Here is a 57,671-nt window from a genome sequence, read left to right as displayed (position 1 = left end):
AAAGAAGAAATAAAACAAGATGATGTCTTTGATATTATTCATACTCCTGGCAAAGGTGTCGTATTAATTAAAAATGGACAAAAAAAAGGGGTAATAGAGGGAATGGATTTTAAAAAAGCTCTGTTCGGAATTTGGTTGGCAGATCATCCGGCAGATGATGATCTGAAAGAATCTATGCTGGGAAAATAATTATTTTAATCATATAAGTGCAATGGCATCCAAATTTTATTTATTAGTTTTTTTTGTTCTGGGACTTTATTTATTTACGCCACTTCAGGCTCAGACGGTTTTTGGTAAATGGGAGAACCGGAATGAAGACGGGAAAGTAAATTCTGTAATTGAAGTTTACGAACAGGATAATGAAGTTTTCGGAAAGATTAAAAGAATAATGAAAGAGAAGGACAGGGATAGAAGATGTACTGCATGTGAAGGTGCGTTGCACAACCGCCCTTTGGAAGGCTTGGTAATAATGCGTGGTCTGGAGCGAGCAGATGATGGTTACGAAGATGGGGTAGTCATAGATCCTAAATCCGGAAAAGAATATAGATGCAAAATTTGGCTCGATCCCGAGAATCCTGATAAATTGCATGTTAGGGGGTACATAGCCTTTTTCTATAAAACAAAAGTCTGGGATAGACTGGAATAGAGCTGTAAAACGATTTTTAAAAGACCATTTCTTTGACAGGAATGGTTTTTTAATTTTACGATCAGGAGATCAAACAAGAAAAAATAATATCTATGCCGTTTTTTATAGATGTCATATTACCACTCCCACTGGATAAACGTTTTACTTATTCAATTGATAAGTATGAAGCTGAATATCTTATGAGGGGGATGAGAGTTACTGTTCCTTTTGGTAAATCTAAGGTCTATACAGGTATAGTAGCCGATGTTCATCAAAACCCTCCAGAAGTTTACGAGGCAAAACCTATACATCAGATTCTCGACAAGCAAGCTTTAATTACAGAACATCAGCTCAAACTCTGGAAATGGATCTCTGCTTATTATATGTGTGCAGAAGGAGACGTTTTGCGTGCTGCAGTACCGGGAGCTTTTTTGCTGGAAAGCGAAAGTATAGTAAAATTAATAACTACCCTCGATTCTGACGACTTAGAGCTGGATGATGAAGAATATCTTATAATAGAAGCACTGCACAGGCAGTCTTCATTAAAAGTACAGGAAATCACCCAGCTACTGGATAGAAAAAATGCGCTGCCGGTGATAAACAGGCTTGTGGAAAAAGGAATAGTAGCACTAAATCAGGAAGTATATGAGCAGTACAAACCAAAAAAGGTAAGATTCGTGCGCATAGCTGAAGCTCATTCCGGGGAGGAAGCAATGCACAAATTACTGGATGAGCTGGAGAGGGCTCCAAAGCAACGGGAAATTGTTCTGAATTTCTTCAGTTTAAAGGCGCAGAGCTCAAAACCTGTTAAGGTCAAACATTTACTTCAGAAAAGTAATTCTTCAGCAGCAATTCTTAAGAGTTTATTGGATAAAGGCTTTCTAGAAGAATACTTTTTGGAGACCGATAGAAACACTTATTCCGGAGATGCACCAAGTTCAGATCTTGTGTTTAATGAATACCAGGAGAAAGCATATCGTGATATAAAGGAGAAATTTCACAAGGATGAGGTTTGCCTTCTTCATGGCATTACCTCTTCAGGAAAAACGGAAATTTATATTCAGTTAATTCAGGAAACATTAAAAAAAGGAAAGCAGGCTTTGTATCTGCTGCCGGAAATTGCCCTTACAACTCAGCTAATTCAAAGGCTGCAGAGCTATTTTGGAGAACAGGTGCTCGTTTTTCATAGTAAATATTCCATGAATGAACGTGTTGAAGTATACCGGCATGTTCTGGCGAATGATAAAAAGGGTCAAATAGTAATAGGGGCAAGATCTGCAATTTTTCTTCCGTTTTCAAATTTAGGGCTTGTTGTGGTGGACGAAGAACATGAAGGAACCTTTAAGCAGTTTGATCCTGCTCCAAGGTATCATGCCCGTGACGTGGCCGTAGTATTGGCAAATTTCTTTAAGGCTAATATAATTTTGGGATCTGCAACTCCTTCTTTAGAATCTTATTTTAATGCACAGCATCATAAATATGGTCTTGTGGAACTTAACCGTCGCTATGGTGATGTGCTTCTTCCGGAAATTGAAGTTGTAGATATAAAGACCAAACACAAAAAGAAATTAATGACCGGTCATTTTTCTGACCGGCTGCTGGAGGAAATAAGAGTTGCATTAAAAGAAGAAGAGCAGGTGATTCTTTTCCAAAACAGGCGCGGATTCTCTCCCATCCTGGAGTGTAATACCTGTGGACATTCCCCGCAATGTCCAAATTGCGATGTTAGCCTTACTTACCATAATCACAATAACCAGCTTAGATGTCATTATTGCGGTTATCACATTGCGATGCAACAAAAATGTATGGCTTGTGATAGCAGTGATATTTCGACAAAGGGATTTGGAACTGAGCAAATAGAAACAGAATTGAAATCTCTTTTTCCCGATCATACAATTGGCAGAATGGACCAGGATACTACTCGTGGTAAATATGGATATGAAAAAATTATTAACTCTTTTGAACAACAGGAAATCGATATTCTGGTGGGAACTCAAATGCTTACGAAAGGTTTGGACTTCAGGCACGTAAGTCTTGTAGGAATTATGAATGCAGATAACATGTTAAATTTCCCCGATTTCCGTGCGCATGAGCGCAGCTTTCAGCTTATGCTGCAGGTAGCAGGAAGAGCGGGAAGAACAAAGAAAAGAGGAAAAGTATTAATTCAGAGCTATAATCCATATCACCAGATAATTCAGCAGGTTTCGACCAATGATTATTCCGGGATGTACAAGGATCAATTGGAAGAGCGCTATAATTATCAATATCCGCCGTTTTTCAGGCTTATAAGATTTACACTAAAAAGCCGGGATTATTCCAGGACAAATGATGCCGGCGACTGGCTGGCTAAATCATTGAATAATGTCTTCGATCCCTATGTGTTAGGACCCGAATTTCCTCCGGTAGCCAGAATTCGAAATGAATATTATAAAAATATCTTACTTAAAATTCCGCAGCAGCAGTCTTTGGGGAAGACAAAAACGGTTGTGCATAAAATTATGAACAGTTTTAGAGCAATTGGTGCTTTTAAAAGTGTAAAAGTGGTAATTAATGTTGATCCCGTTTAAAAATTATCTGAAGTCGTTCTGAATTTATAGGTAAAGGAGAGGAGATATGTGGAGTAAATAAAAATCAGAACCTGTAGGGAGGTCCTGTTATTTATATTATTGAATAGCACTTAGAGCTTCTACAAGGTTGTTTTTCTTATGCCTGCTAAGAGGTAATTTCTGCTTATCAATTTCAATATTTTTGCTATTGTACCTTTCTATTTTTTCAAGGTTAACAATATAGGACTTATGGATACGCAAAAAGCGGTCGCTGGGTAGTTGCTTCTCAAAAGACTTCATAGTGGCCAGGACTACAAAATTATCTTTTTCGGTTATAAATTTCACATAATCTCCCAGAGCCTGTATATACTTAAGCCTGTTAAGGTAAACTTTCCGGTTTTTAAGATTACTTTTTACAAAGATAAAATCTTCATCTTCCGGTGTTGCGTTCTGGTGTTTAAGCTTAAAAAGATTAATAGCTTTACTTACCGCGTTATTAAAGCGCTCCTTATTAACCGGTTTGTGTATATAGTCCACCGCATCATAATCAAAGGCTTTAAACGCATACTTAGTTTTCCCGGTAACAAAAATGATCTGTGGTTTATTAGGAAGGTCGTCCAGAAGCTCGAACCCCGAAAGGATTGGCATTTCAATATCAAGAAAGATAAGGTCGGTTTCGTTATCCAGCAGTCCATTCTTAGTTTCGATGGCATTATTATATTCGGCCACCAGCTTTAGGTGAGGATGATCCTTGATGAGTTTGACGATGGATAAACGTTGCAAACTCGAATCATCTACGACTGCACATTTGAGTAGTATTTCTTCCACGCTGTAATTAGGATAGGTTAGGTATTAACAATATTAATCATTAAATTCGTCAAATACAAAGACAAAGCTAATTTTCATCGTTAAAAAATGAGTTTTTATCCTTTTTAATAAGGCTTTGTAAATATAAATATTAGTTCTATTTTTGCAGCCAATTTAATTAAAACAAATTTTTATGAATCGTTATGAAACTGTTTTCATCTTGAATCCCGTTTTATCTGATGATCAGATAAAGGAAACAGTTAAGAAATATGAAGAATTTCTTGTTTCTAAAGGTGCCAAGATGATAGCCAAAGAAGATTGGGGGCTAAAAAAATTAGCTTATGCAATCCAACACAAAAAAAGTGGTTTTTACCACCTGTTTGATTTTGAAGCTCCGGGAGAGTCTATTGAGCCGTTGGAGTTAGCATTTAGAAGAGACGAGCGTATGATGCGTTATTTAACTGTAAGGTTGGATAAGCATGCTGCAGCTTGGGCAGACAAAAGAAGATCACGAATCCAGGAAAAAGCGTAAGTATGGCTACATCTATTGAACAACAAGCGAAAGGAAAAAAAGACGGAGAGATAAGATATCTTACTCCTCTTAATATAGAGACTACCAAAGCAAAGAAATATTGTAGGTTTAAAAGGTCTGGTATTAAATATATCGACTATAAAGATCCAGATTTTCTTATGGGCTTGGTAAACGACCAGGGGAAATTATTACCTCGTAGATTGACAGGTACCTCTCTAAAATACCAGAGAAAAGTGGCTGTTGCGGTAAAGCGCGCCCGTCACTTAGCGTTAATGCCATATGTTGGTGATTTATTAAAATAAAAAGAGGCAATTATGGAATTGATACTTAAGAAAGACGTAGATAAATTAGGTTTTAAAGATGACGTTGTAAATGTAAAAAACGGTTACGGCAGAAATTTTTTAATTCCTCAGGGTTATGCTGAACTTGCAACTCCGTCAACCAGAAAGGTATTGGCTGAGACTCTTAAGCAAAGAGCTTACAAGGAACAGAAGAATATAGATGAAGCTAAAGCTCAGGCTGAAAAACTTAACAATATCGAGATAAAGCTTACTGCAAAATCAGGAGCTGGAGATAAATTGTTTGGTTCTATTACAGATGCAGATTTAGCTGAGGCTCTTTCTAAAGAAGGAGTAAGCATTGATAGAAAATACATTAGCATTGCAGGTGGAAACATCAAGCGTTTGGGACAGTACGAAGCAACTTTACGTTTTCATCGTGAAGTTATTTCAAACTTTACCTTCGACGTGGTAGGTGAAGCCTAATCTATTTTACTTATAATTTTAAGCCTGCTCATTTATGAGTAGGCTTTTCTTTTTTCAGGAATATCATTATGAAGTATAGCAGACTAACAAAGGAACAATTCGAAGAAATGCACCAGGAGTTTATTAATTTCCTGGCGACGCAATCTATTACTGCGGAAGAGTGGAAAGATATAAAAGTAAATAAACCTGAAGTAGCCGAAAAAGAACTTGATCTTTTTAGTGATCTTATCTGGGAAGGAGTTTTAAATAAAGTTGAATATCTTGAACACTTTTCTCCCAACCAGATGTTTATGTTTCATATTACTGCCGCTACAATTAACCTCATTGCGGTTAAAGTTGAAAGTCAGGAAATCGATATAACTTCCAAGACCGGTTACAATTGGTTGCGCAGTAATCTTATGGACGATTCTGTAACTATTTATACTTCAACAAAAGCTATGAGCGACGACCGGAATAAAGATATCTTTGCACTTATTCGGCAGGGAGCAAATATTACGAAAGGTGATTTATACCGGTATTTTGAAGATGTGGTGCAGGAGTAACTTTCAATTGACAATTATGAATTAACAATTGTCAATTCTTTATTCGTATCTCAACGATTCAATAGGATCCTGTTTTGCAGCCTTTATGGCTGGGAAACTTCCGGCAAGGATCGCCACTACGATAGTAATTGCTGTTGCCCAGATAATCGCAACCCAGGGAGTCGTAAAGTCAAATTCTGCAAATTTTGCCACTCCGTAACCAATTAATATTCCGAGTAAAATTCCGAGAATTCCACCCAGCTGACCGATTAAAAGAGTTTCGATAAAAAACTGACCTGCAATTGTACCCTTTTTAGCTCCCAGTGCTTTCCTTACCCCAATTTCGCGGGTTCTTTCGGTAACAGAAACCAACATAATATTCATAAGTGCAATTGAGGATCCGAAGATCGTGATTATAGATATTCCCCAGGCTGCATAATTTAGATATTCTGTAATAGAAAGAATTCGGTTTATAAGGTCATCACTGCGCTGGATTCCGAAATTATTTTCTTCTATTGGATTCAGTTTTCTTATATTTCTGAAGGTAATAATTGCTTCACTCTGCGCGCCTTCCAAATATTCTTTATTATTTACTTTTACACTCACGTTATAGTTAATATACGGCTGTGTAAAAAGCGAGCGTGCCTGCTGTATTGGAATAATTACCCGTAAATCCTGATTATTCCCAAAAGTAGAACCTTTTGATTCTAAAATGCCGATGACCCGGAATTTTGCTCCCCGAACACTAATAATTTTATCTACCGGATTTTGGCCATTAAACAAACCTTCTTTAAAATCGGCACCCAATATGGCAACATTATTATTGTTCTGAAGATCAAAAACGTTGAAATCCCGCCCTTCTTCAATTTTAAGTCCGGAGTTGTCGAGAAAATTTTCGTTTGCACCTATCACAGCCACTTCAGGATCTGTTTTTTCATTGGCATGTTTTATTTCCGCAGCATTGGTACCGGTAAAAGAAACTGCAGTCTGGGAAAAAGGATAGGCAAAATTTTCTTCGAACTTTTTTACTTCCTGATAAGTAATCACAGGATTCACCTTTTGTCTTTCACCACCGCCGCTTCTCTGAAAAGTAATATCGTAACGCTGAATATTAAAAGTATTCGCTCCCATAGATGCAAAATTGTTCCCTATGGTGTTTTCTAAAGCCGCAACAGCACTTAAAATCCCAACCAGCGCTGTAATTCCTATAGCAATAATAAGAACCGTAAGAATCGTTCTAAGGGATTGACTCCTAATAGAAGTTAAGGCAATGCGTATATTTTCTTTTAGTAATGAAAACATGAAAAATTATTTCGATCTTAAAGGTTAGACTCAGGAAAAACAGTATTGTTACTTAAAATTTAAAATTTGTTCAGGTTCGTACAAAAATTAAGATATTTGCACTCCTGTTAGGCTGATGCATGAGTCTAAGATAACCAAATTAAAACAGCGGCATGAGCCGTCATTATTTTTTATGGCACAAAAACCTTCTATTCCAAAAGGCACAAGAGATTTTTCACCGGCAGAGGTGGCAAAACGAAACTACATCATTGAAAATATTCAGCATCAGTTTAAGAAATTTGGGTTTCAACCTATAGAGACTCCGAGTTTTGAAAATTCTGATACATTGATGGGCAAATATGGAGAAGAAGGTGACAGGCTCATTTTTAAAATTCTGAATTCCGGAGATTTTCTTCGGAAGGCAGACGAAAAGGCTTATTCGGAAAAGAACAGTCTTCAAATAACCTCTTCAATTAGTGAAAAAGCCCTGCGCTACGACCTTACTGTTCCTTTTGCGCGTTATGTGGTACAACATCAAAATGAGATAGAATTTCCTTTTAAAAGGTATCAGATCCAGCCCGTTTGGAGAGCAGACAGGCCGCAAAAAGGAAGGTTCAGAGAATTTTTTCAGTGCGATGCAGATGTAGTTGGGAGTGACAGTTTATGGCAGGAAGTTGAATTTGTACAGCTGTACGATGCTGTTTTTTCAGCATTGAATTTAAAAGGAGTGACCATAAAAATCAATAATCGTAAAATTTTGTCTGGTTTTGCTGAAGTTATTGGTGAAAAAGACAAATTAATCGACTTTACAGTTGCTTTGGACAAGCTGGACAAGATTGGCGAGGAAGGCGTAAAGAAGGAAATGCTCGAAAAAGGCATTTCTGAAGCTGCCCTGGATAAAATTCAGCCAATTTTCAGTTTGAAAGGTGATTTTTCAGAAAAAATCGAGGTTTTAAGGCAGATTCTGGCTACTTCAGAAACCGGAAAAGCGGGAATTGAAGAGCTGGAATTTATTCAGAAGGCCATTTTAAGCATGCCCCTTAAAACGGCAATTATCGACCTTGATGTAACGCTGGCGCGTGGACTCAATTATTACACCGGCGCAATTTTTGAAGTTGCCGCACCACAGCAAGTGAAAATGGGATCTATTGGCGGCGGCGGTCGTTATGATGATCTTACCGGAATCTTCGGACTTAAAAATATGAGCGGAGTAGGCATTTCCTTTGGCTTGGACCGTATTTTTCTTGTTCTGGAAGAGCTGGATCTCTTTCCTCCAGCCGTTACTGAAAACACGAGAGTACTTTTTATCAATTTTGGTGAAAAAGAAGCGCTGTATGCTCTTAAAGCTGTGCGAAAACTCCGGGAAGAAGACGTGACTGCGGAACTTTTTCCCGATTCGGCTAAAATGAAGAAACAAATGAACCATGCCAATAAACGGAATATTCCGTTTGTGGTATTGGCAGGAGAAGAAGAAATGGCTCAGGAAAAATATACGCTGAAAAACATGAAGTCTGGAGATCAACAAAAGGTAAACGCAGAAGAACTGAGGGCAATACTTTCTGCTAATTGATCTCGCTACTATACAAGAAGCAAGAAAAAATAGAAGAGAAAGGAAAGCAAAAAAAATAGATAATTGAAACAGAAATATAGAAGAGTATATTAAAAATGTCAATTATCGGTTCTCAGGAAGTATTACCACCCCGGCCTACGGCCACCCCTCCTTAAAAAGGAGGGGAGCAAAACCACCCCGGCCTACGGCCACCCCTCCTTAAAAAAGGAGGGGAGCAAAACCACCCCGACCTGCGGTCACCCCTCCTTAAAAAGGAGGGGAGCAATATAAAGTTTTTGTTTATTTAAACTCCAAACTCCGAACTCCGAACTCCGAACTCCGAACTTGAAACCTGGAACCTTAATATGCACTTGCATTATTCAGCCGTTGCATTTGCTCTTCAGATAAATTTATATCCATAGCCTCGAAAAAAGCTTTTAAGTGAGATTTCTTTGTAGCGCTGGCAATAGGAGCAGTTATGCCGGGTCTTTCTATGAGCCAGGCCAGTGCTATGGCAGCTTCAGAAACCATATGTTCATCAGAAATTTCATGAATTACCTTCAGGATATTTTTGCCTCTCTCATCGAAGTAGTCTTTTAAGAACATTTCCCGTTCTTTGCCTTTAATGTCTTCTTTATTCTGATATTTTCCCGTGAGGAACCCACTTGCCAGTGAGAAATAACTTAACACTGATAAGTTATTCTCTTTACAAATATCTCTGATTTTTCCTTCAAATTTCCCTCTTACCATAAGGCTATATTCTGGTTGAAAAACTTCATATTTCGGCAGATTCTCATTTTTGGAAGCATCTAAAGAAGCCTGAAGTCTTTCCGGAGAGAGATTGGAAGCTCCTATGTATCTCACTTTTCCCTCTTTTATCAGCTGCTGATAGGTTTCCAGCGTTTCTTCTACCGGGGTTTTATCATCATCCCAATGTGTATAATATAGATCGATATAATCAGTCTGCAGGCGTTTTAAAGAATCTTCTGAAGCTTTTAAAATATGAGAGCGGGAGATGTCTTTGTCTCCTCCCTGCTGCATGCTCGAGCCAGCCTTGGTGGCAAGGTTTATCTTATCGCGTACCCTGCGCTCCTTCATCCATTTGCCTATAATACGCTCAGATTCTCCTCCATCATTTCCTTCTGCCCAGCGGGAATAAACATCTGCTGTATCTATAGTTGTTAGCCCTTTTTCTAAAAGTTCGTCCAGCATCTTAAATGATTTTTTTTCATCCAGCGTCCAGCCAAAGACGTTTCCGCCAAAGACGATGGGGGCGGTTTTAAGATCTGTATTTCCGAGCATTTTGTATTTCATAAGACGAATATTTTTGTGCATCTCAAAATAACAACTCTTTAAGGTAAAGCAAGCATGATCACGATAATTAGCAAATTTTTAACCTGATTTTGGACTTAGGAGTTACTTCTTGAGATTTTTTTAAAATACATCTGCCGGACTTTTTGTTATCTTGAAAGGAATTCAAAAACAGTCAAAAATGAAAAGCTCAATAGCAGGTTTAATCTTATTATTAATCCCATTTATTTCAGTTTCTCAAATCACAAATACCACAGATAAATTCTCCATTACTCCTGAGGGGTTTACGCAGTCGGTAATTCGTGAATATAGTGGAAAAACAGATTCAGATTTGCATGAATCTATCTTTCTATGGGCAAAATACACCATAGATAACTATGAAGAAGCCCTTGTGAGGGATGTTCCTTATGAATATTTAGAATTCCGGATGTTTGTGCCTCAGGGGATTGTCCTGGAAGATAATGGGGAAATTTACCAATGGGATGTGATAATGGATGTCGGATTTAGGTTAAGGGATCAGGAGATTCGCTACGATATTGGCCTTGTAGAAGTAAGCAGTCCAGATGCGCCAACCTTTGCTCTTGAAGGAGACCCCACCGAATGGTCATTTTTCGACAATGATGGAAAAACCCGTTCTTTTAATAAAGAGGCACAGGAACAAATAAATTCAATAGCCAATAATATTATACGCTCTGTCTCGGCTTATGTAAACCGGGATGCGACCATACCTGCTGAAGAATCAAAGGAATAATCCGTTTCTAATTACAAGGCATAATAAAGGTGAAAGTAGTTTTCTCTTCTGTAGAATCTACCTGGATTTCTCCTCCATGAGCTTTGGCAATTTCAGAGGAGATGTATAGACCAAGGCCCAGACCGCCACTACTGGATTCGGAATCCTGCCTGTAGAAAGGATCAAACAGATGCTTTTTTACTTCCGAAGCAATCTTGTCTCCTGCATTACTTATGGCAAGTTTAAAATAGCCATCCTCATTATATGCCTTTACTTCTATAGGTTGATTATCATAACCATGTTTAATGGCATTACCCAGCAAATTCGAAAATAACTGCGCTATACGGTCTTCATCACAATAAAAAGATTTTCTTATATCTATAGTAGACTTTATTTCCTGGCCTGGCGCCACGGCAGCAATTTCCACCAGTACCTGATCTAGTGTATTTTTGAGCGAATCGTGATCTTTTACTTTGGTTAATTTAATACCATCTCCTAAATGTCCACGTGCAAAATCCAGCATATTGTCAATTAGTGCCTGCATGCGGTAGGACGTAGATTTGATGGTGGATGCGTACTTTAGTGCTTTTTCATCTGTGGAAAGATGTAGTAAAAGGTCTGAACACATCCTGATTGTCCCTAAGGGATTTCGAAGATCATGTCCTAAAATTGCAATAAATTTTTCCCGTAATTCAGCAACTTCACGTTCTTCTTTAAGTTCAGTAGTTTTCTGTTCAAGATTTTCCACAGCATCAAGATGGAAAGAAAGAAGATCTGCGAACAGCTTAAACATTTCTATAATCTTGGAATTATTGACCTTAGCAGGTTTAGGATCCAGGGCGCATAAGGTTCCGAAAAAAGATTTGTCCTTCTTATATATAGGAATTGAAATATAACTCTGGAAGCCATATAGTGAAGGAGTTGGATGATTACAGAAGGTGTCGTCTTCATCTACGTGGTCTATGACGACCGGTTTGTAACTCTGCCGTACCTCGTGGCAAAAAGTGGTTTCAATTTTTAATTCGTCACCTGCCTTTAATCCGAAAGAAAGTTCATCTTTAGTGCTACAGGCCAGCCATCGATCCTCGGTTACCCGGGCGATTACGGCAAAACCCATACCGGTCGTCTGGCATATTACGTCAAGAATAGATGGAACAATAGAAATACGGTTTACCGCGTCGATGTCAGCCTGAAACTCATGTGGCTTCTCAGTTATAGAACCCATAAAAATGGTAGATATTTAAAATAGTTGATGCTAAAATAATAAATAAAAATTATATCTATAAGGCCTTGTCGCTACAATGAATGAGTGAACACAATATTAGTTTATAGTGCCGAATAATTTTAGTTCAAATTAAAGATTTACAATTTTTTCTTATACCTGAATGTCTTTTCTATTTCTTATCGCATCATAAATTACGATTATGGAATTTAACTGAAAAATTTAAAAACTAAGTATAAGTACTAAGTATTTTTATCTATATTTGTTTTGTAAATACTTAGATATGAAAAAAATTATAATTGTTGGAAATGGTATGGTTGGATATAAATTTTGTGAAAAATTAATGGCCAGTCATAAGCGGGAGGAATTTGAGGTAACGGTTTTTGGGGAAGAACCACGTTCAGCATATGATAGGGTTCACTTAAGTGAATATTTTTCTAATGAGTCACCAGATGATCTCCTATTAGCTCCTTTGAGCTGGTACAGTGAAAATAATATAGAGTTACGTACATCAGAATTAATTAGTGAAATTCATCCCGGTCAAAAGCAGGTAGTTACGTATAAAAAGCACGTATTTGAATACGATTATCTTGTTCTGGCAACGGGATCTTATCCTTTTGTTCCTCCCGTGGAGGGTTCAGATAAAGCTGGTGTTTTTGTTTATAGAACTATAGAAGACCTGGATGCCATGAAGGCCTATGCATCAAAACTTAAGGAGCAGGGAAAAAACAGGGCAGCTGTACTCGGTGGTGGATTGTTAGGTCTTGAAGCTGCAAATGCAGCTAAGGAACTTGGTTTAAAAACTGATGTCATAGAATTTGCTCCCAGGCTTATGCCACGGCAACTTGATAAACCGGCGAGTGAAATGCTCAAGGCAAAAATCCAGAGCATGGGTATAGGTGTACATCTTGAAAAAGCTACTATAGAAATTGCCGGTGAAGACGGAGTGGAACGTATGGATTTTTCTGATGGTACTTCCCTTCAAACAGATATGCTGATTATATCTGCAGGAATTCGACCTCGTGATGAACTTGCTGTAAAGTCCGGAATTAAGACCGGAAAAAAAGGCGGGATCTGGGTAGATAACAGAATGAGAACTTCAGAAGAACACATTTATGCTATAGGAGAAGTGGCGCTTTATAATGAGGGTGTCTACGGTCTCGTGGCTCCAGGTTATGATATGGCGCAGGTAGCTGTGGAGCAGATTACCGGAGGCGACAAATTAATGGTGGATGTTATCGATATGTCTACGCAATTGAAACTTATAGGAACAGAGGTTGCAAGTTTTGGAGATCCTTTTATAGATAATGATGATGTCGCTACGATTGTTTATGAGAATAAACGTACTGGTATTTACAAGCGAATTAATATAAGTAAAGAAGGCGATAAATTACTTGGAGGAATTCTTATAGGAGATTCTTCAGATTATAATAATCTGTTTCAGATTTTTATAAACGGGATGAAACTTCCAAAAAATCCTGAAGATTTAATAATCCCGTCCAAAGATGGTAGTGGTGCTGTTGGCAGTGCCATGGACTTTCCCGATTCTGCACAAATTTGCTCTTGTGAAAGTGTTACTAAAGGTGCTATTTGTAAATCTATAGAAAGTGGTGAGTGCACCGATCTCGCAGATGTAATTAAGTCAAGTAAAGCCACCACAGGATGCGGCGGGTGTAAGCCGATGGTGGTGGACCTGGTAAACGGCTCTCTAAAAGCAATGGGGAAAGAGGTAAAGGAAGTCCTTTGCGAACATTTTCAGTTTAGCAGACAGGAGCTTTACGACCTTATCAAGATCAATAAAATCAAAGATTATAATGAGGCGCTCAATCTCTTCGGAAAAGGGGACGGTTGTGAAATTTGTAAACCTGCTCTTTCTTCAATTTTTGCGAGTATTTATATGGAAACTGCCAACAGGCAGGTGACCATTCAGGATACGAATGATAAATTTTTGGCCAATATTCAGCGAAACGGAACCTACTCTGTAGTGCCACGTGTTCCCGGAGGAGAAATTACTCCCGAAAAACTGATGGTCCTGGGCGCTGTTGCAAAAAAATATGATTTGTATTCTAAGATTACAGGAGGACAACGTATTGACCTTTTTGGAGCAGAGCTACATCAATTACCACACATCTGGAAAGAATTAATAGACGCAGGTTTTGAAAGCGGACATGCATATGGTAAATCCCTTAGAACTGTAAAAAGTTGTGTTGGATCCAGCTGGTGTAGATATGGAATGCACGAAAGCGTGAGTTACGCCATAAGAATAGAAGAACGATACAAAGGATTACGATCTCCACACAAACTAAAAGGAGGTGTATCGGGATGTATTAGAGAATGTGCAGAAGCCCGGGGAAAAGATTTCGGAATTATTGCAGTAGAAAGCGGTTGGAATTTATACGTCTGTGGTAACGGCGGTGCAACTCCAAAACACGCCATACTTTTAGCAGAGCAACTGGATGATGAAACCTGTATAAAATATCTGGACAGATTCCTTATGTACTACATTCGTACTGCGCCGCCACTTATGAGAACCGCTCCCTGGCTGGAAAAACTTGACGGCGGAATAGAATATCTTAAAGAAGTGGTTATTGAAGACTCTCTTGGTATTGCTGAAGAGCTGGAGCAGGAAATGCAGGAACTGGTAGATAATTATGCCTGTGAGTGGAAGGAAGCTATTGAAAATCCCGAAATGATGAAAAGGTTTAAACACTTCGTGAATTCCGAGGATTCCGATGATAACCTGGAATTTGTACCTATGCGTGATCAAAAAATGCCTAAAGCCTGGTAGGCGATTAAATCTTAAGATATGATAGATAATTTAATTCAGAACTATAAAACTGTAAATGAAGCAGAAGTCAAAAACTGGTTTCATGCTGGAAAAACTTCAGACTTTCCTGAGGATGGCGGTGGATGTGTAAAATATGGCATGAAACAAATTGCCGTTTTTAATTTCTCCCGAAGATCCAAATGGTATGCATGTCAAAATCTTTGTCCGCATAAATTAGAGATGGTTATATCCCGCGGAATGATTGGAGATGCAAAAGGTACCCCGAAAGTTGCCTGTCCATTGCACAAGAAAACATTCTCCCTGGAGGATGGATCTAATCTAAATGGTGATGAATTTAAAATTGCTGTATATCCTGTGAAAATTGAAGAGGAAAATGTTTATATTGGATTCTCAGATTAAAATTCAGGGAAGTATATGAGCAAATTTGATGAGGCTATAGAGCGCATAGATAAAAAAAATTCCAAAGATCCACATAAAGAAGTTTATAAGGGAGAAACCTATCCCAAAGAACTTTTGTATTCTGAAAGAATGACCAAACAACTTCTGGAATTTGAACCGGAAGCTTCAGAGGAACTTCAAATTGCTGCAAGGGCTCAACATATTTGTCGCTGGCAAACTCCGCGGGATGAATATCCAATGAACAGAGTAGGTTATTTAAACTGGCGGAATGATCTTAAGAAAAAACACGCCGCTATTACTGGCGAAATTCTTGAAGAAGTAGGTTACAATCAGGATTTTATAAATAGGGTCGCTTTTTTAATTCAGAAGAAAAAGATTAAAAAAGATGAAGAAACCCAGACTCTGGAAGATGTTATTTGCCTTGTATTTCTTCAGTATTATTTAGCTGATTTTGAAGCGAAACTGAAAGATGACAGTAAGGATGATAAAATGGTCGATATTATTAAAAAAACCTGGGCAAAAATGTCTACAAAAGGTCATGAAGCGGCTTTAAAGTTAGCACTTCCTGACGAAACCGCAGCTTTGGTAACAAGGGCTCTTTCTTAATTTACTTCCATGCCAGGTGAAGGATTTTCCCTAGATCAAAAAACTTTTAAAAAGTTAAGCAGACTTTACATTCTTGCCTTAAGTGCAATTGCTTTTTCGGTAATTGTAAGCCAAATTCTTATTCATAGATATCTTAATGACCAGGAAAACGATTCCACGGTTGTGAATATTGCGGGTCGGCAAAGGATGTTGAGCCAGAAACTGTCTAAAGAAACTCTTAAGCTTTTAGTTACATTTAAGCAGGACGGGAAAATAAATATAAAAGACAGTATTAAGGCTACTCTGGAAATATGGCAATTTTCCCATCGGGCATTGAGGGAGGGAAATGACAGTTTGGAACTTCCGGGAAATAATAGTGCAGAAATCACAGCAATGTTTCGGGAAGTAGATCCTTACTTTGTAGAAATCACCAATGCTTCTGAAGCTATTATACGGCAACTTGAAGAGAATCCGCAGACTTCTGCGGAAGATATGCGTGATGAAATTGCTACAGTTGCAAAAAATGAAGCCGGATTTCTTCACGTGATGGACCAAATTGTAAATCAGTTTGAAGAAGAGGCCGGGGAAAAAGTTCGGAGACTGCAAAATCTGGAATGGCTCTTAATGGCCATTACGCTCCTTATACTTTTAAGTGAACTGCTTTTTATATTTCTTCCAGCTGCAAAGGGGGTGAGGGGAACCATTCACAAATTGCTTAAGGCGGAAAAAGATGCCAAAAAAATGGCAAAAGATGCTGATGAGTTAAGCCGTGCCAAGGAAAAATCTGTAAAGGAATTACGTGTTTTAAACCAGGCAATGAATCAAACCTTGCTTTTTGCGAGGTTGGATGTAAACGGTAATATTCTGGAAATGGGAGAAAAGTTCTCGAGACTTTTCAAATTAAGAAAATACGGAGAATATAATAAGTTCTCAGATTTACTATCGGCTAAAGAGGAAGAGAGAAAGCATATAGAGCACCTGCTGGAAGAAAACTTCAGAAAAGAATGGCAGGGAGAAGTAAAAGCAACTACAGAAGACGGCAGAACGGTCTGGCTGGAAATGGCACTGATACCATTTAGTGCTACTGCCGATAATTGGGAAATTTTAGTGATCGCTTCAGATATTACCACGCGTAAGGAAGCACAGATAGAGATTGAAGATTTAAGGCAAAAGAGATTTCAGGAAAAAATAAATCAGCAGAAACTGGTTTCCAGTAAGATTATTGAAAACCAGGAAAATGAGCAAAATCGTATTGCCAAAGATATACATGACGGAATTGGGCAAATGCTTACCGGCTTAAATTTTAACCTTGAGAGTATTGATGTTAAACAAACAGAAAAGGCAGCTAAGAAGATTGAAAATTTAAAACAGTTGACTGGGGAAATTATAAAAGGAGTGCGAACAGCTACTTTTAACCTTATGCCCCCGGAATTATCAGATTACGGAATTGTTCCTGCCTTAACCAAACTTACACAGGAACTTTCCAGACTAACGGGAAAAAATATTATCCTGTACGATAAAACAGGTTTTAATCAGCGTCTGGATTCCCTGGCAGAAATAAATATTTACAGGATTACACAGGAAGCAATTAATAATGCCATAAAGTATGCAGATTCAACGCATATTATCGTTTCTGTTTCCCACAGCAATACTATTTTAAGTGTAACCATAGATGACAATGGAAAAGGCTTTGAAAAACAGGAAACTAAATCTGACAGAGCAGATTCCGGTGGTATGGGAATGACGTTTATGAAAGAGCGAATAAAGTATATCCAGGGACGTCTTTTCGTGACTTCAGAAGTAGGTAAGGGCACGAAAATCACCTTGAACGTTCCAATATCAAAATAACTCCTCTTTACTAGAAATTCATTAATTTAGACTTGTAAAAAAAATCAAAAATGAGCAAAATACGTATAGTTCTCGCCGATGATCATGTACTGGTAAGAGATGGAATAAAAGCCTTACTGGAAGACGAAGCAGATATCGATATAGTGGATGAAGCTACAGACGGACTGGAGGCCCTGGAAGTTGTAAAAAAATCTGAACCTGATGTTTTGGTTGTAGATATACGTATGCCTGGCTTAAACGGAATAGAGGTGGTAAAGAAGATAAGAGAAGACAACTTACCGCTAAAAACTCTTGTTCTTTCAATGCACGATTCAGAAGAATATGTTTTGCAATCTGTACAGGTAGGTGCAGATGGTTACCTGTTAAAAGGAGCAAGTAAAGATGAATTTTTGAAAGCCCTGCACAGAGTAGCCGAAGGAGGTAAGTATTTTTCCGGAGATATTTCTTCGATCCTGGTTAATAATTTTTCCAATGGAAAAGCAGCTTCAACTCAAAAGTCTAACAAAACAGTTGAAGATCCTTTTAACCTTACAAAAAGAGAAACCCAGATACTCACCCTTGTGATGGAGGGAAAAAGTAATAAGGAGATAGGAGAGGAGCTTAATATAAGTAAAAGAACTGCTGAGGTACATCGTTTTAACCTGATGAAAAAGTTAGATGTGAAAAATCTAATTGAACTTACGAATAAGGCCAGGGAATATGATCTTGTGTAGAAATAATAAGATGTCCTGGCTAAGAAAATTTTACTTTCTTAATAATTTTTAGAATCTTGTTTTAGAGAATTATAGAAAAATATGGAATAAATTACTGAGTACATATTTTTTCAATAAATACGTATTTTTATAAGTATAAATTAAGTATAATTACTTAATTTAGCATTTATAAATCTTACGTCATGAAAAATTCAACTTCAACAAAAGCAACAAAATTCGATTTACGAAATATCCAAAGTGTGCCAATTCGTACCTTCTGGATTACTTCACTGGCATTCTTTCTATGTTTCTTTGCATGGTTTGGGGTAGTCCCATTTATGCCAGATGTGGTGAGGGACCTGGGAATGACTCCTGGACAAAAGTGGAATTCCGTAGTTCTTGCGGTAACGGGAACTGTATTTTCCCGATTATTAATAGGTAAACTTTGCGACAAATATGGTCCAAGGCTTTGTTATACCTGGCTTTTGGTTCTGGGGGCAATTCCGGTTATCCTTACGGGATTTGTGCAAACACCTTTTCAGTTTCTCATTTGTCGGTTATTAACAGGATTTATAGGAGCGTCTTTTGTAATTACACAGGTGCATACTTCCTTGATGTTTTCCACAAACGTTGTGGGAACGGCCAATGCAACTTCTGCAGGTTGGGGAAATCTTGGTGGTGGAGCAAACAGACTGGGAATGCCAATTATAGCCGCTATCGTTATTGGTTTGGGTGCTGCTGAAACAGAAGCATGGAGATATTCTTTAATCGTCGCCGGAATTTTATGTTTTACAATGGGTGTTGTTTATTATTTCTTTACTCAGGATACTCCTGAAGGAAATTTTAAGGATCTTGCTGAAACCGGTGATGTTCCAAAAATTAAAAAAGACCAGGAAGGGTTTCTTACAGCTATAAAAGATTACAGGGTTTGGATTCTCTTTGTAGTATACGCAGCCTGTTTTGGGATAGAACTTACGGTTTATGGAACAATGGATGATTATTTGCAAAACACCTTTCAGCTTGAAAGAATTACCGCCGGTAACATCGTTCTTTCTTTTGCTTTAATGAACATTTTTGCACGTACCCTTGGAGGTTTCTTCGGGGACAGGTTTGGAAAATCGAGAGGATTAAAAGGAAGAGTGGTATTCTTATCTTTTATAATGGTGGTCCAGGGGGTAATGCTGGCATCCTTTTCCAGTATTTCAACAATATATCTTGCTTTCGGATTCTTAATCTTATTTAGTCTTTCTGTACAAATGGCAGAGGGTGCTACGTTTTCTGTTGTACCTTTTATCAATAAAAAAGCAATTGGATCTATTTCGGGAATTGTTGGAGCAGGAGGGAATGTAGGTGCTTTCCTTGCTGCGATGTTGTTAAAATTTAAATCGGCTGCTTCAGAAAGGGCAGCAATTGCAGCTACCGAAGGGCTCGGCGAAGAAGCAATACGATCTGCACAGGCTGCAGCTGCATCCCAGGCGGTTTCCGAAGGTTATCTGTTAATTGGGTTAATAGTCGTCACTACAGGAATTGTGGCACTTGGTATTCGATTTTCAGTGAAAGATGAAAAAATTGCACAGGAAGAACTTCAGGAATCTTATGATAATACTGCACCTGCAAATGCTTAATTTTAAACTCTGAAAATTTAAATAGTAAAAGCTTTTCTGAAGGAACAATTATTTGAAAAAGTAATGTCTTTAGAAGAGCTTAAATTGAAAAATATTCGGCACATGCTCGAAAAGGAAGTAAAAAGTACATGTTCATATTGCGGAGTAGGATGTGGTGTTGTTGTAAAAAAAGACGCACGAAACCGCATAGAAGTGGAGGGAGATAAAAATCACCCTGTGAACAAGGGTATGCTTTGTTCAAAAGGAATGAATCTGGATTATGTTGTTAACGATACTTCAGACAGGATTTTATATCCCGAAATGCGCTGGAGCAGGTCTCATCCACGTGAACGTGTAAGCTGGGACGATGCTATGGAAAGGGCTGCAGGTGTTTTTAAATCTATTATACGAAAGCATGGGCCGGACAGCGTGGGGATTTACGTTTCCGGGCAGTGCCTTACTGAAGAATATTATATCGCCAACAAACTTACCAAAGGATTCCTGGGAACAAACAATATCGATACCAATTCGCGGCTATGTATGAGTTCTGCCGTGGTGGGCTACAAAAAAACTTTCGGCGAAGATTCTGTTCCCGTAAGTTATGAAGATATTGAGTTGGCAGATTGTTTTCTTATTGCCGGCGCAAATCCCGCCTGGTGTCATCCTATTCTTTTCAGGAGGTTAGAAAAGCATAAAGAGGAGAATCCGGATGTGAAAATTATCGTTGCAGATCCACGGAAAACCGATTCCGCAAATTTTGCAGACCTGCACCTTCAGTTAATTCCGGGAACCGATGTTATTCTGTATCATGCAATTGGCCGGCAACTGATAAAAAGAGGATATGTAGACAAAAATTTCGTAAAGAAGCATACTGAGGGTTTTAAGGAATACAGGGACAAGGTCATGTCCTTATCTTTAAATCAGTCGGCAAAATTATGCGGAGTTCCTGCTGGCGACATTAAGAAAGCAGCAACTATCATTGGCCGTTCCAAAGGCTTTATAAGTATGTGGGCTATGGGCCTTAATCAAAGTGCAGTTGGTTCTGATAAAAATTTCTCTTTACTGAATCTTAGCTTGGTTACCGGCCATGTAGGTAAGCCTGGTTCAGGTCCTTTCTCATTAACCGGGCAGCCAAATGCAATGGGAGGACGGGAAGTAGGAGGAATGGCGAACCTGTTGGCGGTGCATAAAGATCTTGCTAACGAAGAGCACAGAAAAGAAGTGGCGCAATACTGGGGCGTGGAAGAAATTTCTGCTAAACCGGGATATACAGCTACAGAAATGTTTGATGCGCTGGAAGAAGGAAAACTGAAAGCGGTTTGGATTATCTGTACCAATCCGGTGGTGAGTATGCCCAACGCAAGGCAGGCAGAGCGGGCCCTTAAAAATGCCAAATTTGTGGTAGTTCAGGATATTTCTCATAAATCTGACACTGTTTCTTATGCAGATCTGGTGCTTCCGGCAGCTGGATGGCTGGAAAAAGAAGGTACAATGACCAATTCAGAAAGAAGGATTTCTTATCTGAACAAAGAAATTCATCCTCCCGGCGAAGCCAGGCCAGATGTTGAAATTTTGTGTGATTTTGCGAAGAAAATGGGCTTCCGCGGATTCAATTATAACAGTACCGAAGAAATCTATAAGGAATATGCTGCTATGACGAAGGGTACAAAGATCGATATCTCGTACCTTAATTATGACAGGCTCAAAAACGAAGGCACTTTCCAGTGGCCTGTTCCAGAATATCGCCATCCGGGAACTCCGCGGTTATTTGAAGATAAACAATTTTATACACCCTCAAAAAAGGCAATTTTCAATGTTCCTGAAAGTGTGGAGAATACTTCTGCGAAGCCAAATGAAGAATATCCGCTGATCTTAACTACCGGAAGAATCCGTGATCAATGGCATACGATGACGCGTACGGGAAAAGTAGCCCGACTCAAAACTCATTATCCGGATCCTATCCTGGAAATGAATCTCGTTGATGCGTATCTGAATCATATAAAAGATGGTGACGTTACTGAAATTAAAAGTCCGAACGGTACAGTAAGAGTCCGTGCAAAGGTTAGCGAAAATGTACGGGAAGGAGTGGTGTTTCTTCCGATGCACTGGGGGAAAAAATTGAAGAATGATCTTAATCGTGCCAATAATTTAACCCACACCAAAGTAGATCCTATTTCGAAGGAACCCGATTTTAAGTATACCGCGGTTTCAGTTTCAAGATTTAGAAAAACAAAGGAGAAAATACTGGTAATAGGAGCAGGGGCGGCCTCTTTTAGGTTTATTCAGAATTACAGGGAGCATAACGGGGAAGACGAGTTGCACGTTTTTTCCAAAGAAGCACATCCTTTTTATAACCGGGTTTTACTTCCGGAGTATATTACTGAAGAACTTACCTGGGAACAGCTTTTAAAAATCAAGGAGAAGGAACTGCAAAAGCTAAGAATAAACCTGCATGCAGAAACCTATATCACTAAAATTGATCCCGAAGAAAAGCAGGTGGTCGATAATAAGGGAAATTCGCATACTTTCGACAAACTGATCCTGGCCACAGGTAGCCGCGCGTTTACTCCAAAAGACGCACAACTGCAACTTCCGGGAAGGTTTACGATGCGAAGTAAAGAAGATGCCGATAGCTTTAAAGCTTATATGGAAGCGACAAAACTTCCGCCGGAGCAGCAACATGTCGTGATCGTTGGCGGCGGACTTTTAGGTCTGGAACTTGCCGCGGCTTTAAAACACAAAAATCTTAAAATAACTATTGTTCAGCGTTCGTCGAGATTAATGGAGCGGCAGCTGGATCCTACTTCCAGCAAACTGCTGGCACAGGATGTTACCGAGCGTGGTATTCAGATTTATTTCGATAACGAAGTAAGTACTGTTTTTGATGATGAAGATACCAGGGAGCTGAATGTTACTCTAAAAAGTGGTAAAATAATCACTGCACATTCCATTGTATACGCAATTGGTACGCGACCAAATATAGAAATTGCCAAAGAAAGCGGTATCGTTTGTGGCCGCGGTGTGAAGGTGAACCAGCATATGCAGTCTTCCAATGCCGATATTTTTGCTTTGGGAGAAATTGCCGAGTTTGAAAATAAATTATTCGGAATAACATCTGCGGCAGAGGAGCAGGCGGCTATCCTTGCAAATTTCATGGCCGGTGATATTAGTAGTACCTACAAAGGTTCAGTTTTAATGAATATCCTGAAATTTAATGATCTGGACGTTTGCAGCATTGGCGATATCAATATTCCTGAAAATGACGACAGTTATGAAGAAATTGTCTTTACCGATGTCAGGAAGCGTTATTATAAAAAATGCATTGTAAAGGACGATCTTCTTATTGGTGCTGTGTTAATGGGAAATAAAGACGAATTCGCCGAATTTAAGAACCTTATAGAAAGCAAGATAGAATTATCAGATAAGCGGGACAAACTCCTGCGTGGTGCCGGTAACGAGAAGCCTGTTTTAGGAAGACTCGTTTGTTCCTGTAGCCAGGTAGGTGCCGGTAATCTTGAGGAAGCTATAAGTAAAGGTTGTACCAACTTCGAAGAACTTTGTAAACAAACCGGGGCGGGTCTTGGCTGCGGAAGTTGTAAAACCGAAGTCCGTGAAATACTGAACACATCAAAAGAACTGGCATGAGAAAAAATCTTTCAAGAATAATTGTAAAGGGCGGTGTACTTTCACCTGCGGAATTAAAAACCATAGCAGAAACTGCTGAAGGTGCCGGACTTAAAACCATCTCTTTTGGTTCCCGGCAGGATATTTTGCTTCCGGAAGCGACAGACGAGACAAACCTGGAGAAATTTGATAACTTATCCATCGTAAAGCCGAATTCAGACACTATAGAGAACATTGTTTCTTCCTATGTTTCAACAAATATTTTCCCCACTACGCCGTGGCTCACCGGGGATCGTTACCTGTACATTCTGGAACAAATTAGATTTGATCCGTTATTGAAAATTAATATTACAGAGCCTAGGCAAAGACTGGTTCCGTTGTTTACAGGACATTTAAATTTTATTGCTTCAGAACATGAAGATTACTGGTATTTGTACATCAGGTTACCGGAATGGGAAAAAGTCGAAATGTATCCTGCATTAATTTACAGCTGGGATATTGGGAAAATTGGGCAGGCAGTGGAGAATATTCTTCAGGAGGAGCCGGAAACCATAGAAATGATTTTTGAACTGGTGAACGATGCTGTCGATACAGAAAACCGAACAGTAGACAAGCCACTGGAAGTGCCGTTTTATCCTTTCCCATATTATGAAGGGATGAACCGCACGGGAACCGGAAAATACTGGCTGGGCTTATATTGGAGAAACAATAAATACGACCTGGAGTTTCTGAAGGCGATGTGTGACCTTTGTGCCGAGTCGAAAATCGGAAGAATTTGCATTACACCCTGGAAATCCTTTATTGTAAAGGGAATTCCCGAAGAGACAAAACTACAATGGGAGAAGTTGTTGGGGAAATTCGGGATTAATGTGCGCCATTCTATGCTGGAACTCAACTGGCATTTACCGGTAGCCAATGAGGAAGCATTAAGACTTAAAAAGTACCTCGTGGCTAATTTTGATCAGAATGATATTAGTACTTACGGGCTTACGTTTGGAATTGCCAATTATACAAGAAGAGTTTATTATTTCACTTCCATAGTAATAGAAAAGAACAAAACTCCGCAGGATTTATCCGATTTTGACATTCGGGATACCTTCAATCTGCTTTATGCACGGGATTTTGATCCAAATACACGTGAATATATCACCCATGTTCAGGATGTAGATAAAGTGGAATTGCCAAGCCTGCTCATGGAGTTGAGTCAGATGTATTTTGAGCAGCTTGGAAACAAAAAGGAAGAAGAAAAAGCAAAAGGCCCAAGAAAAGATGTGGTAGAAGCTGAGGTTTTTCAATGTCAGGAGTGCCTTACAGTTTATGACAAAGCTTATGGCGATGAGACGCAGGGAATCCCCGCCGGAACAGCATTTAAAGAGCTGGAAGATAATTATACGTGTCCGGTTTGTGAAGCTCCCAAAGCTGCTTTTAAAATGAAGGTATTTGTAAAGCAGGCCGATTAGGATTTGACGGATTTTCGTCTTCCTGCAAGGTTTTTAAAACCTATAGGTATTAAAAAGAAAAGCAAATAATTAAAAAAAATAATCCTGAATCTACCAAAGATCGATAATTGGCATTTTCAGGCCTCCGTTTACTACTGACAATTTTCTAAGAATTCTTTTTTCAGAGATAGCCGAGAAAGAGTCATTTGGTTTTTCCTTGGAAAATTTGGCTTAATTGACAAATTTTAAAAGTAAAAACGATTTTTATGAACAAGTAAGAGTTCTTCCTATTTTCAATGCGATTACTATTTATGCAAAAATTCAGCTGAAGGGGAATTGCCATAATAAACAATAATTTATCATCTAGCAATTCTAATTAGGGGAAGCTTACAACCTTAATTTCCTGTTATAATCTTCAGAATTAACCTTTAGGATAAATTTTTAGAAAAAAGTATAAGGTTTAGATATAAATATTATTGTTTTAACTCTTCTAAATGTTTTAAAAAAGCTTTTTCCAAAGCTGGATCTTTCTTTAAATCCTTATATTTTAGAGAGTTGCCAAATTTGCCAATTTTCGGTTACAATATGATTGTCAACACGTCAATTTAAAAGTTAAATTCCTGTACTATATTTGAAGGCACAGCATAATAAAGTAGTTTTGTATAAATTTATCTAAGACTAAAAATGTTAGTACCTTTTAATACTTTACCCGATAGTGCCCGTGTTTGGATCTATCAATCCAATAGATCTTTTACAGAAGAAGAACTTCAGGAAATTACTCAAAAACTGGAACTTTTTGTCCAGAGATGGACAGCTCATGGAGCTGAGTTAAAAGCCGGTTTTGAAATTAAATATAAACGCTTCATTATACTCGCGCTGGACCAGGAAGTAAATGCAGCTTCAGGATGCTCTATAGACGCTTCGGTTCATTTTATTCAGCAACTGGAAAAAGAATATGGCGTTGATCTTCTTGATAAAATGAATGTTTCTTACAAACAAGGTGATTTTGTGGCTTACAAGACCCTGATTGATTTCAGGAAAATGGCAAAAGAGAAAGCTGTTTCTCCAAAAACCATTGTTTTTAATAATCTTGTAAATAACAAAGCCGAATATCTTTCAGACTGGGAAGTTCCTGCATCTGATAGTTGGCATAATCGCTTTTTAAATTAATGAAACTTAAAGTAGCCCCGAATTTATTATTTTTAGGTTCACTTTTCTTTTTTCTCGCTACTAATTTATTTTCCCAACAAAGGAATCCGCTGATAAGTGAAGACTTTCCTGCTCAAAAAGAGTGGGTGGATAGCATCTATAATTCAATGTCCCTGGAGGAGAAGATTGGACAGCTCTTTATGGTAGATGTTTTTTCCAATGCACCTGAATCTAAAACAGATAAAATAAAAAAGCTTATAGAAGAACAACATATTGGTGGTGTTATATTTTCCAAAGGAGGACCATTAAGACAGGCCAAACTTACTAATGAATTTCAGAAAGCCTCTAAAGTACCACTCCTGGTGGGAATGGATGCAGAATGGGGATTGGCCATGCGGCTCGATTCTACTTTTGCGCTGCCATGGAATATGACTTTGGGTGCAATCGAAGAAAATTCTTTAATTGAAGAAGCAGGTGCCGCTATTTCCCGGCATTCCAAACGGCTTGGGGTACATATAAATTTTGCACCCGTTGTAGACATTAATACCAATCCGGAAAATCCAATTATCGGCACCAGGTCCTTTGGCGAAGAAAAGGAAAATGTAACTTCGAAATCCCTTGCTTTTATTAGAGGTATGCAGCGCGAAGGGATACTTTCTAGTGCAAAGCATTTTCCCGGGCATGGAGACACAGACTCCGACTCTCACAAAACTTTACCAACTATTTCTTTTTCCAAAAGCAGGATTGAAAATGTAGAATTGTATCCTTACAAAATGCTGATAGAGGAGGGACTTTCCAGTATAATGGTTGCCCATCTCAATGTGCCTTCTCTGGAAGAGGAAAAAGGTACTCCATCTTCATTAAGTAAAACTGTGGTTACCGATCTCCTAAAGAAGGGGCTCAATTTCAACGGACTAATTTTTACTGATGCGTTGAACATGAAAGGAGCTTCTAACTTCAGTAATCCAGGAGATATTGATTTGGCTGCTTTTCTTGCAGGTAACGATGTTCTGCTAATTTCTGAAGACGTCCCGAAGGGAATTCAGAAAATAACAGAAGCTTATAATGATGGAATTATAAGCGAGCAACGATTAAGCCATTCGGTTAAGAAAATTTTATTTGCAAAATATAAGGTAGGACTTAATGACTATGAGCCCATAAATTCTGCATTTCTTGTTTCTGAATTGCATAGTGTTCGTGATGATGCACTTTTTGAAAAACTAACAGAAAGTTCCATTACTGTTCTAAAGAACAACATGGGGCTTTTGCCATTTAAAAAATTGGCAAAGAAGAAATTTGCTTACGTCAACCTTGGAGATGGGGATGGCAGTGCATTTCTTTCCCAGCTTAGAAAATATACAAAAGTGGACTGGGTAAGTGCTGTAAACCTGGAAAGTTTACTCCAGAGACTTGAAGAATATGATAGGGTTATTATAGGTTTTCATAAAGAGGATGACAATCCCTGGACTTCTTATAAATTTTCAAACCGGGAAATACGCTGGCTTTATGAAATTGCCAGAAGAAACAGCACGGTGCTGAATGTTTTTGCCAGGCCGTATGCTTTATTGGATATTCCCACTTTCACAGATATGGAAGGTGTGGTAGTTGGTTATCAGAATAATGAAATTGCACAGCAAAAGGTTGCACAGATGCTGTTTGGAGCTGTAAAGGCCAGGGGAAAGCTGCCGGTTAGTATTGGTGACGAGTTTCCTGAAGGCTCGGGTCTTAGGAGCAAGGAACTTAATCGGCTAAGTTATGGTGTCCCGGAAACAGTAGGCATTAATTCCTATAAATTAAAGAAAATTGATTCGATTATTAGTGAAGCAATAGAAAAGAAGATGACTCCCGGAGCTCAAATTTTGATTGCGCGCAAAGGCAAAGTAATTTATAATCGCAATTTTGGTTATCAGACGTATGAAGAAGAGCTTCCGGTAACTGATACTACTGTTTACGATCTCGCTTCCTTAACAAAGATTCTGGCTACTTTACCTTTGGTGATGGAACAGGAGGAGAAGGGAATTATAAGTTTTGACACCAAGCTTGGAGAAATGTTATCCGTTTTTCAGAATTCCAATAAGGAAAATATCAGGTTACAGGATATGCTAATGCATTATGCCCGTCTGAAAGTATGGATACCTTTTTACATTTCGACACTGGACAAAACAACACGGAAACCTTCAGACTTGTACTACAGTAAGGTTCCTTCCGAAGCATTTAATACACATGTTGCCAGGGATATGTATATTCGAAATGATGCTCAGGATACTATTTTGGCCGTTATAAGGGATAGTGATCTTGAGAGGAAAAAGGAATACAAGTACAGTGATTTACCTTTTTACATCCTTAAGTACTACCTGGAGAGTTACTACAATACGACTTTAAATAGTCTTACCCAGGAAAGATTTTACAGGCCTTTGGGAGCGAATTATACAGGGTATCTTCCTGCGACTCGTTTTGGACTGGACCAGATAGCACCTACAGAAAATGACAAATTGTGGAGGGCGCAAAAGGTGCACGGATACGTTCATGACCAGGGAGCCGCTATGCAGGGTGGTATCGGTGGCCATGCAGGTTTGTTTAGTAATGCAAATGACGTAGCCAAAATCATGCAAATGTACATGAATGGAGGAAGTTATGGTGGAGAAAAATTCTTTGAACCTGAAACCATTTCAAAATTCAATACCTGTTATTATTGCGAAAAGAATGTAAGAAGAGGAGTGGGTTTCGACAAACCACAACTGGGTAATGTTGGCCCTACATGTGGTTGTGTTTCTTTAACCAGTTTTGGACATACCGGATTCACAGGAACTTTAGCATGGGCAGACCCGGAGGAAGAAATAATATATGTATTTTTGTCCAATCGCACTTATCCCGATTCCAATAACCGGAAACTGATAAGAGAGGATATCAGATCCAAAATACAGGAAGTGATATACGAAGCTATAGATTTTTAATTAAGAAAAATACTTAGCGAAAACTGGCTTTTTAGAGAGCTCTTTATTAAAGTAGAATCAATGAGAATTGCTATTGTTTGTTACCCCACATTTGGTGGGAGTGGAGTAGTCGCTACAGAACTGGGACTTGCACTTTCGCGAAGGGGACACGAGATACACTTTATCACTTACAAACAACCTGTAAGACTGGATCAGCTTTCCAGCAATGTCAGGTTTCATGAGGTACACGTACCGGAATATCCGTTGTTTCATTATCAGCCTTATGAGCTGGCGCTAAGCAGCAAGCTCGTAAATATGGTAAAACTCCATAAAATCGAACTTTTGCATGTTCACTATGCAATTCCGCATGCTTATGCAGGATACATGGCAAAAAAAATGTTGGAGGAAGAAGGTATTTTCATTCCTATGGTCACTACGCTTCACGGAACCGATATTACCCTGGTAGGAAGGCATCCATTTTACAAACCTGCAGTTAAATTCAGTATTAATAATAGTGATGTGGTAACTTCGGTTTCTCAAAGTCTTAAAGAAGATACTCTTAAGTCCTTTGAAATTACCAAAGAGATACAAGTAGTTCCTAACTTTATAGATGTTACTAAATATAAGCGGAAAACGTTTACCGATTGTCAGCGTGAAATGATGGCTTTGGAAGATGAAAAGATCGTTACCCACATTAGCAACTTCAGAAAAGTTAAACGCATAGACGATGTGATTAAAATTTTCTTTGAAATTCAGAAGAAGGTGAAATCCAGGCTTATGATGGTGGGGGAAGGGCCTGAAAAAGAAACAGCAGAAGAAATGGTGAAAGAACTAGGGATCCTGGATAAGGTAATGTTCCTGGGAGAGAGTCATGAGATAGATAAAATCCTTTGTTTTTCAGATTTATTTTTGCTGCCTTCAGAAAAAGAAAGTTTTGGATTGGCAGCTTTAGAAGCCATGGTGAATAGTGTTCCAGTTATTTCGACAAATACCGGAGGTTTGCCTGAAGTAAATATACATGGTGTAACCGGATATTTAAATGATGTTGGTGATATAAAGAAAATGTCAGAAGATGCAATTTCTCTTTTATCAGATGAAGATAAACTGGACGAGTTCAAGGAAAATGCACGCCGTGAATCACAGAAGTTCGATATACAAAATATCGTTCCACAGTATGAAAACCTTTATCAAAGGCTTTTAGAAAAAGCCAATGTAACGACCTAATATTTTCAGATAGCTTTTATTGTATTAAATTTAAAGACTTCTCTTATGATAAAGAAGATTTACCAGCCTTTTTCTGTGGTGGTAAATCTTCTTCAGGTTATGTGCGTACCATTATAAACCACATTGCAGTGTTTATTTTTACATCATGGTCCCTTAATAAAGGTTTATTTAATTTTGCCTTACATCACTACACTACTTATTCAATCCTGAATGGCGATGCAGGCAGTCCTTCCTTATTTTTCAGGTTTGGATTGTCAGGATTATTTGCCCAGGCGTAACGGACGTACTTTGGATTGGGAACTTCATCACTCCATACGATCACTTTGTTACCTTCTATCTTTGCGTTTGCCCAAACAAATTTTTTATCCTCTCCAGCAATTGCGAATTCACTTAATTCTTCACCATCATTTGTATTCAGACCACTACCCACATTAGTAAATGAAATAACTACTTTGTTTCCATTAATTTTATGATCTTTATAAATAGGGCCAGAGTAGACAATATCTTCTCCGTAAGCAAGCTTTTGTGCCGCAAGAGCCATTCGCACGCCCACGTCTTTCTTATTATCGGGGTGAATGTCATTCCATTCTCCCAAATCTATATTTACTGTCATGGCAGTATTTGGGGAAGAGAGCGCCTTTAGCTGGGATTCTCTTAGCTCAGCCCAATTGCTCTCGGAAGGCAAATAAGATACATCCATAAAATTGGGTAGCTGCGCATAGATAAATGGAATATTAGGCGAATGGAAAATTTCTCTCCAGCCATTAATGAGGGAATGCATATAATCCTCATAAATTTTTGGGTTTCCTGAATTGCTCTCTCCCTGGTACCACAAAATACCTTTTAAAGGAAGTTCTGTGAAAGGAGCCACCATGGCATTGTATAAGGCAGTAGGTTCGTTCTGAGGATTTATTCTTCTTGGTCGTGGCTCATCGTTGTCCCTTCTTGAAATAGAGGAGTAATCTACCGGAGCAAATACTTCTCCAACCTTGTACTTCCAGTAACCTTTAAGATCTACAGTGTCATTAGCGGTGAATATGTAATAAGGTTTGTCTGGGACAAAACCACCTTTACCGGAGTTATTGGTTACTCGTATAACAAAACTGTTCTTACCTTCTTTAAGCAAATTGGCCGGGACATCATATCTTCTTTGCGGATATTGATAGGTGGTATTACCCACATTTGTTCCATTGATATATAGCTCATCGGCATCCACAATTCGACCAAGGAAAACGGTAGCTTCTTTACCTGCCATAGATGCTGGCATTTCTATTTCTCTGCGGTACCAAACCACTCCGTTAAGATCTCCGGCTCCCTGATCTTCCCAATAACCCGGAATATTTATTCTTCGCCAGTTTTTGGGGATGAAATCTGGATCATACCATGGAATTTCCCCTGTTAAACCTTTGTCAGATGATTCTCTGGAGTTCTGATTAAAGGATGATCGGTTTCTCATTTGTTTATTCACAAATGCTGTATCCTTGTTTTCTTTAATAATTTTCAAAATTTCATTAAAATTTTGAAAGCCTTCTTCAGGTATCCAGGCTTCAATAGGTGTACCACCAACACTGGCGTTTATAAGACCAATTGGAATTTTATGTTTTTTATAAATCTCTTTTGCGAAGAAATATGCAACAGCAGAAAACGGTCTTACTTCGTCACCCACTGCTTTCTGCCATTCCCCACCGGGTAGATCTTGTTGAGGCCCCGATAGAGCGGTTGCCGTAGGTATTTTAAAGTGTCTTATTTCTGGATAACTGGCGGTAGCAATCTCCTTTTCATAAGTGACATCATGTATATCCATTTGATGTACCATGTTAGATTGTCCTGCAGCAAGCCAAACATCACCAATAAGTATATCCTTAACCTCAAGACGGTTTTTACCTGAAATTACCATCTTGTAGGGACCACCCGGTTTCATTTTTGGGAGACGAATATTCCAGTTCCCCTCTTGGGATGCCGTTGTTTTGTAGTTCTTTCCCATGAAAGACAGGGTGATTTCTTCATTGGGATCTGCCCATCCCCATACAGGAATTTCTGCATTTCTTTGCAGTACCAGCCCATCGCTAATAATTTGTGGAAGCTTTACTTCTGCGTAACATGTAGAATTAGAAACTGATAAGATGAAAGTAAAGAGGAAGAAAATGTATCTCATTGCTGTTATTTTTTCTGAATTTTTTTCTCAAAGATTGGAAAAGCTAATATTCTGTTTAGGATTAATTCATTGTGGACTGAGGAGGTCCTAAATAGGTATTATCAGTAACTTCCTTTTTACGTAATATAACTTTTTGAAGAACCAGCCCGGGATCTACTAAATAATATCTTATAGTGTGCTCACCAGATGACAGTTCCTTTTGAAATATGGCTTGTTTCATGATATTATCCGTTACGGCATTGTTCCACCACTCGGGATAGGTCCAATCTGCTGCTTTTGCATTTTGATGAAGATTCATAATTTGAGGCTCACCATCATCAATTGCGAATGCATAGAACAAGCCTTCGCCTTTTTGGAAATTGAGTGTTGGCGAAAACCAGGCCTCAAGATCATAAGTACCTGATTCCAGCAAGAATACTTCATATTCAAGATAAGGACTATTTTCTCCAGGCGTCTGCCTGACAGTTGTCACAGGCTTTGATGTGATACCAGAGCCAGTACGACCAAGGTTTGGAATAACTTCCCACAAAATACTTTCAGTTTCCTTTTTATTCTGAAAGTTTTCTGCAGTAATACTCACAATTCCTTTATTTTCAATAAAACCGGAGGCTTTATCCGGAACATCCATGTTCAACGGTATTTTAATGGTGAAATCGCGACCTCCTACTTCAGAAAGAACAATTTCACCTTCCTTTTGATCGGTGGGTACGTTGTTCCAGTCGATACTTAAATAAACCTTTTCCTCGAATTGCACAGCGCCTTTTTCAGAAGAAAGCTTTATCCAGTTATTCTTAGGTGTTACGGTGTAATTTAACTGTTCAGTGCCTGTATTATAAATTTCTAAATAGTAATTCTGATCATTAACAGGATCAAATGGAGTAAAACTTCTACTTCCAAAGCTGCCCCAGCGAGATCTCACACCACTTTCGAGCATATATCCTAATCCCGAAGCGCTTGGAACCTGAATATAAGAAACCTCTGGCATTCTATTAACTTCGGGATCGCTCCAACTGGTGTATCCCATATGTGTCTGTTTCATAATATGGTTCCATTTGCCACCTGCAAATTCATTATGTTCTTTCGTAAGTTCTGCATCTTTAAAGAAGAGTTCCTTAACCTTATCTGCATAAAAATTTGTTGAAGCTCTGTTCTGCAAACGGTATTGTCTGTTCTTAGCGGCCGCTACATACATTTCATTTAGGTTGGCATTCGCTTCAACAGGGTAAAGGACCAACTGATAATAAGCATCACGGGCCTCTTTTGGCAACTTATCTATTAATTCCCTAGCTTTTTCCAGTAGCGAGTTATAATTTGCAACCACCCGATCGGCCTCATTAAAACTTGTCAGACTATAAGTGTCAGGTTCCAGTAATTCAGGTTTTCTTCGGGCATTGTATTTTGTATAGCGAGCCAGAACATCTCCAATTTCTTCAGCGTATTTTCCACCAAATTGAGCATTAGCCCACCTGGTGTAATACTCAGGAAGATTCTTTGAAGTAATAGCGTCAGGGTTCCAGGCATAATCTAAAAAGAAATTAATAGGGAGATCCATCGGTTTTAAGTCTCCAACATTTACCAGCCAGATTTCCTCAACTCCATGTTCGTAGGTTAGCCGCATTTGTTCCCATACCCTTTCAATTTGTACAGTGTTAAGCCATTTGTAGCTTCTCGGTCCACCCACAAAATCGAAGTGATAATACATTCCATAACCTCCTTTTCTGGGCTCTGCATCAGGGGAGGGGAGTATACGGACATGCCCCCAGTTGTCATCGCAAAGTAAGAGAGTCACATCTTCAGGAACTTCCATTCCTTTATCATAATAATCCTGAACCTCTTTATACAATGCCCACACCTGTGGAGTTTCTTCCGCAGCTTTACCGGTAATTTTAGCAATTATTTCTCGTTGGTCTTTTACAATTTGTTCAAGAAGTTCAATATTGGTACCCTCACCCATAGCTTCATCTCCATCTCCTCTCATAGCCAGGGTTACCACCTTTTCCTGTCCTTTTGTTCGTTCCATTCCTTCTTCCCAAAACTCCCGGAGTTTTTCAGGATTGGTTTCATAGTTCCATTCTCCTTCGCCATAACGATCCCATTCCACGTGTGCGCGCATTAATGGTTCGTGATGAGAAGTAGAGAGCACTATCCCCATTTCATCAGCTAAAGGTCCACTTAAAGGATCATCATCCCACAATGATTTGCCCCACATCGCCGGCCACAAATAGTTTCCTTTCATTCTAAGGATTAGCTCGAATACCTTTCCGTAAAACTGATGATTAAGACCACCAAACTTTTCCCGTGCCCAATCTGAGAGAGCGGGATCTTCATCATTAATAAAAATGCCTCTGTACTTTACTTTCGGTTCACCAGCGGTGTGAGTTCCAGATTTCACATAGATATTTTTGCGGGATTTTACAGGTGCATCAGCCCACCAGTACCAAGGAGAGACTCCCATTTTTTCAGAAAGCTCGAACATCCCGAAAATTGTTCCTCTTTTGTCGCTACCTGCTATAACAAGTGCATTTTCGACACCAGAAAATGGCGCTTCAACAGGGATAATGAGGAATTTCTCCCATGCCTCTTCTAGTTGAGAGACATCAATTTTTCCGGAGGCAACCAGATTATCTATTATTGTATTTTTGCCGACCGTACCTGCAATAATTAAATTTTCAGATAACTGCTTTTGTTCATTGTGCAGTTTTGCCTTTTTGCCTGATACCCGGCTTAGATCATTTTGAAAAAGCTTGGCTATTCTCAAAACCCCGGGATGATCTGTCTTACTAACCAAGATATCACTCGGCGTACCATCTTGAACAACGGCGAATTTTCCGGTGCGTTTACTCGTCGTTAAGAATGACGAAGGAGGAAAAGATTCTTCTGTAGAAATTACATGAACCCTATTTAAACTCTCATTGTATTGATCTGTTTGTGCTTTGCATTCACCGTATCTTGAAAACCATAATAGTAGAAACAATACCGGTAAATAACCTGAAAATGAAATTTTTTGATAAGGGAGCGTCATGTGTTTTAAAATTAGTGAAAAGCTAAAAATTATTATTAAATGCACTTCATAAGCCAGAGCTTTAGATTCTCAAGGCAGCTTTAGATCTCTATTCTCATGATGATAATTGCCAAAAAAAGACAATTACCTAAAGAGCCTGAATATAGAGAAAATTTTAGGAAAAGCTTCAAAATGCATAAAAAAAGCAAAAGCATTCCGTCTTCCCAATAGGTTCATTCTGTTAAGGAATAAATGGATCAATCTCAAAAGTTATGTGTGGATTGGACCAGTTATTCGTAGGTCACGGGATGTGTTCAGAGGCGTTTACCTATAAAATAGAAGGAAAATACAAGGTGAGGTTCACTCCGCTTAATATCGACGGCAAGGAACTGGCAACCACTTCCTAGACCAGCTTCAACAGCCCTTTTTTACAAACGGAAAATCCCTGGGGGTTGTAGATTTTATTGAATTTATCCATAGTTTTTACAGCTTTTAAAAAACCTATAAGTAAAATGACATTTTTGGATGCCTCTGTAATGTAGCCACAAATCCACAAATGTTGACCGAGCCTGAGGGCTGTGTGCTCGCCCTTTACTAGTCAGGCGAAATTAAGCATTGATAAAGATGTTTTTATAAAAGACGCTTCCGAAGAAAGAGGACTGGATTTTGTCATTTTTGACAGGGATGGTTTTTCTGGGAGTCTACAACATCAAATACATCTTTACTGATGTCCACTCCATAAATTTGATTATTTTTATTCATAAAAGCTGATTAAAAAAGGCCATCTATTTTGCTTTCCATAACTTGAAACCGAGATCAAAATGGCACTGTTTAAACCGAAATCACATCACACGGTGACTCGGAAATCGCTCAAATCTCCAGGTTTTTACATGTAAGATAACCTTACTCCTCTCTTTTGTTCTTTCTGATTAGTACTTATAAGGTAGGAAATCAGACTTAGAAGTATGAGTATGTTAAACTCTTGTTATACCTGTAACTTTTGATTTTTTCTTAACCTCATTTATTTGTAATAACTCTTATTTTAGGTATCCTAAACTCCCAATTTAGATATCCTATGGCTTTAAGATTTGAACCCATATTAGCAGAAGGTATTGCTCAAGTTTCATATTTTATATGTGATGAAAGTGCAGGGTGCGCAGCAGTAATTGATCCTCGTCCCGATGCCGATATTTACCTCCAAAAAGCACAGCAATATGGTGTACCTATTACTCATATTTTTGAAACTCATATCCATGCAGATTTTATGAGCGGGGCACGTGAGCTGGAAACCCGTTGCAAGGGAAGCGCTAAAATTTTTGTGAGTGTTGAAGGTGATGCCGCATATAATTTTGCACATGAACCTGTTCGGGAAGGAGATGAGTTCGAGTTCAGTCAAGTCAAAATAAGAGCTAAGCATACTCCTGGTCACACACCCGAACATTTATCCTATTTATTATCCGATAAGGATGAAGGAGAACCTTGGGGCATAATGACCGGGGATTCACTGTTCGTAGATTCTATAGGCCGACCAGATTTATTGGGTGATGAGAAGACTGATGAATTGACCCAGGACCTTTATAACACCATGCGGAAATTTTTCTGCAAGCTTGGGGATGAAGTAATTGTTTATCCGTGCCATGCAGCAGGCTCGGCTTGCGGTCCTGACATAGGTGACCGTATGAATACCACCATTGGATACGAGAAGAAACATAATCCATTCATGCAGATCGACACTTATGAACAATTTAAAAAAGCCATTCAGGATAGTGCGCCTCCCGTACCGACCCATTATCCTAAGATGAAAAAACTTAATGTTGAGGGACCAGAAACCTTTGGTCATACGCCTCACGTAAGGTCTTTAAGTGTAAATGAGTTTGAGGAAGAAATGAAGAACAAGGATACGATCATTATAGATACCCGGGATATGTTGGCTTTTGGAGGCGGCCATATAGAAGGTGCTCTTAACATAGGACAACGACCCATTCTCTCGGTTTGGGCCGGTTGGTTGATAGATACAAACGCACCTATTTTACTGGTCCTGCCCGAGGATAAGGATCTAGAGCGGGTCGTTACTCTGCTGTGGCGCACTGGATATACTAATTTTAAGGGCTATCTGGCAGGGAACATGCGTACCTGGCAAGAATCGGGTAAACCAATTAAAAAATTGCCCCAACTCAGTGTACATGAACTCAGTCAAAACAAAGGGCAATATCAGCCATTGGATGTACGTAAGAATAAGGAATGGCAAAATGGAAATATCCCTGATGCCACACATATATTTCTTGGCGAACTATCAAATAAGATCAGCAGGCTAGATAAAGGACAAAACCTTGCGGTGTATTGCGCCAGCGGCTATAGGGCCAGCATTGCTGCCAGCTTTTTACAAATAAAAGGATTTAAAAATGTTCACAGCATTCCCGGCAGCTTTAAGGCATGGAAGGCTGCGGATTTGCCAATTGAAAGTAAAACAGAAAATTAAAAAAAGTAAGAAACTATGGAAAAGGAAATTAAGAAAGTGAATGATGAAATTTCGGTGGCGGCTTTTGACCCTGAAGAAAACAGCTTTAAAAGCTTTGCCGAAAAAGGTTTTAAGTCGGTTATTAATTTGCAAACCGATGAAGAAGAGCAAAATGTTTCCCCAGAGAAAGAAGAAGCGCTGGCTAAGGATAATGATTTGGAATACAGGCATATTGGAGTATCCGAGGATAAGTTATCAGAAGCACTGGTCGATAATTTTAGACAGGAACTTGAAAACCTGCCCAAGCCGATTGTGGTTCATTGCAAATCCGGAAAGCGCTCTGGTGCCCTTGTGATGATGCATATCGGGTGTGATAAAGACATGTCTGGGGAAGAGGTAATAAAACAAGCGGAAGATATGGGATTTGAATGTGATGTGCCGGAACTGGAACAGTTCCTCAAGAAATATGTGAACGAGCATTGACCAACGTGCTACCTGATTTAAGTGTTTTGAGCGAGCTACTGAAAAGAGATAATTGCTAAAATAAATCTAGATTTATTGTAAATAATAATGTCCTTAAGGTATTTTTTTCCCATTTGAATTAGTAACTAAAGTTTAGAGCTTTATCTAAATAAAACCTTTAATGGGAAAGAAATTAAATTAAAAAATACATGGATTTTTAGCAAATTAAATGGAGCAACGGTGCTCGTAAATGAACCTGGAATAAATGAACCTGTGAGAACTATTATTTTATCAAATTTCGATCCGCTAAATATTTCGAAGTTTCCTCCATTGTGAAACTACCATGAGTAATGAGGAATTTGGAATCTCTTGAATTCTGAATTCTCTCTGCGAGAAGCTCCCGGTCTTTTAAAGTTATAAACCTGCTATCTTTCTGAAAAACTGCTTCAATGGAATAAGGAAACGAAACATTTGCCGATTTATAAAAAACTTCTAATTGAAATTTTCCTGCTGTTCTGGTTTAGCTCATCATCCAGCCCCTCAATGGGCTACCTGTCGTAACAATGTGTCACAACTGATTAGATTTGGGTATCGACATTGGAATGGATTTTTTTAAATTATTATGGTCGTGGTCTCGATTTTCATGATTAAAAAATAATGAAAAGAAAAAGTACGTGAGACAAAATTCGAATATAATTACCCTTTTATTTTTATCGAAGGCCCTGTAGTAAGTATACTCATAAGAATAGTTGGTGCCGGTGGTGGTTCCCTATAATTCCTGCACTTGTCTGATTTGCACAGTACATTTAAATAAGCTGTTGCTACTTCTCTTCTAATTATTGCGGTAAAATTTCTTATTGAATTATTGGTGATGTTGAAAATCTTGTAATTGACTGGATATTTCCTTCAATATTATAGGTCTATTTATTCTGGGAATATTTGTTGGAGATTACCTTAACAAGTTTATTAACGGGATTAGGATGGTTTGTGCTGGTAATGGGAGATTATATAATTTGGATAGAAATGTCTTGAGAAACATTTATTACTTTATGAACCTGATTTGGAAATTACGGTAGATATCATCTTACCCAATTAAGATTCCCTCACTGCCTTACTACTAATTCATGAAATTTAATTTTGGGTAAACAGAATTCCAACAATAACTATGGAGATCCCTATAATATCTGTAAGCATAATAGTATCGCCGAAGGCCAACCACGCCATAAACATTGTTACAGGTGGGCCGAGGTAGAATAAACTTGCTACACGAGTCGCGTCTAAACGTTCAATCAATAGCCACATTGCAACATAAGCACCAATGGAAACAGCCAAAATCAGCCATATCATTACTAGCGTAAAATTCGGCAACCACTCAACAGAAAAATCTTCTATATAAAGAGCAGGTAAAAACAAAACAAGCATCGTCGCAAAACTTTGGTAAAATAAAACCTGGTCAAGAGGTAATTTTTCTTTCTTATTTTCTAATTCCATTTTCCGTTGCATTAAGGTAGCAATAGTAATTGCTATAACAGACCCCAGAGGAATAAGATAACCAAATATAGAACTTGATTGGTTAAAATCTATACGAAAGGCTACAGTTAATACTACCCCCACAAAACCTATAATTAATCCCAACCATTGGTGTAAACTGATTTTTTCTTTGGTAACATAGCCGGAAAGAGCGCCAGTTGCCATAGGTTGTAGAGCAACTAAAAGTGCCACAATCCCTGCCGGGACGTTTTGGTCCAGAGCTAATAATGCACATGTAAGCCATACCCCATGGGCAAGAAATCCTATGAGCATATGTTGAGAGGCAGTTTTTAAACCGACCCACTTTAATTTTTTTTTTGTGAATAAGAAGAAAAATAGTATTACTGTTACTGCAAAATATCTCAAGAAAATCAAAGTAAATGGCCCCGTGTAAGGCAATCCGTATTCAGCCCCTATGAAACCAGAGTTCCATAATAGAACAAAAACCACGATTAGCCAGATTGTACTATTCTTCATAACTATATAAAAAAAGAGACTGTCTTTAAACAGCCCCTTTAAATTAATGATATCCAGTGCAAATTTTAATTTTCAATTCCTGCAGCAGAATTCGCAAGCATCTCCAAAGCATTGGATATTTGCTCAATTTGCTCTTGATTTCCTTCCATTTGATGCCTTTTTTTGAGGTATTCTGGAGAATTATAAGAAATGGTTACTGTGCCATCTTCACCTTCCCAAACCAACATTTTTTGCGGTAAGTCCAATGCAATACTTCTAGTAGATTGCATTAAAGGAGTTCCCAGGTTTGGATTGCCGAACATTATCACTTTTGTAGGGCGAAGATCTATTTCTACGCTTGCTGCATTTTCCTGATGATCCAGTTCAGCAACAATACTTAAATTTTCATTAGATTCAATGCTGGATTTTAAATTATTATAGGTCGTTTCAAAATTTAAACTGCTGTTAATACTTACAATTCCATCGTGTAACTCTACTTCCTGGGAACCGTTTTTTTTGGCTTCCGCATTAACCGCATTACTAACCAGGTTATTAAGTGCCTCAGCAATATTGGGTAAACTTTCAACATCTGCCACTTCGTAACGAGAAGCAAGATAATCAGTGCTGTTATATAAAGCAAAAACTTCACTTTCTTCTTCATAAAACAATACTCTCTGTGGAAGATCAAGCCCTGCTAACTGGTCTTCCTGCATAAGGGGAGTTCCCAATCTTGGGTTTCCGAAGAAAATGATTTGAGTAGGGGCAAGATCCATATTTACAGATGCCGCATTTTGGGAATGATTCAGTTCCTGCACAACACTTATATTTTCATTATCTCGAAGTGCAGTTTTTAAATTTGAATAGGAATTTTGAAAATTAACAGAACTCCTAAAATAAATCACGCCGGAAGCTGTCGGTGGATCCACAGTTTCGTCAGGAATAGATTTATTGTCATCATCATCAGAACAAGCTCCAACCATTAAAAACAGTACGAAAAGGAAGTTTAATTTTATCATAATTTTTAATTTTCACCTAATTTAAGACCTGATTAATAAACTCTCTTCTGGTTAACAAAACTTAACTCAATATTATTAATTTCTTTAAAAATTTCACCATAGTTAGACGCTTCGAAACCTATACCGCCATCTATAAAAGCTGGAGGTATTTTGCATTCGAAAGTTACCAATCTTGACTAACTGAAATGCTAGAAACCATTGAAAAATGCCTTTCCAATTATGAATTGATGTTTGCTGCGTTATTTGCAGGACAAAGTGAAGATAAACCAATTAGAGGAACTGCAGGTTACACACTAGCAGATAGCTTATGATCTAAATACTTCACCAGTTGTTATTTTAAGATTATTAAAAAAGCTGGAAATAGGAGGTAAAATTCTTTTACAACGGAATCAAATAGTTGTTCAGGACTTGTAAAAGAATAGGTCTGTAACTTTTGTTACTGCCTAACCTGAAAACCAAAGTTACTTTTGCTTGGAACTAATAAGAAAGAACTTTGGAATTAATTGACATTTTAGGATACTTCGGTGCGCTTGTAATAGGAATAACACTGGGCCTTATTGGAGGTGGTGGATCCATTCTGACAGTACCCGTCCTGGTTTATTTGTTATCTATAAATCCCGTCACAGCAACAGCATACTCTCTTTTTGTGGTAGGGGCTTCCTCTTTAGTAGGGGCAATAAATAATATGAAGAAAAAACTGGTGGATCTTCGTACTGCCACCGTTTTTGCTATTCCGGCATTTATAGCCGTCTATGGAACCAGAAAATATCTTGTACCTGCAATTCCCGACCATATTTTCACCCTTCGGGGCTTTGAAGTGACCAAAGATATAGGGATCATGTTGTTTTTTGCCATCATTATGGTAGTGGCTTCTATCTCCATGATCAAAGGTAACGGAAAGGAAGAATTGCAGGAAGTAAAAGTTAAGTATAACTATCCGTTGATCATCCTTGAAGGTGTTGTAGTAGGTATTCTAACCGGGATAGTAGGTGCAGGTGGCGGATTTTTAATTATTCCGGCTCTGGTTTTACTCGCTAAATTACCGATGAAAAAAGCAGTCGCAACTTCCCTGCTCATCATAGCGGTAAAGTCTCTCATAGGCTTCATAGGGGATGTGGAAAATCTTGAAATTGACTGGATATTCCTTATGATCTTTACCGGGATGTCTATTGCCGGAATCTTCCTGGGGGGCTATCTTAATAAATTCATTGATGGCGGAAAACTTAAAAAAAGCTTTGGCTGGTTTGTGCTGGTAATGGGTATCTACATTATTGGTAAAGAGTTGCTGTAAAGGCTCTTTCTAACTTCGGAAAAAAAAGAAATATTATGAAAGAATTCTGGAATGAACGATATAAAGAAGACGATTATGTCTACGGAAAAGATCCTAACAAATATCTGAAGGTAAAACTTAATAAAATAAAACCCGGCAGGATTCTTTTTCCTGCGGAAGGGGAAGGCAGAAATGCCGTGTTTGCAGCAAAGCTCGGATGGGATGTATCATCCTTTGATATAAGTATAGAAGGTAAGAAGAAGGCGCTGAGACTGGCTGAAGAAGAGGGCGTAATAATCAATTATCAAACTACAGATTCACCTGATCTTGCTTTTGCAGAAGAAAAATTTGATGTAATCGCTCTTGTTTACGCTCATTTTCCACCCGAAATACGCCGGGATTATTTTAATCTTTTTAAGCACATCCTTAAGAAGGGAGGGAAAGTGATTTTTGAAGGGTTTGGTTCAAAACATCCTGAATATCAAACGTTGAATCCTTCGGTAGGGGGACCAAAAGAAGAGAAAATTTTGTTTTCAGAAAAAGAAATACGAGAGGCTTTTCAAGAATTCAATTTTGAGGAGTTTTATGAAGGGGAAATAGTACTTAACGAAGGTAAATTCCATAAAGGCAAAGGTTATGTGATTAGGTTTGTAGCTGAAAAGAAAAGCTAAGAATTACATAACTTTAAAAGTAAAAAGGTGTCCCGGAGGATGCATTTTTTGTTATTACAAGTGTAACTTATGTTGCAGCCTGGATCAACCCCACAGCGTATATTTGATAAAATTAAAAGAAATATAAATAATGATCTTCAAATTTTAGAAAATAAAATGAAGACAAGTAGAACAGTACAAAATTTAAGGTGTGGAGGATGTATGAATACCCTCCTACGAAGCTTTCAGAAATAGAAAACATACAAAATGTACAGGTGGAAAAAGCGTCTTCTTCAGTAACATTCAGTTACCGGGAACCTGAAGATGTATTTAAAGTGAAAGAGAAATTGAGGAAGCTGGGATATCCTGCTGTAGATGCTAAGAATTCCCTGGCCTCCAAAGCCATTTCTGTAACAAGTTGTGCGACTGGGAAATTGTAAGAGTCCGGAACAGGTCTTCAAAAATTTTTTTTTTTAATTTTTATTATGAAAAAAAAGGCGAAAAAAAATTTAATTGAATACGGAATCATATTTGCCATTTTCGGCGGGTTATATATAACAGAATTACATACAGAAGTGTTGGGATTCCTTCAGCGGGGAATACTTGCAACAGGATTAATGGATCCCGATCTTGACAAAAGTGCAGATCTTGCTGTAAATAAAACCAATTCCAAAGCAGATTTTTCAATGAGCCTTATCAATTCCAAAGGTGAAAAAGTGGCTATGGAAGATTTAAGAGGGAAAATAATCTTTATGAACCTATGGGCAACCTGGTGTCCCCCTTGTGTTGCCGAAATGCCCGGGATCAACAAGCTTTACCAGGATGTGGATAAAGATAAAGTCGCTTTTATCATGTTGTCCCTGGACCAGGATTTTCAAAAAGCTATAGACTATAACGAAAAGAAAGGCTATGATTTCGAGGTTTACAGGCCCACCGGAGCCATTCCCCAGATGTATAACTCACAAAGCATTCCTACCACTTACATGATCGATGCGAACGGAAATCTCGTACTGACCCATATGGGAATGGGAGATTATAACACCAAGGACTTCAAGAAATTCCTTAAAGAGCAATACTAGGTTAAAGGCAGTAAGAACTTGTTTCCTTCCTGCTCTCTTTTAGCCTTTCCAAATTTCCGGGTTGCTATTAGTGCCTTTTGGCTGTCTATTCGAAAGGAACGTCGCCTGGTAAGTAAGTTTTTGGCGGGATTTCAGGTAGTACTGGTATTGTTTTCTGCACTATATGCATAACTCTTTACTGCTATTACTAATATATTCTCACATTGATAAAAAACTGTGCCTGCCACTATATGTAATAAAATAATGAATCTATATACCAATTGGTTAAGAAACTCCTTTAAAAACTACTTATGTGTAACTTTGGTTACATTGCTTAATAAAATTTTTATTTAATTTTCAATAAAACAAAATTTTATATATGGCAACACATTATCAAATTTTAATTATTGGAGGAGGTACCGCAGGTGTCATGACCGCAGCACAACTTCTTAAAATCAAAAAATCTCGGAAAATTGCTATTATTGAGCCAGCTGATACTCATTATTATCAGCCTGCCTGGACCCTTGTAGGTGCTGGCACCTATGACTATGAGAAAACAGGGAAACCTATGGCAGAAGTAATGCCTGATGGTGCTAAGTGGATCAAGGATAAAGCTACAGCTTTCGATCCCGAAAATAATTCCGTAAGTACAGCCAGTTCTGGCAAAATTACTTACGATTATCTCATTGTTGCACCTGGATTAGCTTACGATTTCAGTTTGGTTCCAGGGTTGGGGAATGCAATTGATAAAGGAGTGGTATGTAGTAATTACACAGATCCTAAACATACCTGGGATGTAATCAAAAACTTTAAAGGAGGTACTGCATTATTTACGCAACCTACAACCCCAATTAAATGCGGTGGGGCCCCACAAAAAATAATGTATTTGGCCGAGAGTCATTGGGCAAAAAGCGAGACACGTTCAAAAACCAATATTGTTTTTGCCACCGCAGGATCGGTAATCTTTGGCGTAAAAGAAATAGCTAAAACCTTAATGGAGGTTGTAGATAGAAAAGATATCAATTTACGTTTTGGTTATCAACTAAAGAAAGTAGATGGAGCAAATAAGATTGCCTGGTATTCATATGCAGAGCATGAAAAAGAAATTAATCATAAGAGTATAAAAATTGAAAAGGATGGTGATTTAACAGGAGTCCATTATGATATGTTACATACCGCACCACCAAGTGTGTCACCAGAGTTTGTGCGAAAGTCTACATTGGTAAACGATGCAGGTTGGCTGGATGTGGATAAAAATACGATGCAGCACAATAAATACGCAAACATTTTTGGTCTTGGCGACGTAGCTGGATTGCCTACTGCTAAAACAGGTGCAGCTATAAGAAAACAAGTTCCTGTGGCAGTAGATAATCTTGAATTGCTTATCAAGCACGATAAAATTGGAAGCAAATCGTACAACGGCTACTCATCTTGTCCATTAGTTACCGACTATGGAAAAATGGTACTGGCAGAATTCGACTATGATAACAACTTTACGCCAGACCCCAAATTAAAAAGTTTGTTTATTTCAGATAGCTCAAAAGAACATTGGCGTTTGTGGATGTTAAAAAAATATGGCCTTCCCTATCTATACTGGAATAAAATGCTGAAAGGTAAGGATGTATAGCATTGGGTAAGCAGGAAATAAAAAAGCTTTTGTTAGTATGTATATTATGTAATATTAACTTCTATTCTTTTGAGCTAATACATGTCCACTAAAACAATAAAGAAGATATTTTTGAGTTGATGTGGCTTACATTAACTTTATACTACTTTATAGCCACTTGGCAATAATAAATTGAGTACTGCTAGGCCGGTATTATGCGAGGTAAGAATCTTCTCTAAAAAATTTCCAAAAATTGTTCTTCGCACTTTTTGTGTTGGTATTAATTCCAATCTAATGATTTGGAATTGAAGTTACCTTAAGATTTTCTGCTCAAGTTTTCAGTAAAGATGTTTTTAAAAAGCTATTTGAACAAATACCGAAATGAAATTTAAAAATGGAAAAGAACCAAATTATGTAGTGTTATAACCAGCACTTGTCCTATTTGCCAGTTAACATATTTTTCTCCTTGAGTTAAAGAATTCTCAATTTAATTGTAAATTATTTACACTGTAGGTAGTATGTATTTAAATTAGAATTAAAATCAAAATTTTCTCTTATGAAGAATTTCACCTACACCTTGACCTTTGTATTTGGTTTATTAATCATTTCTTGTGGCGAAGATCGCCAGTCAGATACAGAAGTTCCCGGCAGAGAGGAAATAACAAAAACAGATGTGCTGGAAACAGGTTCTGCGGCTCTTCAAAAAAAAGGACCGTTTGATCCTATGAACATTTACCTGGTGGGTTTTCATCCCATGAAGGAGGATCCTTTTCATCAAATGGAGGCTCATCATTTTTGTACCCAAGTAAATGAGGATTTTGCCCAGTGTGCATTGTTTGATGGCAATACCGAAGACGCTAAACTTACAGGTATTGAATATATCATATCTGAAAAGTTATTCGAAACTCTTCCAGAAGAGGAAAGAAAATACTGGCACCCCCATAATTATGAAATACTTTCTGGACAATTGGTTGCCCCAGGTTTACCAGATGTTGCCGATAAGGAGCTGATGGAAAGTAAGATGAATAGCTATGGCAAAACCTGGCATGTTTGGAGTACAGGAACTGCAGGGGGAGAAGGGGAAAAAATCCCTTTGGGAGATCCTATGCTGGCATGGTCATTCAATCGGGACGGTGAAGCAAAACCTGGATTAGTTGAAGAACGGGATAAAAAAATGGATATCGACAGTAGAGAGAAACGAGAGGAGCGAAAAGATCTTATTCCTCAAGCCAAGCCTCAGGAAGGAGTAGATGCTTTGAAAGGAGAATTTCCACGTCCTACTCAGCCTATACCGGGGGTAGAAAGTAAAAAATCGTCAAAGAACTGACAAGTTAGACAGTTGGCACCTAGAAAGGCATCAGGGGTTTCGAAAATAGATGAAGGTGATGCTTGCTCAAAAGAACTACTTCGCTAAAGAGTATTTAGCAACTTGTAAATTACACATGCATGAAAAATTTCGTTAGGTCTATGGTGAATAAAGGTGGACGTACGCTACGCATAATCGTAGGTTTAGTATTAATTGCGGTTGGCGCATTCTTTTCAGCCGATATTAAGTGGACATTAATTTTAATTGGGATCATACCTTTGGCAGCCGGTCTTTTTGACTTTTGTTTACTGGCCCCCTTGATGGGTTACAACTTAAATGGGCGAAAAACACGATCCAAGGTAAATAATTAAACTAGGCCAGACAAAATTGAAAATTATAGTCTGTGCCATTAATGTTTTTTAAAATTATAATAAATTGAAATTTACTCGTATTGAATGATTATTTCTCCCATGTTTTCAGGACCTGAAATAACTCCTAATCTCGAAATTTTTCGACGACAGATTCATTTAGTTGAATTTTCTTTTTCATTATATTTTTGCCATTCCCCAGTTCATCATATCGATGAAGCCCATTCAGCATGCCGGTGTGCGTTACTACGCTATAATACTTTTGAAATTCCAGATCTTCCCCCTGCACCTTCACATTACTAATTCGGTTTCCTATAGGTTGGGAAAAATTTAGAGTATAGCTTATCCCGCTACTTTGGAGTAGTCCGCCTACTATTTCATATTTCTCTTCAGATTTTAGGTTAAATGCGGTCTGCTCCAGGGTTGCCTTGATCTGCTTTCCGGTAAGGCTAAGTGTGGTAACTTTTGGAGGATGTGGAATCAAAGTGTACAAATCCTCCCTGATAACCTCATCCTGCAGGGAAATTCCATATCCTACCCCGGGCAAAAAGGAAATTTGGGCATCATATTCCTTCCGAAGCAAATTTCCAACCAGTTTATCAAACGGACTTTCGCTTTTGTATTGCCTTTGGATCACCTCTGTTGCTGTTGCTATCTTCTCCTTCAGGCTGTCACGGTGAGGAGCCCGAAGCTTTTGAATAAGGCTTTCCATTTCCGGGTCCTTTTTATAATCACTCAACCACAGAAAATGATGTTGTGTATCCACTCCAATTAATTTGCGGTCTTTGATCTTTAGCTGAATCTCTCCTAACACCGCGGCATTTGCAAATGCCTGTAGAATGTAGGTGTTGTTTATTTTTTCAGGGTGTGGCTATGTCCTCCTAAAACGAGATCTATCTCACGAAATTCTTCAGCAGTCAATCTTTCGACAGGAGTTCCCTGATGCGAAAGCAGTACAACTATATCTGCCTTTTCCCTAAGCTCCGGCAAAATTTCTTGTAACACCTCATTTCCGCGGCGAAATTTCAGATCTTTCATATTTTCTGGATTGCCTGTAAGTTTGGTATTGTGGTATCCTAATGAAAGAATTGCAATTTTAGTTCCTTCCACTTCTTTTAAAATATATGGATTATTGAAGATGCTTTTTCCTGTGCGCACATCCTCAATATTCGCAGCACCAAAAGGAAATCCGGCAAGTTGCATTAATTCTTCTGTACGCTCTCTGCCGTAGTCAAAATCATGATTACCAAGAGCGAGATAGTCATAATCTAATGCTTTCATCATTCTAATTACTGCTTCGCCTTGAGTTAAATTCCCAAGAAGATCATCACTAAAAGTATCTCCCGAATCCAGCAGAAGGACATTATCGGAATTCTTTAAATTTCTAACTTCTTTTATAGCTGTCGCCAATACGGCAAAACCTCCTATTTGAGCCTCTTTAATAAAGGTAAATGACGAATCTGCTCCGGGGTCTCCTGTTTGGGAGGTGGCACTTCCCGTGGTGGTCAAAAATGGCATATAATTGCCGTGGATATCATTAGTGTGCAGTATGGTAATAATTTGATTAGGCTGCTTTTCAATAGCGGTTTTGCTGTTCTGTGCGTTGACGCTAAAAAACGCTAATCCTATTAACATACTTAAAATCCTGGTCTTCCTTATCCTTTTCATTTCATCACGTTTTTTGGATCCCTTAATTTAAATCTTAAATAAAAAAAGCCTGCCAAATTCTTGTTACAAAAAGGCAGACTTTTATAAATTTTAATCCGTTACTGAAACTTATAATTTGTCTCAGGTACTGTCGAAAAAGAATACTCCCCAAGGTACTCACAGTATGCCCGTCCTTCCAGTATTGGAGAGACCGGTGAATTCTTTTGAAGATATTCCTCAACCACATCGTGAATGGTGTAATCTTTTACCTCTACATCTTCCACATCAGGAATACGACATAGATTATCAATAGGGTCACCGGGACGTACACAGGCAGAGATGGTGTAGTATTCATCCATCTGCATTTCTTCTCCTTTGATCGTTATGGATTGAACTCGTTCTCCTTTATTTCCCTGACTGTTGAAATCGACCTCCATTCCGGAGAACCTTACCAGCCATCCGCCAAAGCGTTCAGTAGGAACTTGTGCAAAAGCGTTATGCATTTCCCGTTCCAGCCAGTCCTTCACCTGTTGTCCGGTAACTTTTCCGGTCTTTACTTTCTCATTTACGGGAAGTAAATTCCACAAATTCGCACGGGTAATAGGCGCAGGTTTTCCGTTTTCGGGAACTATGGGATTCCCAAACCTGAATCCGTTGGAGATGGAAATATCGGCTCCGGTTTTCCATCTGGCAGCATCGGTAATCATATTATCCATTGGATTTTCCACCGTAAGATATCTGTAAATGGGGGTGGCTGTATATCCTACCACAGTCTCGAGGTGCTCTTCGTAAGGTTCCTTGGCTTTATCAACCAACTGCTGAAGCTCAGGATCTGCGGGATAAACATCGGGGTCTACATCCATAAGTTCGTACTCATCCCCCACCAGCTTTCCATCTACAAAATGCAATGTCAGTTTACCGACGAAAGAGCCGAAAGCCCCCGGTTCACTTACCTTGGCATATTCCCCCTGGATAAGTTCCCGCACCCGCTCGTGCGTATCGTTCCCCAGGATGTAATCCACATCTTTTGACATTTCCTAGTTTGCAAGATCCACCTGTTTAAAAACCCCCATGTGGGTTACCAGGAAAAGCACATCTACTTCTTCCTCGTTTTTAACGCTCGTAATAAGCTCCTTTACCTCATCCTCGATCCCGCTAAAGGTCATTCCTTCACTAAAAATAGGATTTTGCCGCACCGGCACATCAGGATCATTAATTCCAATAAATCCAATTTTCACTCCTTCTATTTCCTTTGTCCAGTAGGGAGGAAAAAGTTCCTTTCCATCTTCTTCATGGAACATATTCTGGGCGATCACCGGAGTATTGTAATTGGTCATTATATCCATCATTCTGTCTTTTCCATAAACTACTTCCCAGTTTCCGGGGATGACCACGTCATAGCCCATGTTACTGATGATCTCCGGGAAAATTCGTCCTTCAGAAAGTGCGGCATAACCGCTACCCTGGATGAGATCTCCTCCGTCAACGATCACTGTACGTCCGGGATTTTTTTGACGCTCTTCCTTAAATAGGGTTTTTATATTGGCCAAACCGCCTCTTTCCTTAAACACGATCTGCTCATTTTCCCAAAACAATTCGGGGTGCGGATCAAGCTGTCCGTGGATATCTGCTGTCTGCAAGACCGTGATACTTAGCGTGTCTTTTGCTGTCTCTTTATTATCTGAATTCCCTCCTGTTACCTGGTTACAGGATGTAAAACTTATAATTCCCAATACTGCCAGGATCCATAAGGATATGTTCAAATTAAATTTCATAAATGTTTTTTTATAGTTGTAAGCTGTAATAATTTTTATTTTTCTGTAGCTGAATAAGGTGTGTATAAGCGTGATCCACCACCTGTATGTATTCGTGCAATTCAGATTGATCTATCCCCAATCTCTCCAGAGAGATCTTACAAACCGAGATGCTAACCCCTGCAGCTTTGGCTTTGCCGGTGTAGGTTTCCATCTCTTCCTTATTTGTAAGCCCTTTCACGTTGGATCCATACATCACGATCTGGAAGTCGCCATATTTAGCCCCGTCCTCTTTTTTTAAAGCTTCGGCCGTTAGAATGATTGGCTGTAGTTGTGGGATCTTGGTGGTTGAAACCACGTAATTGTTCCTGTCTCCCTGCGGACTATTTTGTGCATTACCGCTAATTCCCAGCATTATAAGCACCAATAAAATTCCTATTGATCTTTTCATAATCTCCCTTTTTTAAAGTGAAATGCTGGTGTAACCTTTCTTTTGTAGCTGAAGGTTGTATAGGATCCCATTCTCGACAACGCGAAATTTCGGGGAAATATCCTTCCGGTCCACTCCAAATTTATTCAGAGAGAATCCACAGGCAACAAGCTCAACATTGTGTTCTTTAGCTTTATTGATATATTTCTGCATCATTTCTTTATCGGTAAGCTCCTTTACGGTTTGTCCGCAAATAATCACCTCGAATTTTCCGAAGTTTTTGCCGTCTTCTTCAGCTAAAGTTTCAGCAGTTAAAAAGATGGGTTCTAGCTGAGGGATCTTCTTTGTGAGGACCACATAATTTTCCTTTTCATGCTGTGCCTGTGCCTGGATAGGATTGGCAAATAAGGTAAGAAGGAGTACGATACTGCTTAAAAAATATATTTTCATAGTTATTTGTTTTTTACGCTCAATTCTGGTTGAGCAGGGTTTGTTTCTGTTATTGTTTCTTTGGTAAAGTCGTTTATAATAAAAAAGAGGAGTCCGCCCATGATGGCCACATTTTTAAATAATGGTCCCAAGGTGTGCACCTGTCCTACCTGTACTGTTATTGTTATAGGAATGAGTACTGCCAGCAGGATCACTGCAGCCCACCTGGTCTGGAATCCTACTAAAAAGGCCAGCCCTGCCACAAGCATGGCAATACCTGAAAGGATTACCAACAATTCGGGATCGCCAAATATATAGGCAAAGCCTTTAAAACTGGCGCTGTCAATTCTATTTGCCGTTTGCTCTACATTCATAAGGTGATTTGAACTTGCAAGGAGGAATATTCCGCTAAGCATAATTCTTAATACCTGAATGGAGCGACGGCTTACTGAAATATGCGTCGTCATAATAAAAAAGGTTATGGTTCAGAACTTTTCAGTATCTGAAAAAAATTGAATTAAATCTAAGTTTGAAACCGGAAGTAAGGCTTAGGCTCGTGGGGGTGGGTAGAACCTCTCTATAGCAGATTCAGGCAGTGAAGGAGTGTGGTGTGCATATGTCTGGGTCTCTTCGGTAATGATCCCGGAATCCCAGTTAAAAAATTCAAATTGAAAAGGGGCATTACAAAAGAAACTGAAAGTAAGATCAAAAGATCCCGTATCTTCAGCTAAAGCTTCGGTGATATTGTTGCCCTGGGTATTTATATTCTGCTTTTTGCAGAAGGGATTTACATATGCGACCTCATCTGCATCAAAAAAGACTGCCAGTAATTTAGAGTCCATCACTAGAAATTTTCCGAAGAAAATCACCGCAAAGAAGATCGCTATGTAAGAGTTTAGGTTCATACGAATTTCAAAAATAGGAATTTTGATCTTAATCTATGTGACCTATGTTACACAAGCAGGTGCGTAACTTTTGTTACTGAAGTTAAGTTTGGAATTGGAGAGCTTTGCAGCAAATCTAATTTAATATATGAAGTCCAAAATAATTATTTTCTTATTGCTTTTTACTCAATTCACCCTCTTCTCCCAGGAGCATACAAAAAATGATCACCGGGAGAACCGGTTAGGGAACATTATAAGGGAAGGCACCGTACACGGTCATATCCGTAATTTTTTTATGACAACTATAAATCGTGAAGATCTTACAAGTTATTATACAAATGCCACAGGTGGGGCTATTGGATTTACCACCGGTAATTGTAAAGGATTTGAAATAGGGGTGAAGGGTATTATTACTTTTAAAACCTTTGGCAGTGATCTTGGCTTGGAAGATCCAATAACCGGGGCAAATGCAAAATGGGAGTATGAACTTTATGATGTATTAAATCAAGGAAACTTTAACGACTTAGACAGGCTGGAGGAACTTTTTATACGCTACAGGTTTGGAAATTCCTATATCTCCTATGGTAAGCTGGAAACAGAATATACTCCTTTGCTCAACCACAGTGACGGGAGGATGAAACCTTTCGCGCACCGGGGGTTTTGGGGATATTTTACTTTAAATCCACAACACACTATCAACATTGGATGGCTGGATGGAGTATCTCCCCGTTCTACAACAGAGTGGTTTGACCTGGAGGAAGGGATAGGACTGTTCTTCAACGGGTTCCAGCCCAACGGGGAGAGGGCAAATTATCATGAAATTTATTCTGTGAATGGCATAGGGGTCTTTAATTATAATTATCAAATTAAAAATTTAAATCTGGCAATTTATAATGTCTTCATCGATAAATTACATAATACAGTATGGACAGAAGCAAATTATATATATGATGGTTTTAATCTTGGATTACAGTATGTTTATCAAACACCTATGAATTTTTCTCAAGATCTGGAGTACCAAAACCGCTATATACAGCCAGATGAGAGGGGACAGGTTCTAAGTTCGCAGCTGGGATGGGGAAATAATAGATTTAATTTTGCCTTTGCTTATACCCACGCTTTTGATACCGGGCGTTTTCTTTTTCCTAAAGAACTGGGGAGGGACAGGTTTTTTACCTCCATTTCAAGATCCAGACTGGAAGGATTAGGAGCTGCCAATGTTTATACACTTAAAGGTGGATTTCTGCTTCCACGACCAGATTTACATTTTGGTGTAGAACTGCAACAGGTCACAGGAACAACTACCGGAGATTTCCAGTTTAATAAATATAATGTAGATGAATCTTTCCAGATCAATACGCATTTGACTTATGTAGTAAATGGTTTCTTAGACGGGCTTAGTTTCGACCTTCTGTGGGTGTACCGCGGAAATCAAAATACCAGGGATGCAAAAATTATTTTTAACAAGAGTAATTTTAATCAGATAAATTTTGTGACAAATTTCATTTTTTAAAAACCACATTACCCGGAATACATCATTTCAATTAAGGTGGATAACAATATAGATGAAAACTGAAGATATAAAACTGGGACTGAAAGAGAATTGGAAGCAATTCACCCTGCTCGTCATTATTAATGCCTTTGTGGGAGGAATGGTGGGACTGGAACGGAGTATCCTTCCGGAAATAGCTGAAAAAGAATTTGAAATGGCTGCCACCTCTGGAATTCTGTCTTTTATAATAGTTTTTGGGATTTTAAAGGCCATTTCCAATTATTATGCAGGAACACTTGCAAATAAATTCGGCAGAAAAAAATTACTGATTTTGGGGTGGATTTTTGCCATTCCCATTCCTTTTATCCTGATGTATGCCCCCAACTGGAACTGGGTTATAAGTGCCAACTTATTGCTCGGGATCAATCAGGGTCTTGCCTGGTCAAGTACAGTGGTTATGAAAATTGATCTGGTAGGGGAGAAGCAAAGAGGTTTTGCAATGGGCTTAAATGAATTCGCAGGCTATCTTGCAGTTGCGGTTGTGGCATTCTTGACGAGTTGGATAGCGGGAGAATACGGGCTGCGACCATATCCATTTTATCTGGGTATTCTGCTTATGGTCTTGGGGCTGGTGATGAGTATTTTTTTAATAAAGGATACCCGGGGACATGCCAAAAAAGAAGAAGGCACGAATACCGTTTCTCTGCTGAAAAATATATTCTGGGATACTACCTGGAAACATAAAAATTTAGGATCGATAACGCAGGCAGGGCTAATCAACAATCTTAATGACGGAATGGCCTGGGGATTATTCCCCATCCTTTTGGCTGCCAAAGGTTTTAATCTGGAACAAATAGGAATAGTAGTAGCTGTTTATCCCGCAGTATGGGGAATAGGCCAGCTGATCACGGGAAAAATGGCCGATAAATTCTCTAAAAAAGACATGCTCTTTTACGGAATGCTGCTTCAGGCTTTAGTACTTATCACACTGGTATGGGCAGAAAGCATGTGGCACTTTGTGCTCCTTATGGCCTTATTAGGATGGGGTACTGCAATGGTTTATCCCACCTTTCTCGCTACAATTGCCGATAATACGCATCCCCGGGACCGGGCTAAAAGCATTGGGATCTTTAGGTTGTGGAGAGACCTTGGTTATGCCGTAGGAGCCATTCTAACAGGCGTTATTTCAGATTTGATAAGTGTAGAAGCCGCAATTTTCGTCGTGGGGCTGATCACTTTATTTTCTGCAGGAGTTATTCTTTTTAGAATGAAGAGTTCCAGAATCACTCGAAGCTTATTTTCTTTTATGGAAGCCAAACGTTGACCTGTAACTGTAACAATTGTTACTGCCAAAAACATTCTTCGCAAGTAAATTTGCATCAATAAATTAAGTTTAAAGTTAAAAGATCATGATAATAAAACAATTTAAAGACGACGCATTAGCACATTATTCTTATGCTGTAGTAAGCAAAGGTGAAATGGCTTTAGTTGACCCTAGCCGTAATCCTTTACAGTATTATAAATATGCTGAAGAGCAAAATGCGAAAATAGTGGCTGTTTTTGAAACCCATCCACATGCAGATTTTGTTAGTGGACATTTACAAGTTAACAGTGAAACCGGTGCCACGGTTTATATAAGTGAGAAAGTTGGAGTAAGTTATCCTCACGAACCTTTTGATGAAGGACAGTCAGTAAAGATCGGAAAAATCAATATTCGTCCAATACACACTCCGGGTCACTCTCCGGACAGTTTGACTTTTGTTGCCGAGGAAGGTGGTGAAACCGTTATATTCACGGGAGATACTTTGTTTATTGGTAATGTTGGTCGTCCCGACCTTCGTGAAAAAGCTGGAAACATGACTGCAAAAAGAATTGAGCTAGCAAAAGCAATGTACAACACCATGCAAACCAAGTTCAATGACCTACCCGATGATGCTTTAGTTTACCCGGCACACGGTGCAGGATCATTATGTGGTAAGAACATGAGTGCCTCTCCTTCGAGTACTTTGGGGGATGAGCGAATGGGCAATTGGGCTTTTAAAGACCAGACCGAAGAGGAATTCGTAGAAGAGATTTTAAAAGATCAGCCGTTCATTCCATCCTATTTTGGCTTTAACGTAGATATAAACCGTAAAGGGGCAGGAAATGTACAACAGGAAAAATATCGAATTCCTTTACATATCGGGGTTTCAAAAGTTGAAGAGGGAATTACCGTTGTAGATGTTCGAGATGGCGATGCTTATAAAGCCGGCCACCTGCCAAACAGTATCAATATCATGTCTCGTACAGAAGGTGATAAATATGAAACCTGGTTAGGTGCTATAATTGAGCCCAATGAACCTTTCTATCTTGCAGTAAATTCTGTAGAAGACATGGATGAGTTATTGGAAAGAACGGCTAAAATTGGCTATGAAAAGCAAATGAAAGGTGTGATTACCTTGAGTGAGGAAGTATTAAAAAAGTCAGATGATTTTGATCTTCAGGATTTCCAAGATAACAGGAACAACTACACTATTGTGGACATCAGGAACGAGAGTGAACTGGCCGAAGGTAAGATCTTTGACAACGCTCTTGAAATTCCGTTAAACGAATTGAGAAACCGTGCAGGAGAAATACCAACTGATAGACCTATCGTGGTACATTGTGCCGGCGGTTATAGATCTGCTGCCGGAAGCAGTATTTTAGAAAACAAATTCGGAGGTCAAAAGGTTTTTGACCTAAGTGAAGCAATAAAGAACTTTGGGTAAGAATTAGTTTAGGTTAGAGATGTGAATAGAGGTTGTTCGATCGGGGCAGCCTCTTTTTTTGTGGCTTATATCGGCCTACTGTTGTCCCGGAATTTCAATTTTTTATGTAACAAAAGTAACTGTAGAGGCATTGCTCTAGGTTTAAATTTGCAAGTATAAATCAGTTAGGAATATCCGCTGAATTAACCAGTTTAAATTAAAAAAAATGTCAGTAATGAATACAGAAGAAATAATAAGAAACAACGAAGGAACAGTAGTAGATGTGCGTACTCCCGGTGAATTTATGGGAGGAAGTGTTTCCGGAGCCGTGAATATTCCTTTACATGAGATTCCACATAGGATCGATGAACTTAAGGAGATGAAAATCCCTTTAATTTTTTGCTGTGCCTCCGGTAATAGAAGTGGACAGGCAACTAATTTTGTTAATCTCCAGGGTGTTGACTGTGTTAATGGTGGATCCTGGCTTGAAGTGAATTATCTAACCTCTAGAAAAGCATAGTATGTTCGATAAGCTAAAGGAAATTTTGGGCTTTTCCCCGGCACCAGATTATAATCAACTGCTTAAAGAAGGCGGAGTAATAGTAGATGTGAGAAGCAATGCTGAGTATGCCGGCGGCCATATCAACGGAGCAAAAAATATCCCCTTGCAAGGGCTTAGTTCAAGTACTGCTATGCTAAAGGATAAGAGTAAGCCGATCATCACCTGTTGCGCTTCGGGAATGCGGAGTGCCTCGGCCAAAAGCGTGCTGCAGTCTAAAGGTTACACGAATGTTTACAAC

General features: G+C 38.7%; 50 protein-coding genes and 1 pseudogene (1 of these 51 running past the window's edge). 35 read left to right on the top strand and 16 right to left on the bottom strand.

Features of this window, described 5'->3' with window-relative positions:
- From RM541_RS09045 to priA, 3 genes are all read left to right on the top strand, one after another.
- A protein-coding gene (locus tag RM541_RS09045) for a chalcone isomerase family protein (RefSeq protein ID WP_311499836.1) crosses the window boundary here: on the top strand, nucleotides 1-189 show its final stretch. It extends 372 nt beyond the left edge of the window; 189 of the gene's 561 nt are visible here — the last part of the coding sequence; its start codon lies beyond the left edge, outside the window; it ends in the stop codon at nucleotides 187-189.
- 22 nt (nucleotides 190-211) lie between these two features.
- Nucleotides 212-646 (top strand): DUF2147 domain-containing protein, encoded by a 435-nt coding sequence (locus RM541_RS09040; protein WP_311499835.1) that lies wholly within the window; start codon nucleotides 212-214, stop codon nucleotides 644-646.
- Nucleotides 647-738: 92 nt separating this feature from the next.
- A complete protein-coding gene (gene priA, locus RM541_RS09035; protein ID WP_311499834.1) occupies nucleotides 739-3,192 on the top strand; it encodes a replication restart helicase PriA in 2,454 nt (817 codons plus the stop codon).
- Between the two features lie 96 nt (nucleotides 3,193-3,288).
- Here the strand turns inward: priA and RM541_RS09030 are convergent, their stop codons facing one another.
- Nucleotides 3,289-3,999, bottom strand: coding sequence for a LytR/AlgR family response regulator transcription factor (locus tag RM541_RS09030; RefSeq protein ID WP_311499833.1), 711 nt, complete (start codon nucleotides 3,997-3,999; stop codon nucleotides 3,289-3,291).
- Nucleotides 4,000-4,171: 172 nt separating this feature from the next.
- Between RM541_RS09030 and rpsF the strand changes: the two genes are divergently transcribed.
- The 4 genes from rpsF (at nucleotide 4,172) to RM541_RS09010 (ending at nucleotide 5,816) form a co-directional block, all read left to right on the top strand.
- Nucleotides 4,172-4,510: a 30S ribosomal protein S6 gene (rpsF, locus tag RM541_RS09025; protein WP_311499832.1), complete on the top strand. Its 339-nt coding sequence runs from the start codon at nucleotides 4,172-4,174 to the stop codon at nucleotides 4,508-4,510.
- 2 nt (nucleotides 4,511-4,512) lie between these two features.
- Entirely contained in the window at nucleotides 4,513-4,812 is a 300-nt protein-coding gene (gene rpsR, locus RM541_RS09020) for a 30S ribosomal protein S18 (RefSeq protein WP_311484368.1), read from the top strand.
- Between the two features lie 12 nt (nucleotides 4,813-4,824).
- Nucleotides 4,825-5,274, top strand: a complete 450-nt coding sequence (gene rplI, locus RM541_RS09015) for a 50S ribosomal protein L9 (RefSeq protein WP_311499831.1) — start codon at nucleotides 4,825-4,827, stop codon at nucleotides 5,272-5,274.
- 68 nt (nucleotides 5,275-5,342) lie between these two features.
- Nucleotides 5,343-5,816 carry a DUF6495 family protein gene (locus RM541_RS09010; protein WP_311499830.1) on the top strand — a complete coding sequence of 158 codons (474 nt, stop codon included), beginning with the start codon at nucleotides 5,343-5,345 and terminating at the stop codon, nucleotides 5,814-5,816.
- Nucleotides 5,817-5,855: 39 nt separating this feature from the next.
- Here the strand turns inward: RM541_RS09010 and RM541_RS09005 are convergent, their stop codons facing one another.
- On the bottom strand, nucleotides 5,856-7,097 hold the full coding sequence (locus tag RM541_RS09005) for an ABC transporter permease (protein ID WP_311499829.1): 1,242 nt from the start codon (nucleotides 7,095-7,097) through the stop codon (nucleotides 5,856-5,858).
- Between the two features lie 172 nt (nucleotides 7,098-7,269).
- On the opposite strand from RM541_RS09005, the gene hisS reads away from it, so the two are divergent.
- Nucleotides 7,270-8,646 (top strand): histidine--tRNA ligase, encoded by a 1,377-nt coding sequence (gene hisS / locus RM541_RS09000; RefSeq protein ID WP_311499828.1) that lies wholly within the window; start codon nucleotides 7,270-7,272, stop codon nucleotides 8,644-8,646.
- A gap of 339 nt (nucleotides 8,647-8,985) precedes the next feature.
- On the opposite strand, the gene RM541_RS08995 is transcribed toward hisS, so the two are convergent.
- On the bottom strand, nucleotides 8,986-9,939 hold the full coding sequence (locus tag RM541_RS08995) for an aldo/keto reductase (protein ID WP_311499827.1): 954 nt from the start codon (nucleotides 9,937-9,939) through the stop codon (nucleotides 8,986-8,988).
- Nucleotides 9,940-10,117: 178 nt separating this feature from the next.
- On the opposite strand from RM541_RS08995, the gene RM541_RS08990 reads away from it, so the two are divergent.
- The gene (locus tag RM541_RS08990; RefSeq protein WP_311499826.1) at nucleotides 10,118-10,687 is read left to right on the top strand and encodes a hypothetical protein; all 570 of its coding nucleotides are present in this window, start codon (nucleotides 10,118-10,120) and stop codon (nucleotides 10,685-10,687) included.
- A gap of 7 nt (nucleotides 10,688-10,694) precedes the next feature.
- On the opposite strand, the gene RM541_RS08985 is transcribed toward RM541_RS08990, so the two are convergent.
- Nucleotides 10,695-11,891 (bottom strand): GAF domain-containing sensor histidine kinase, encoded by a 1,197-nt coding sequence (locus tag RM541_RS08985; protein WP_311499825.1) that lies wholly within the window; start codon nucleotides 11,889-11,891, stop codon nucleotides 10,695-10,697.
- A 280-nt stretch (nucleotides 11,892-12,171) separates the two neighbouring features.
- On the opposite strand from RM541_RS08985, the gene nirB reads away from it, so the two are divergent.
- From nirB to bshA, 11 genes are all read left to right on the top strand, one after another.
- The gene (gene nirB, locus RM541_RS08980; RefSeq protein ID WP_311499824.1) at nucleotides 12,172-14,676 is read left to right on the top strand and encodes a nitrite reductase large subunit NirB; all 2,505 of its coding nucleotides are present in this window, start codon (nucleotides 12,172-12,174) and stop codon (nucleotides 14,674-14,676) included.
- 18 nt (nucleotides 14,677-14,694) lie between these two features.
- Nucleotides 14,695-15,075, top strand: a complete 381-nt coding sequence (nirD, locus tag RM541_RS08975) for a nitrite reductase small subunit NirD (RefSeq protein ID WP_432264671.1) — start codon at nucleotides 14,695-14,697, stop codon at nucleotides 15,073-15,075.
- Nucleotides 15,076-15,090: 15 nt separating this feature from the next.
- Nucleotides 15,091-15,681, top strand: coding sequence for a DUF4202 domain-containing protein (locus RM541_RS08970; protein WP_311499823.1), 591 nt, complete (start codon nucleotides 15,091-15,093; stop codon nucleotides 15,679-15,681).
- 9 nt (nucleotides 15,682-15,690) lie between these two features.
- Nucleotides 15,691-17,508: a sensor histidine kinase gene (locus RM541_RS08965; RefSeq protein ID WP_311499822.1), complete on the top strand. Its 1,818-nt coding sequence runs from the start codon at nucleotides 15,691-15,693 to the stop codon at nucleotides 17,506-17,508.
- A 50-nt stretch (nucleotides 17,509-17,558) separates the two neighbouring features.
- Nucleotides 17,559-18,221: a response regulator transcription factor gene (locus tag RM541_RS08960; RefSeq protein WP_311499821.1), complete on the top strand. Its 663-nt coding sequence runs from the start codon at nucleotides 17,559-17,561 to the stop codon at nucleotides 18,219-18,221.
- Nucleotides 18,222-18,403: 182 nt separating this feature from the next.
- Nucleotides 18,404-19,825, top strand: a complete 1,422-nt coding sequence (locus RM541_RS08955; RefSeq protein ID WP_311499820.1) for an MFS transporter — start codon at nucleotides 18,404-18,406, stop codon at nucleotides 19,823-19,825.
- Between the two features lie 102 nt (nucleotides 19,826-19,927).
- Entirely contained in the window at nucleotides 19,928-23,449 is a 3,522-nt protein-coding gene (locus RM541_RS08950; RefSeq protein ID WP_311499819.1) for a molybdopterin-dependent oxidoreductase, read from the top strand.
- On the top strand, nucleotides 23,446-24,888 hold the full coding sequence (locus RM541_RS08945; RefSeq protein WP_311499818.1) for a rubredoxin: 1,443 nt from the start codon (nucleotides 23,446-23,448) through the stop codon (nucleotides 24,886-24,888). The genes RM541_RS08950 and RM541_RS08945 overlap by 4 nt, the downstream gene beginning before the upstream one ends.
- Before the next feature lie 663 nt (nucleotides 24,889-25,551).
- Nucleotides 25,552-26,037, top strand: coding sequence for an ABC transporter ATPase (locus tag RM541_RS08940; RefSeq protein ID WP_311499817.1), 486 nt, complete (start codon nucleotides 25,552-25,554; stop codon nucleotides 26,035-26,037).
- Nucleotides 26,037-28,970: a serine hydrolase domain-containing protein gene (locus tag RM541_RS08935; protein WP_311499816.1), complete on the top strand. Its 2,934-nt coding sequence runs from the start codon at nucleotides 26,037-26,039 to the stop codon at nucleotides 28,968-28,970. The genes RM541_RS08940 and RM541_RS08935 overlap by 1 nt, the downstream gene beginning before the upstream one ends.
- A gap of 60 nt (nucleotides 28,971-29,030) precedes the next feature.
- Nucleotides 29,031-30,173 (top strand): N-acetyl-alpha-D-glucosaminyl L-malate synthase BshA, encoded by a 1,143-nt coding sequence (bshA, locus tag RM541_RS08930; protein WP_311499815.1) that lies wholly within the window; start codon nucleotides 29,031-29,033, stop codon nucleotides 30,171-30,173.
- 196 nt (nucleotides 30,174-30,369) lie between these two features.
- Here bshA and RM541_RS08925 read toward each other — a convergent pair whose 3' ends face one another.
- Nucleotides 30,370-32,328, bottom strand: coding sequence for a sialate O-acetylesterase (locus RM541_RS08925; protein ID WP_311499814.1), 1,959 nt, complete (start codon nucleotides 32,326-32,328; stop codon nucleotides 30,370-30,372).
- 61 nt (nucleotides 32,329-32,389) lie between these two features.
- On the bottom strand, nucleotides 32,390-35,350 hold the full coding sequence (locus RM541_RS08920; RefSeq protein ID WP_311499813.1) for a glycosyl hydrolase 115 family protein: 2,961 nt from the start codon (nucleotides 35,348-35,350) through the stop codon (nucleotides 32,390-32,392).
- Nucleotides 35,351-35,601: 251 nt separating this feature from the next.
- Here RM541_RS08920 and RM541_RS08915 point away from each other — a divergent pair, with 251 nt between their 5' ends.
- From RM541_RS08915 to RM541_RS08905, 3 genes are all read left to right on the top strand, one after another.
- Nucleotides 35,602-35,736 (top strand): hypothetical protein, encoded by a 135-nt coding sequence (locus tag RM541_RS08915; RefSeq protein WP_311499812.1) that lies wholly within the window; start codon nucleotides 35,602-35,604, stop codon nucleotides 35,734-35,736.
- A gap of 668 nt (nucleotides 35,737-36,404) precedes the next feature.
- Nucleotides 36,405-37,808 (top strand): MBL fold metallo-hydrolase, encoded by a 1,404-nt coding sequence (locus RM541_RS08910; protein WP_311499811.1) that lies wholly within the window; start codon nucleotides 36,405-36,407, stop codon nucleotides 37,806-37,808.
- A 15-nt stretch (nucleotides 37,809-37,823) separates the two neighbouring features.
- On the top strand, nucleotides 37,824-38,270 hold the full coding sequence (locus tag RM541_RS08905) for a protein tyrosine phosphatase family protein (RefSeq protein WP_311499810.1): 447 nt from the start codon (nucleotides 37,824-37,826) through the stop codon (nucleotides 38,268-38,270).
- Nucleotides 38,271-38,532: 262 nt separating this feature from the next.
- Here RM541_RS08905 and RM541_RS17495 read toward each other — a convergent pair whose 3' ends face one another.
- From RM541_RS17495 to RM541_RS08895, 3 genes are all read right to left on the bottom strand, one after another.
- A complete protein-coding gene (locus RM541_RS17495) occupies nucleotides 38,533-38,700 on the bottom strand; it encodes an asparaginase domain-containing protein (RefSeq protein ID WP_432264674.1) in 168 nt (55 codons plus the stop codon).
- A 680-nt stretch (nucleotides 38,701-39,380) separates the two neighbouring features.
- Nucleotides 39,381-40,256 (bottom strand): DMT family transporter, encoded by an 876-nt coding sequence (locus RM541_RS08900; protein WP_311499809.1) that lies wholly within the window; start codon nucleotides 40,254-40,256, stop codon nucleotides 39,381-39,383.
- A gap of 65 nt (nucleotides 40,257-40,321) precedes the next feature.
- A complete protein-coding gene (locus tag RM541_RS08895; protein ID WP_311499808.1) occupies nucleotides 40,322-41,251 on the bottom strand; it encodes a DUF302 domain-containing protein in 930 nt (309 codons plus the stop codon).
- 493 nt (nucleotides 41,252-41,744) lie between these two features.
- Here RM541_RS08895 and RM541_RS08890 point away from each other — a divergent pair, with 493 nt between their 5' ends.
- The 7 genes from RM541_RS08890 (at nucleotide 41,745) to RM541_RS17490 (ending at nucleotide 47,512) form a co-directional block, all read left to right on the top strand.
- Entirely contained in the window at nucleotides 41,745-42,542 is a 798-nt protein-coding gene (locus RM541_RS08890) for a sulfite exporter TauE/SafE family protein (RefSeq protein WP_311499807.1), read from the top strand.
- 35 nt (nucleotides 42,543-42,577) lie between these two features.
- A complete protein-coding gene (locus tag RM541_RS08885; RefSeq protein WP_311499806.1) occupies nucleotides 42,578-43,192 on the top strand; it encodes a class I SAM-dependent methyltransferase in 615 nt (204 codons plus the stop codon).
- A gap of 197 nt (nucleotides 43,193-43,389) precedes the next feature.
- Complete coding sequence (locus tag RM541_RS08880; protein WP_311499805.1) at nucleotides 43,390-43,611, top strand: heavy metal transporter; 222 nt, start codon at nucleotides 43,390-43,392, stop codon at nucleotides 43,609-43,611.
- A gap of 45 nt (nucleotides 43,612-43,656) precedes the next feature.
- On the top strand, nucleotides 43,657-44,250 hold the full coding sequence (locus RM541_RS08875) for a TlpA family protein disulfide reductase (protein WP_311499804.1): 594 nt from the start codon (nucleotides 43,657-43,659) through the stop codon (nucleotides 44,248-44,250).
- Nucleotides 44,251-44,608: 358 nt separating this feature from the next.
- On the top strand, nucleotides 44,609-45,856 hold the full coding sequence (locus RM541_RS08870) for an NAD(P)/FAD-dependent oxidoreductase (protein ID WP_311499803.1): 1,248 nt from the start codon (nucleotides 44,609-44,611) through the stop codon (nucleotides 45,854-45,856).
- A gap of 535 nt (nucleotides 45,857-46,391) precedes the next feature.
- A complete protein-coding gene (locus tag RM541_RS08865; RefSeq protein ID WP_311499802.1) occupies nucleotides 46,392-47,162 on the top strand; it encodes an OBAP family protein in 771 nt (256 codons plus the stop codon).
- A gap of 119 nt (nucleotides 47,163-47,281) precedes the next feature.
- Complete coding sequence (locus tag RM541_RS17490) at nucleotides 47,282-47,512, top strand: YgaP family membrane protein (RefSeq protein WP_432264670.1); 231 nt, start codon at nucleotides 47,282-47,284, stop codon at nucleotides 47,510-47,512.
- A 124-nt stretch (nucleotides 47,513-47,636) separates the two neighbouring features.
- On the opposite strand, the gene RM541_RS08860 is transcribed toward RM541_RS17490, so the two are convergent.
- The 7 genes and pseudogenes from RM541_RS08860 to RM541_RS08825 all read right to left on the bottom strand — a co-directional run bounded on the left by RM541_RS08860 (nucleotide 47,637) and on the right by RM541_RS08825 (nucleotide 52,611).
- Nucleotides 47,637-48,323: a 5'-nucleotidase C-terminal domain-containing protein gene (locus RM541_RS08860; RefSeq protein ID WP_311499801.1), complete on the bottom strand. Its 687-nt coding sequence runs from the start codon at nucleotides 48,321-48,323 to the stop codon at nucleotides 47,637-47,639.
- A 38-nt stretch (nucleotides 48,324-48,361) separates the two neighbouring features.
- Entirely contained in the window at nucleotides 48,362-49,177 is an 816-nt protein-coding gene (locus RM541_RS08855) for a bifunctional metallophosphatase/5'-nucleotidase (protein ID WP_311499800.1), read from the bottom strand.
- 98 nt (nucleotides 49,178-49,275) lie between these two features.
- A pseudogene (locus RM541_RS17485) lies at nucleotides 49,276-50,931 on the bottom strand (bifunctional metallophosphatase/5'-nucleotidase).
- Between the two features lie 10 nt (nucleotides 50,932-50,941).
- Nucleotides 50,942-51,361: a DsrE family protein gene (locus RM541_RS08840; protein WP_311499797.1), complete on the bottom strand. Its 420-nt coding sequence runs from the start codon at nucleotides 51,359-51,361 to the stop codon at nucleotides 50,942-50,944.
- Nucleotides 51,362-51,373: 12 nt separating this feature from the next.
- Nucleotides 51,374-51,790, bottom strand: coding sequence for a DsrE family protein (locus RM541_RS08835; RefSeq protein ID WP_311499796.1), 417 nt, complete (start codon nucleotides 51,788-51,790; stop codon nucleotides 51,374-51,376).
- Between the two features lie 2 nt (nucleotides 51,791-51,792).
- Complete coding sequence (locus tag RM541_RS08830) at nucleotides 51,793-52,236, bottom strand: DoxX family protein (RefSeq protein ID WP_311499795.1); 444 nt, start codon at nucleotides 52,234-52,236, stop codon at nucleotides 51,793-51,795.
- 81 nt (nucleotides 52,237-52,317) lie between these two features.
- Nucleotides 52,318-52,611: a hypothetical protein gene (locus RM541_RS08825; RefSeq protein ID WP_311499794.1), complete on the bottom strand. Its 294-nt coding sequence runs from the start codon at nucleotides 52,609-52,611 to the stop codon at nucleotides 52,318-52,320.
- Between the two features lie 190 nt (nucleotides 52,612-52,801).
- On the opposite strand from RM541_RS08825, the gene RM541_RS08820 reads away from it, so the two are divergent.
- The 5 genes from RM541_RS08820 to RM541_RS08800 form a co-directional block, all read left to right on the top strand.
- Nucleotides 52,802-54,166, top strand: a complete 1,365-nt coding sequence (locus tag RM541_RS08820; RefSeq protein WP_311499793.1) for a hypothetical protein — start codon at nucleotides 52,802-52,804, stop codon at nucleotides 54,164-54,166.
- A gap of 52 nt (nucleotides 54,167-54,218) precedes the next feature.
- The gene (locus RM541_RS08815) at nucleotides 54,219-55,469 is read left to right on the top strand and encodes an MFS transporter (RefSeq protein ID WP_311499792.1); all 1,251 of its coding nucleotides are present in this window, start codon (nucleotides 54,219-54,221) and stop codon (nucleotides 55,467-55,469) included.
- An 85-nt stretch (nucleotides 55,470-55,554) separates the two neighbouring features.
- Nucleotides 55,555-56,892 carry an MBL fold metallo-hydrolase gene (locus tag RM541_RS08810; protein WP_311499791.1) on the top strand — a complete coding sequence of 446 codons (1,338 nt, stop codon included), beginning with the start codon at nucleotides 55,555-55,557 and terminating at the stop codon, nucleotides 56,890-56,892.
- A gap of 214 nt (nucleotides 56,893-57,106) precedes the next feature.
- Complete coding sequence (locus RM541_RS08805; protein ID WP_311499790.1) at nucleotides 57,107-57,391, top strand: rhodanese-like domain-containing protein; 285 nt, start codon at nucleotides 57,107-57,109, stop codon at nucleotides 57,389-57,391.
- A gap of 1 nt (nucleotide 57,392) precedes the next feature.
- On the top strand, nucleotides 57,393-57,671 hold a 279-nt coding region (locus tag RM541_RS08800; protein WP_311499789.1), incomplete at its 3' end, for a rhodanese-like domain-containing protein.

The organism is Autumnicola psychrophila, assembly GCF_031846645.1.
GTDB lineage: Bacteria > Bacteroidota > Bacteroidia > Flavobacteriales > Flavobacteriaceae > Autumnicola > Autumnicola psychrophila.
The sequence above is the reverse complement of the archived record's forward strand: the minus strand, read 5'-3'. Positions and strand labels throughout refer to the sequence as shown.

What these genes read in the sequence shown, in the direction of transcription:
- rpsR (WP_311484368.1), top strand. Translation starts at nt 4,513, where the DNA reads ATGGCTACATCTATTGAACAACAAGCGAAAGGAAAAAAAGACGGAGAG.
- RM541_RS08805 (WP_311499790.1), top strand. Translation starts at nt 57,107, where the DNA reads ATGAATACAGAAGAAATAATAAGAAACAACGAAGGAACAGTAGTAGAT.
- RM541_RS08870 (WP_311499803.1), top strand. Translation starts at nt 44,609, where the DNA reads ATGGCAACACATTATCAAATTTTAATTATTGGAGGAGGTACCGCAGGT.
- RM541_RS08925 (WP_311499814.1), bottom strand. Translation starts at nt 32,328, where the DNA reads ATGAGATACATTTTCTTCCTCTTTACTTTCATCTTATCAGTTTCTAAT.
- RM541_RS08855 (WP_311499800.1), bottom strand. Translation starts at nt 49,177, where the DNA reads ATGAAAAGGATAAGGAAGACCAGGATTTTAAGTATGTTAATAGGATTA.
- RM541_RS08840 (WP_311499797.1), bottom strand. Translation starts at nt 51,361, where the DNA reads ATGAAAAGATCAATAGGAATTTTATTGGTGCTTATAATGCTGGGAATT.
- RM541_RS08835 (WP_311499796.1), bottom strand. Translation starts at nt 51,790, where the DNA reads ATGAAAATATATTTTTTAAGCAGTATCGTACTCCTTCTTACCTTATTT.
- RM541_RS09040 (WP_311499835.1), top strand. Translation starts at nt 212, where the DNA reads ATGGCATCCAAATTTTATTTATTAGTTTTTTTTGTTCTGGGACTTTAT.
- RM541_RS08965 (WP_311499822.1), top strand. Translation starts at nt 15,691, where the DNA reads ATGCCAGGTGAAGGATTTTCCCTAGATCAAAAAACTTTTAAAAAGTTA.
- RM541_RS08920 (WP_311499813.1), bottom strand. Translation starts at nt 35,350, where the DNA reads ATGACGCTCCCTTATCAAAAAATTTCATTTTCAGGTTATTTACCGGTA.
- RM541_RS08915 (WP_311499812.1), top strand. Translation starts at nt 35,602, where the DNA reads ATGTGTGGATTGGACCAGTTATTCGTAGGTCACGGGATGTGTTCAGAG.
- rplI (WP_311499831.1), top strand. Translation starts at nt 4,825, where the DNA reads ATGGAATTGATACTTAAGAAAGACGTAGATAAATTAGGTTTTAAAGAT.
- RM541_RS08955 (WP_311499820.1), top strand. Translation starts at nt 18,404, where the DNA reads ATGAAAAATTCAACTTCAACAAAAGCAACAAAATTCGATTTACGAAAT.
- RM541_RS08880 (WP_311499805.1), top strand. Translation starts at nt 43,390, where the DNA reads ATGTATGAATACCCTCCTACGAAGCTTTCAGAAATAGAAAACATACAA.
- RM541_RS08815 (WP_311499792.1), top strand. Translation starts at nt 54,219, where the DNA reads ATGAAAACTGAAGATATAAAACTGGGACTGAAAGAGAATTGGAAGCAA.
- RM541_RS08885 (WP_311499806.1), top strand. Translation starts at nt 42,578, where the DNA reads ATGAAAGAATTCTGGAATGAACGATATAAAGAAGACGATTATGTCTAC.
- RM541_RS08940 (WP_311499817.1), top strand. Translation starts at nt 25,552, where the DNA reads ATGTTAGTACCTTTTAATACTTTACCCGATAGTGCCCGTGTTTGGATC.
- priA (WP_311499834.1), top strand. Translation starts at nt 739, where the DNA reads ATGCCGTTTTTTATAGATGTCATATTACCACTCCCACTGGATAAACGT.
- RM541_RS08935 (WP_311499816.1), top strand. Translation starts at nt 26,037, where the DNA reads ATGAAACTTAAAGTAGCCCCGAATTTATTATTTTTAGGTTCACTTTTC.
- RM541_RS08905 (WP_311499810.1), top strand. Translation starts at nt 37,824, where the DNA reads ATGGAAAAGGAAATTAAGAAAGTGAATGATGAAATTTCGGTGGCGGCT.
- RM541_RS08825 (WP_311499794.1), bottom strand. Translation starts at nt 52,611, where the DNA reads ATGGACTCTAAATTACTGGCAGTCTTTTTTGATGCAGATGAGGTCGCA.
- RM541_RS17490 (WP_432264670.1), top strand. Translation starts at nt 47,282, where the DNA reads ATGAAAAATTTCGTTAGGTCTATGGTGAATAAAGGTGGACGTACGCTA.
- RM541_RS08810 (WP_311499791.1), top strand. Translation starts at nt 55,555, where the DNA reads ATGATAATAAAACAATTTAAAGACGACGCATTAGCACATTATTCTTAT.
- RM541_RS08960 (WP_311499821.1), top strand. Translation starts at nt 17,559, where the DNA reads ATGAGCAAAATACGTATAGTTCTCGCCGATGATCATGTACTGGTAAGA.
- RM541_RS09010 (WP_311499830.1), top strand. Translation starts at nt 5,343, where the DNA reads ATGAAGTATAGCAGACTAACAAAGGAACAATTCGAAGAAATGCACCAG.
- RM541_RS08875 (WP_311499804.1), top strand. Translation starts at nt 43,657, where the DNA reads ATGAAAAAAAAGGCGAAAAAAAATTTAATTGAATACGGAATCATATTT.
- nirD (WP_432264671.1), top strand. Translation starts at nt 14,695, where the DNA reads ATGATAGATAATTTAATTCAGAACTATAAAACTGTAAATGAAGCAGAA.
- RM541_RS08895 (WP_311499808.1), bottom strand. Translation starts at nt 41,251, where the DNA reads ATGATAAAATTAAACTTCCTTTTCGTACTGTTTTTAATGGTTGGAGCT.
- bshA (WP_311499815.1), top strand. Translation starts at nt 29,031, where the DNA reads ATGAGAATTGCTATTGTTTGTTACCCCACATTTGGTGGGAGTGGAGTA.
- RM541_RS08830 (WP_311499795.1), bottom strand. Translation starts at nt 52,236, where the DNA reads ATGACGACGCATATTTCAGTAAGCCGTCGCTCCATTCAGGTATTAAGA.
- RM541_RS08995 (WP_311499827.1), bottom strand. Translation starts at nt 9,939, where the DNA reads ATGAAATACAAAATGCTCGGAAATACAGATCTTAAAACCGCCCCCATC.
- RM541_RS08900 (WP_311499809.1), bottom strand. Translation starts at nt 40,256, where the DNA reads ATGAAGAATAGTACAATCTGGCTAATCGTGGTTTTTGTTCTATTATGG.
- RM541_RS08910 (WP_311499811.1), top strand. Translation starts at nt 36,405, where the DNA reads ATGGCTTTAAGATTTGAACCCATATTAGCAGAAGGTATTGCTCAAGTT.
- RM541_RS08970 (WP_311499823.1), top strand. Translation starts at nt 15,091, where the DNA reads ATGAGCAAATTTGATGAGGCTATAGAGCGCATAGATAAAAAAAATTCC.
- RM541_RS08865 (WP_311499802.1), top strand. Translation starts at nt 46,392, where the DNA reads ATGAAGAATTTCACCTACACCTTGACCTTTGTATTTGGTTTATTAATC.
- rpsF (WP_311499832.1), top strand. Translation starts at nt 4,172, where the DNA reads ATGAATCGTTATGAAACTGTTTTCATCTTGAATCCCGTTTTATCTGAT.
- RM541_RS08985 (WP_311499825.1), bottom strand. Translation starts at nt 11,891, where the DNA reads ATGGGTTCTATAACTGAGAAGCCACATGAGTTTCAGGCTGACATCGAC.
- RM541_RS08990 (WP_311499826.1), top strand. Translation starts at nt 10,118, where the DNA reads ATGAAAAGCTCAATAGCAGGTTTAATCTTATTATTAATCCCATTTATT.
- hisS (WP_311499828.1), top strand. Translation starts at nt 7,270, where the DNA reads ATGGCACAAAAACCTTCTATTCCAAAAGGCACAAGAGATTTTTCACCG.
- RM541_RS08950 (WP_311499819.1), top strand. Translation starts at nt 19,928, where the DNA reads ATGCTCGAAAAGGAAGTAAAAAGTACATGTTCATATTGCGGAGTAGGA.
- RM541_RS09005 (WP_311499829.1), bottom strand. Translation starts at nt 7,097, where the DNA reads ATGTTTTCATTACTAAAAGAAAATATACGCATTGCCTTAACTTCTATT.
- RM541_RS08820 (WP_311499793.1), top strand. Translation starts at nt 52,802, where the DNA reads ATGAAGTCCAAAATAATTATTTTCTTATTGCTTTTTACTCAATTCACC.
- RM541_RS08945 (WP_311499818.1), top strand. Translation starts at nt 23,446, where the DNA reads ATGAGAAAAAATCTTTCAAGAATAATTGTAAAGGGCGGTGTACTTTCA.
- nirB (WP_311499824.1), top strand. Translation starts at nt 12,172, where the DNA reads ATGAAAAAAATTATAATTGTTGGAAATGGTATGGTTGGATATAAATTT.